Origin of the sequence: Bacillus sp. COPE52 (assembly GCF_003355115.1) — a bacterium.
Classification (GTDB): Bacteria; Bacillota; Bacilli; order Bacillales; family Bacillaceae_G; genus Bacillus_A; species Bacillus_A toyonensis.
This window is the reverse complement of record NZ_CP031292.1, coordinates 3361044-3418714: the sequence shown is the minus strand read 5'-3', so window position 1 is coordinate 3418714 and position 57671 is coordinate 3361044. Positions and strand designations below refer to the sequence as shown.

Below are 57671 nucleotides of genomic sequence, written 5' to 3'. Positions count from 1 at the left end.
TTCATGGGCTTTTGATTACTGCCTTAATAGAAATGATAGATAGTAGTAAAACAAAACTTGGAGTAGAGAATGCAAGTGTAACGAAAATTTTATATAAAGATGGGGAATACATCGTCGAGTCGGTTGGAGATATGAGGTATGTTGCAAAAGGGAAAGAAAGTGTGGAAATATAATTAAATCTCAAATAGAGATAAGAAAAGGAGGCTAGAAAATCTAGCTTCTTTTTATTTTTTAGTATATCATTTGTTAATTTGAATCGGAATATTCTGTTAAAAATGCACTATGAAAATTATTGTGGTGATATAGTAAGAGAGTAGGAACAATAAATTGTCTTGCAGCTTATTGGAGGGCTATTAGTCTAGTCTTACATTTCATCTCGAAATTTAAGTGAGTTTACGAGAAATAAAACAAAATAAGGAACGTGTAAATATGGATCGAATATATTTTGTGGACAACCCGTGGCCTAAAGGTCATCGAATTGTTAATTTTAAGTGGAGTGCACATTTTAAATATGCGGAGGAAGAAGAGTTAAATGGTGTAGCTGGTTTGTATTTTGATTTACATTTAGAGACTGCGGATTATGATGAGGAAGATTTGGAAGATGATGAAGATGATGAAGAAGATGGAGAAGATGTTGATGACTGGCACGCGAAGATTGTATGGAACAACTTCCATAGCTGTACTTTGTCATCAGAAGAATGGGATTTTAAAGGGTTTCGTGTAGGAAGTGATGAGGTGCCTTTTGATTTGGATTTGCTAAATGGGAAGAGATTTGCAATTGATTTTTTATCCGAAGATGAGCAGAAGAACTTAGATTTAGATTTAACTGCATTTGACGTTTATTTACTTGGACATGATGCGTCAGCCTTTCATAATATTAAGTTTACTAGATTAGAAGGACAGACGTATCAAATTAAATGGAAAGGGCAATTGGCACTTGCGTATATTGGTGATTATGAATTTAAATATGATTTTCATACACTAATTTCCTCAACATCATTTAGTGGCATTAATATTCCCAATGAAATAACTGATCATGAGGCAGACGTTTTGTTAAAAAGATTTGTTAGTAATCCAGTATTGTTTGAATTGCAACATGATAATGGGGATAGGCGATTTGTATTGAAATAAAAATATATTGTTGCCTTTGCGAAACATATGAGTAAAAGGTTACTGTATTCGACATAGCTAATAACCCCGTTGTCGGAAAACTCAAAGAAAAAGATACATAGTATGTGATTTATGCTCAGTTCTAAGAAGAAAAGGATATTAACAATTATATGGAGAAGTGATTATGTTGATTAAATTCGTTCATTTTTTATTTGGAAAACCGTGTAAAAAAGGTGATTCGTTCCAAACTAAGTTTCCACGTTTTATTTATTGGAGTGCAGTTGTATTTTATTTTTTTGGAATGCTATTCTTTGGGATTTTTTCTTTTATGGATACTGTATTTATTGGGTTGTTGATATCCGGAGGTTTGTTCTTTCCTTTAATATTTAGATTCATTTATTTTATAAACCTAAAAATGAGGGGCCTAGAAAGAGAAGTATAGAAATAAAAAATATAAATAACAGGGTTATTAAAAAGAAGCAAAAAGGAACATTAATAACATTTAAAAAGGAAGCAATGAAATATATTCTAGCTTCCTTTTTAAATATGAACGATTATGGAATCAATAAAATCTTCCCAGTACTTTTTCTGCTCTCTAATAATTTATGTGCAAGAGCACCATCTTGTAAGGCGAATGTAGTAGGACTCGCGATGTTTACTTTTCCACTAGTGATCCAATCGAATAATTGAGTAGAGCGCTGCTTACGTTCTTCAAAAGTAGTAAGCACGTTCCAAAGGTCTCCACCAGTTAAAGTTTTTGAAGTATCCATAAGCATACGCGGATCAACTGGCGCAGGATTACCACCAGCCATTCCGTAAAATACGACTGTACCGCCAATTTTAGTAGCGTTAAAACTTTCCTCTAATGTAGAACCTACTGATTCATATACAACATTTACTCCAGTGCCGTTTGTTATTTCAAGTACTTTTGAATGCCATTTTTCCGTATATAAAAATACATGATCAGCCCCAGCTAACGTGGCTACTTTGTTTTTTTCGGTTGATGACGTAAGACCAATTACTGTTTCGCCCTGTAGTTTAATCATTTGAATAAGAAGTTGACCAACGCCACCAGCCGCAGCGTGGACTAAAGCTGTATCACCTTGTTTTATTTGATAGCTATCTTTCGTTAAATAATGTGCCGTTAGACCTTGTAATAAGACAGAAGCGGCTGTTTCAAAAGAAATAGAATCCGGAAGTAGGATGGCTTTTTCTGATGGAACGGCAACTAATTCTGCATTTGCAAATGGGACGTCAGCAAATGCAATACGGTCCCCAGGATTGATAGTAGTAACGTCAGCTCCTACTTTTTCAACAATACCAGCCCCTTCATAACCTAATATATATGGCGGGTTACCAGCGAGATGATAATCACCGCGGCGTCTATAAATATCAGCAAAGTTTAAACCGATTGCTTTCGTGCGGACAAGAATTTCATTTGAATTTATGATTGGATCATGTATTTTTTTATATTGTAGTACATCTGGATTTCCGAACTGTTCGAAACAAAGTGCTTTCATATGGAATACCTCCATTTATATTGTTTGTCGATGCTCTTTATCATACAATATAAACATCGATAGACAAAGAGGATTATTTCGATGAAATCAATCGGAAATACCGATTGAAAAGAGGGATGATAAATGGAGATAAAACAATTAATTACATTTAAAATAGCCGCGGAAACTTTGAACTTTACACAAACTGCGAAGAAATTAAACTTTGCCCAATCGAGTGTTACAGCACAAATTAAAACGTTAGAGGCTGAGCTCGGTACACCACTATTTGAGAGGTTAGGGAAACGTCTTTTCTTAACTGAAGCGGGCAGGAAGTTTCAACTATATGCGGACAAGATAATCGCACTTAGTAACGAAGCGAAGACGGCTGTGAAAGATGATGAGGAAATAGCAGGTACGTTAATAATTGGTGCACAAGAAAGTCAATGTACATATAGGCTTCCTTCTATATTAAAGAGGTTTAAAATACAATTCCCCAAAATAAAGCTTATATTTAAACCAGCGCATTCCAATAAAGATGCGAAGGAACAATTGATGGAGGGGAAAGTCGATCTTGCATTTATTTTGGACGAATGTAAAACAGGAGATGCTTTGCATGTGGATCCACTTATGAAAGAAGAATTAAAAGTAGTAGCGGCTCCAGGGCATTGTTTACTCGAACAGGCTTCCGTTTCTATAAAAGATTTAGAGAGTGAAACACTTTTGTTAACTGAACTAGGGTGCTCATATCGGACTTTATTTGAAGAGTTATTTCGTGCGGAAGACGTATATCCAGCAAATAAGATTGAGTTTGTTAGTGTCGAGGCAATTAAACAATGTGTCATTGCGGATTTAGGTATAGCAGTTTTGCCAGCAATAGTAGTAGAAAAAGATATACGGGAAGGGACGTTAAAGGAGTTAGTGTTAAAAGAAACAATACCTCCGATTTATACACAAATTGCTTGGCATAAAGATAAATGGATGACAGCGCCACTGCAGCAATTTATTGATGTAACGAGGGAGTTTTTTACAACGGATTAAGTGGAGAAATATTTATTTTATATAAAAGAAAAAATGGCAATTTTATATAAAGAACCGATGCTTGAATATAACAAGTATCGGTTCTTTTATGTTTTAAATAAAGAATGCTATAAAATGTGTATTTCTCAACTTTTTTTCTTACAAGGATAAGTAAAATTCTTCGTATATTCCAATAATCATAAGGGAATTTACAACGTTTATTCGTTTTTGTAAGATGCCTCTAGGAAGCGTGAAAGGAGGGCTTACATAGGGGATAGATTGTCTTTAGTATACGTACTTATTGTGAGGGGGGAATTTAATATGTTTAAAAAGTTAATGAAAGTATGCGTGTTAAGTGCGGCAAGTATAGGTGTATTATTTAGTTTCCAAGGAAGTACATTGGCAGCTACTGATTTAAGTAGTTATTATGACGGAAAAAATCCAGCAACAACGAAAGTATACGGGGGAAGTACAACGTGTGATGCAGATGGATTTAATGCAAAGTCTACAGCAGTTTATGAAGGTAGTAAAAAAGTAGGGACAGTATATTTACGTTACAGTAATAAATGTCATGCAGCATGGTCTAAGCTTGTTTTAGATCAACCAGCACCAGCTGTTTCGGGAGGAGTGTATGCGTACGCAGTTGTAAATAAATATAAAAATGGTGTATTCCAAAAATCAGTTACTTCTAACCAGGGGAACGGCACAATAAAAACAGGTCAAACGAGCACGTATACTGGAATGGTATTTGATTTAACTGCAGATTTCGGATACACAGCAGATGCTGAAGCGGTTACGTTTAATAACGGTTACGGTAAAACAGCACGTTATTAATAAAGGAGTGAAATTATATGAAGCTATTAAAAAAGGTGAGTGCATGTTTATTGCTATCTTTACTCGTTGTAACTAGTATGTTTAGCACGACTAATAGCGATAAAGCATACGCAGAAGATCATTCATATGATGGGAAAAGTCCTTACTATAACAGCTGTGATCAATCCGCAGTAACGAAAGAAAAGAAGTGGATTGATTCAAATTCTTATGTAGAATTAAAATTTAGCACGACTTGTAAGACAGCATGGGCAAAAGTTACTGTAACCCGCCCAGCAGTTTATAATAACGAAGCTGATGCAAGGATTGTTAGAAAAACAGATGGAAAGGCATACACTTGCGGAAGTGCTGGAGGAAATGGTGTTGTAAATAAAGGGCAAACATCATGCTATACGCCAATGGTATATGATTTAGATCCAAGAAAGGCGCAAGCGCAGGGGAAACATGCTATTCCGAATAGTGATGCTTATAATTATGCGGAGACTATTTGGTATTGATAGGAATATGAAAATTGTAAGGTAGAATATTGTAAGAGCATGTTTTGATTGGATTTCAAAACATGCTCGATTTGTATTCATTCTAATCTTTTCAGTAATCATGGTCCATTGAATTAACTAAGGTCTGTATTAGGAGGAGCATATCCAAGATGACGAGCCATCGACACAATTTGTCCTTTATGATGAAATTCATGTGTCTCTGTATGAGTTAAAAGCCATAGCGGAGTTGTGCTCCAAGGTTCTTTTTGCCATTTTACTTCATTTGCTATATTTTCGAGCCATCGGTCATTATATTCATCTAAAAAACGTAGTACAACCTCATCTACTAACTTAAATCTAGTACGAACTTTTTCGAGATCTGCATGCTCAACTTCATAATCGCTGGCAAAGGAAAAGTCTGCTCGTTTTTGTTTGAATGCGAATGATCCAAGCCAGTATCGATAGCAATCGGCTACATGAATATGTGTCTTTATAATACTGCCGCTCCCGAAATTAGGAATTGTGCTATGTAATTTTTCTAGTGGGATTTCTTCAAAAAACGAAAATAGAGTTTCTCTTGTAGAGCTAATAAGACTATATTGTTGTTTTAAAATATGTAACATGCAATTACACTCCTCTTTTGTTTACTAAAATATTTGTGCAGTAAGTAATTCTATATTTATGAGGAGTGAACCTTTGTTATTATTTTTACTAAGCATATTAGATGTATTTCTTAATTGTTTCTGATAGATTATACAAGGTGAAACTTTAATAAGTTGAACACTCTTAGTTCATAATAAATTGTACATAAAAAAGGGGAGCGATAAAATGAATAGACTAGTTGGTTTAAAACAATTTGAAATAACGCGTGGAGCATTACTGAAATTCATGGAAACGTTAGATGATAATACTGCGGATACGCAGCCGGATGGCTTTAACAATACAATTCGCTGGCATATTGGTCACGTGTTAACGGCAGCAGAAACTTTCATGTTTGGAAGAGAATTTAAACAATTACCAACTGAATACCCAGGTATGTTTGGATATGGTACACGACCATCTAAATGGGAAACAGAAGGGCCATCATTAGAAGTGTTAACGGCTCAATTAAAAGAACAAGCGAAGCGTATTAACGAAATGCCAGCAGAAGTATTTGAAAATAAACTTCCAGAACCATTCCTAGGATTAGAAACAGTAGGGGAGCTTTACGGTATGATGCTTTATCATGAAGCGGATCATCTTGGGCAAATGAAGGCGATGGAACGAATTATTAAAGCTCTTTAGTCTTAATTGCATATAACAAGCAATACAGGTGTAATGTTAAATAATATATACAAAAAAGGTAGATAAATTATTATCTACCTTTTTTGTATAACTTTTTGAAGGATTAGGGATTATCATCTTGATGCTGATGAAGAAAGATAAAAAACAATATATAGGGATTAATGAATTTCGTGATTTTTATGGTGTGATTATTAATTATAGTATTCCTAAATATGGAATATACGTATAATAATAGAGAAGAACTAGAAATAGGGGTGAATACTATGATTACATTAGAACAAAAGTTGGAGCAATATAAACATACATATGTACAGTTAAAGGGAGAACTAAAATGGAAAACGAGTGATTCTCGAACAGGAATGATGATTGCTGCTATGTATGCAGGTAGTGATAAATTGTTTGATCTCGGACGTTTTTTAGAAATTAGTAGTTATATTAAAAATCAGGTAGGGATGTTTTCATACTTAAAGTCGTATCATCGTTTTGTAGTGGCCGCAACATTAGATATTCACTTTACAGATTACAAGAAAGCTTTTCGGACGTTTTTAGATTTATATGAACAATTGGTCACTGGTGGCTTTAGCCGGAGTATATTTACTTATCTCGCAGCAGCTGTGCTTTTAACAGAAGAAGATGAACAACATGGCGCGCACATTCAGCGTTCGATGCAAGTATATAAACGCATGAAAAAGGATCACCTCTTTCTTACAAGTACAAATGATTATCCGCTCGCAGTTTTATTAGCAGGACAATCAGAGCATGTAGAAACACTTATGGACCGAGTGGAACGTCTTTATCAGAAACTAGCGACAGCTGGTTTGCGTAAAGGGAATGATCTTCAATTTTTAAGTCACATTCTTTCACTAAAGAAGGATGTCCGTGAAGAGATGTTAGTTGCAACATGCACAAACATATGGAAGTTATTAAAGCAAGAAAAGGTAAAAGTGAAACAGATGCATTACCCAGCTATCGGGCTACTAGCGTTACTTGAAGATGGAGATAAAGAGATTCATTCTATTAAAGCATTTATTGAAAAATTGCAGGGGGATAAATTGTTCCGTTGGCATACAGATACAAATATCCTTATTGCTATTCAACTGTTCGTAAGTCAGAAAGGTGAGGAAAGTAAAGCTACCAACACAGGTTTACAAACAATGATAGAAATCCTCATACAAGCACAACAGGCAGCTATGATGGCAACGATTGCCGCTTCATCTGCAGCAACCTCTTCTGCTAGTAGTAGTTCATAATGTGCAACTGCTTATGCTCTTGTAAATTATGATGAATTTATAACTCCTTTGATAGGGACGGTTTAAAAAATATTACTAAAAAAGCCCCTCACTCTCTAATGAGCGAGGGGCTAACTGTTTTTACATAATCAGTATTATCTTTTCGACTCCTTCAAATGTTTTAGCTGCGTAACAATCATAATGCTAATAACAACGAGTAAAAACCATGAGCTAATTTTGCTTAAGTGAACGAGGTTCCATGCTTCTCGTTGATTTGGATATTGCCATGCTCCGAAAAAAGTAGCGATGTTTTCTGCAATCCAAATAAAGAATCCGATAAGGAAAAATGAGAGTACGAGCGGCATTTTATATGTAACGCTTTGCAATGAAAATTCTACAAATGTCCGAAAGAAAACGATGAATAAAAGTAAAGTTAATACCCATCTAAAGTCATATAGAAAATGATGTGTAAAAAAATTGAAGTAAATTATAGCTCCTAACGGTATGGCAAAAATGGCTTTTGGCCAATGGTGCATTTGTAAATGCAATCTTCTCCACGCTTGGCATATGTAACTTGCGACACTTGCGTACATAAAACCGCTGTAAAGTGGAACTCCAAAAATTTTCGAATATGCCTCTTCAGGATAACTCCATGAACCGAAATGTACTTTATATATTTCTAGTAAAAGTCCAATTAAATGAAAGACAGTAATTACTTTTAGTTCGTCCTTTGTTTCAAGACCAGTTTTATACATAATCCACTGCATCAGAAGACATACGATGAGTATGAAATCATAGCGATATAACCCTGGGATAGAAATGATTTTTGAAAGGGCTAGTGTTAAAAAAATAGTGACTGGGAATAAACAAGATAATGCTTGTTCGTAAGTGAAATGTAGTAATTGTTTTAGATAGAACATTGGGTCTCCTTTGATAAGTTTGTTAGAAAACTCGAAATAATGACTAAGTATACTACGATTTTAAAAATAAGCTAGTAGTCTATTTTGCATGTATTTGTAAGTTTTAGAAGGGAATTGTAATAAGTATTTTAATATTTTAACAAAGTAAAAAATAGTTTGCTATTTAAAAAAAGTGGGGATATAATATCTAAATGAAAATGATAATTATTATCAATATTAATTATAAATAAAAAATAATTATAAAAAACAACTGAATATAAAGGATGAAATGAAACATGTTACATAAGTCTACTGTACATGCTGGTAATAACCGCTGGATACATATTAAGTTCATATGTTTCATGAGCTTAACAATTTTATGTTTAATTGGATCTATATTTTTAGCCATTTCATTTGGTGCAAAGGATATTCATTTACAAACGGTGTGGGTAGCGGTTTTGGATTACAATCCGAAACTAACACAGCACCAAATTATTTATGAATTAAGGCTCCCGAGAGTAATTGGTGCAGCAGTTGTAGGGGCAGCTTTTGCGGTTGCTGGTGCTGTTATGCAAGGTGTAACACGAAATCCTTTAGCTGATGCAGGTGTACTCGGAATAAATGCAGGTGCGATGTTTATAGTAGCACTTAGTTTTGCTTTTTTCCCACATATGCCGTATTCCTATTTAATGATTGTTTCCTTTATTGGAGCTGTCTTAAGTACAGTACTTATTTTTGTTATTGGATCAGCAACATCAGGCGGGTTAACACCAATGAGGTTAACGATTGCTGGAGCGGTTATGGCAGCGCTTTTACATTCATTAAGTTCAGGTGCTGCGATTTATTATGATTTAAGCCAAGATTTAGCGTTTTGGTATGCTGGTGGTGTTGCAGGGCTTAAGTGGGAACACTTGAAATTTTTAGTCCCTATTATTCTTATAACGATTATTTTTGCGATAGTGTTAGGAAGATCTATTTCACTCATATCAATGGGAGATGATGTTGCTACAAATTTAGGAGTGAAAACGAACCGAACGAGAATACTAGGGATGATTATAGTAGTTATTCTGGCAGGTGTTTCTGTTTCAGCTGTTGGTTCTATTGGATTTGTAGGACTAGTTATCCCGCACATTGCTAGAAAATTAGTTGGTGTTAATTATAGACTCATTATTCCTATGTCAGCATTATTAGGAGCTATGTTATTAGTTGTAGCCGATTTAGGGGCAAGAACAGTAAATCCTCCTAAGGAACTTGCGATAGGGATTATGGTAGCTCTTGTTGGAGTTCCGTTCTTCCTCTATATAGCACGTAAAGTTGGGAGGGAATTATAAGTGAAGGATCTTTTTAACACGGATAAAAAGAGAGCTATTACTGTAACTACAATCTTCAAATGTATAAGTATCGCTGTAATTTTAATTAGTTTAAATACAGGGACACTGAGTATAGCGCCACTTAGAGTAATTGAAACACTTTTGGGTTATGGTGATTTTGAGAGTGCAACCGTGCTATATGATTATCGTATGCCAAGAATAATAATCACGATGTTAGCCGGTATTGGTCTTGGTATTTCCGGTGCGATTTTGCAAGGGTTATCCCGTAATGCACTTGCAGATCCTGGTATTTTAGGGTTGCATTCAGGTGCATTTTTCGGTCTTATCGTATTTGTTACTCTCTTTCATTCTATTAATGAGAGTGCATCCATTTTAATACCGTTATTTACATTTGGCGGAGGAGTATTAGCTGCATTTCTTATTATTTTACTTGCGAGTGATCGGTCAAAAGGTTTACTTCCCATTAGACTTATTCTCATTGGTATTGCAGTTTCAGCTGGCTTTAGTGCAATTTCGCTATTTTTCTCTCTCAAGTTAAATGATGAGACGTATACATTCGCTTCTAGATGGCTAGTTGGTAACGTGTGGGGAAGGGATTGGATTCATGTCCTGGCATTATTACCTTGGATTTTCATACTAACCCCTTATGCGTGGCTAAAATCTAAAACGTTAAATGCATTGTCACTAGGTGATAGTGTAGCAGCAGGACTTGGTGTTTCTGTGCAAAAAGAACGGTTATTACTTTTAGCTACAGCGGTTGGATTATCTTGCGCAAGTGTATCGATGGCAGGGGGGATTGGCTTTATCGGCTTAGTTGCTCCGCATATCGCAAGAAAGTTAGTAGGTACTACCTATCAACACTTCCTTCCGTTAGCTGGCATAATCGGAATGATTATTTTAGTGCTCGCAGATACGATAGGACGCTCTATATTTGAGCCGAATTCTATTCCGGCTGGTGTAGTAGTAGCGGCTTTAGGAGCACCGTATTTTCTTTATTTACTTACAAAAACAAAATAACTACTTCAAAGAGGAGAACATATGAAAAAGAAACTTACTATTTTATTTAGCATTATGTGTATTTTAGTATTAGCAGCATGTGGTCAAACGAAATCTAATGAAGAGGCAACGCAAAAAACGGAAAAAAGTAATGATCCAAAAATTGCTTCCATGTCTATTCACTTAACGAACAATTTACTTGCATTAGGAATTACACCAGTAGGTTCTGTTATTGGTGGAGATTTAAAAGATTTCTTACCGCACGCAAAAGAGCAGTTGAAAGATACGAAGAAACTTGGGGTTGTAGCAGATCCGAATATGGAAGCATTACTACAATTAAAGCCATCTGAAATTTATGTGGATGAAAAATATGCTGGCAAAGATTTAGCGAAATACGAAAAAATTGCAAAAACACATACTTTTAATTTAGATGAAGGTACGTGGAGAGATCATTTAAAGGAAGTAGGTAAACTTGTAAACCGTGAGAAAGAAGCAGATAAATATATTCAAGACTATGAAGAACAATCAAAACGAGTGAAAAATTTAATAGATAAAGAGCTGGGTAATAACGAAAAAGTAATGGCAATTCGCGTTACTGCAAAAGAGTTACGTGTATTTAGTACGAAAAGACCGATGGGACCAATTTTATTCCATGACTTAGGATTACAGCCTGCAAATGGTGTAGAGAAAATTGATGGAAACCGCCCCTTCGAAGTCATTTCACAAGAAGTATTACCTGACTTTGATGCAGATGCGATTTTCGTTGTTGTAAATAGAGACGATAAAGCGAAAGAAGCATTTAAACAACTTCAAGAAACACCAATTTGGAAAGACTTAAAAGCTGTTAAAGGTAAGCACGTATATACTATTAATGACCAACCATGGCTTGACTATTCTGCTTTAGGAAACAAAATGGCGATGGATGAAGCGGAGAAAATGTTTACGAAATAATACAGTTTTGCTATTAGGAAAGACCCTCTAAATTTGGAGGGTCTTTTTGTAATTCTTATTGTTAGAATAAATGAAAAATTATACAATGAAGTTAATTTAGTATAGAGGAGATGTGCCAATGTCAGCGCTTATTGTAAGTATCCCGTTTATAAAGCAGTTTATGGAACAAGGGGATAAATAGGCTAAAATAAGTATCCCCGTTACTTAAAAAGGGGGAGTTTGAAATGACAATGAATCTTTTTCAAAATAAAACGATTAAATTATCAGCTAGTAGAGAAAAAGATGTTGAAGTAATAGCTATGTGGCAAGAAGATAGTGAGTATTTAAGAAATGTAGATACAGATGTAGCATTCCCGCAATCGTTACAAGAAATAGCAAGTGATGGCCTATTAAAGGGACGGAGATCGAATAGTGTTTCTTTCATGTTAAGAACACTTCAAGATGATCGTTTAATTGGTTTTGTTGCAATTCATGGCATGGAGTGGAATAACAGAACGGGTTTATTAGCCATCGGTATAGGAGATGCAAATGATAGAGGTAAGGGATATGGAAGAGAAGCAATCCATCTTATTTTAAAGTATGCTTTCTATGAATTAAATTTACACCGGGTTGGTCTTGATGTTATTTCTTATAACAAAGCTGCTATTGAGTTGTATAAAAAGATGGGTTTTCAGATAGAAGGCTGTATGAGAGAAGCAGTGCAAAGAGATGGGAAGTGTTTTGATCGTATCATTATGGGGATATTGCGGGATGAATGGATGGAGAAGCAAGGTTAGAAAAGCAAGGTTAGAAAAAACATTCAAAATTATATATGTAGTATGCAGGAGATATAATGAAAATTGGCGAAAATTTACAGTGTACTGATTGAATTTATAAGGAGTTATGCAAAATGAATTTAGAAAAAAGTAAACCAGTAAATGAAGAGGTTGCTGAATTAAAAGAGCTAATTAAAGAATTGCACGGAAGTGTACATCAACTTCAAAGCGAAGTGCATCAACTAAGGCACGAAAGACCGGTTGTTGAAGTGAGGAAAGGTGTTCAACTATCACCCGCAATCGTTGGGCAAATTGGTGGTATGATATTAGGTGGATTAGCAATTATCGGTATATTTTGGTGATGGAAAAAAGGTTTGCAGCACTATGCTGCAAACCTTTTGTATTTGACGATAGAATTTCATGCAGTACAACTTCTACATTAAATAACGTAAATAAATGTAAGCATGTGATAACAATAGTGCAATGATTGTTAACGGTAAACCGATTTTTAAGAAGTCCATATAAGAAAATCCATGTCCTTCACGTTTTGCAATACCAGCAACAACTACGTTTGCTGATGCTCCGATTAATGTTCCGTTACCTCCTAAGCAAGCTCCAAGAGATAACGACCACCATAGCACTTCGATTTGCGGCGAATCAACAGATAATCCGAGGCCAGTAGCTAAATCTTGAATAAGAGGAATCATCGTTGCGACAAATGGAATATTGTCAATTGTCGCAGATGCGATGCCAGATACCCATAAAATAAGTATCGCAGCGAAACCGATATCGCCATTTGTTACGTCGATTACTTCTTTTGCGAGTGAAGAAATAAGTCCGATATCAATTAATCCGCCAACGAGAACGAATAGTCCGGCGAAGAAGAAAATGGTTACCCATTCAACGTGGGCAAATATATCTTCTATTTCATGTTCTTTTACGCCGATTAACATAAGAAGTGTAGCACCAGTCATTGCGATAACGGCAGCATCTACATGAATAATAGAATGAAGTACAAAGCCTAAAATAGTTAGTCCTAAAATTGTAATCGATTTTAAAAGGAGGCTTTGATCTTTAATATAATCTTTTTCGTTTAACGCCATTAGTTTTTCGATTTGTTCAGGCGTTGTTTTTAGTTTGTTACGATACATGAAGTAAATAATGCCAATTGTAACGATAGAAATAATAATTACGATTGGAGCTAAATTTAGTAAAAAGGCATTAAAGTCTAAATGCTTATTAGCTGATCCAATCATAATGTTCGGTGGATCACCGATTAAAGTTGCTGTTCCACCTATATTTGAAAACAGTACTTCTGAAATCAAATAAGGAACAGGGTTAACTTTTAAAATACGTGTAATGGATAGTGTAACAGGAACGATTAATAAAACAGTCGTTACATTATCCAAAAATGCAGAACCGACGGCGGTTAATAAGGATAGTAATAATAAAATGCGAATCGGTTTTCCGTCAGCTGCTTTTGCTGCTTTAATAGCTACAAATTCAAATACGCCTGATTGACTCGTAATATGTACGAGAATCATCATCCCGATTAAAAGGGTGATCGTTTCCCATTGAATATGTGATGTGAAAGCAGTGTGTAAATCTACAATTCCAAAAATAATCATAATAGCAGCACCGAATAGTGCAATTACAGCACGATTCAATTTTTCAGAAATAATAAAACCGTACGTGACTAAAAATACGGCAATTGCAAAATAATATTGCCAATTTGCTACTTCATGTGCTGATTGTTCCAAGCGAGTCACCTTCTTTAAAATATGTATTCAATTGTCAAAACGTATCCAGATGCATTCATACGGGATAAAATATATTGTAGCAAATTCAAAAAAGAAAGAAAACTATTTAACGAAGTGAAGGAAAAGTTCTGAATTCCACATATGATAAAAAAATAACAAAACACAGTGCAAATTATTAGGAAAAGTGAGCGTTGTCCTCTAATATAGAGATAGCAATTTACATTATTTTTGCGTAAAATGGTTTAAAGAGGTGAATTCCGATGGAAATAGTAAAAGATAGTTCTCTTATTCAAAATGAAATTGAACGTTTTGTAAATAAAGATGTATATATTCATTTAGAAACAACGAACGGAGCGTATGCGTCACACTTTAATGAAAAGATGATGACAGTTGGAGCATTCATTCGAAATGCAATTATTCGCTTTGAGCGCGGGAAAATAACTGGAACAAACCCATACCGAGTTGGTTTGAAAATGGATCATGGCTGGGTATATGCAGAAGGTATTACGCACTGGGAAGTAGACGATAAAGAGCGTTTATTACTAGCAGGGCATGATAACCAAGGTCGCTTAGCGGTAGCGCTTGAGTTAAGCTTAACGCCATTTAAGTAAGAAGGAGGGAAACTTATGGAGAGACATGTACTTGTTGTATTTCCGCATCCAGATGATGAAGCATTTGCTGCGGGAGGGACAATTCGCTTATTAACAGATCAAGGAGTACCTGTAACGTATGCATGTGGTACTCTTGGACAAATGGGACGTAACATGGGGAAGAATGTATTCGCTAACCGTGAAACGATTCCAAATATCCGTGAAAAAGAATTAAAAGATGCATGTGAAGCGATGGGGATTCAAGATTTAAGAATGCTCGGTTTCCATGATAAAACGTTAGAATTTGAAGATGTTGATTTCGTTGCAGATAAAATCGAAGCGATAATTCAAGAAGTAAATCCATCTCGAATTATTACATTTTATCCAGAACACGGCGTACATCCAGATCATGATGCATTTGGCCGCGCTGTCGTTCGCGCTGTATCACGTATGCCAAAAGAAGAACGTCCAGTTATTCATGCGGTTGCGATTACGAGAAATCGTGAAGCGGTGCTCGGTGAACCGGATGTTGTAAATAATATTAGTGAAGTATTTGAACATAAATTAGCTGCACTAGGCGCGCATCGTTCACAAACAGAAGCAATGCTTGAAGAAACACATGCAAAAATAAAAAACAAAGATGCAGCAACATTGAAATGGCTGCAACTTGAACAATTTTGGACTTATAAATGGGAGTAGGCTAGAAGTATATCTTCTAGTTGCTCTTACATAGAAAAAGCGCCGTCACTTGTGATGGCGCTTTTTCTTGTTAAAGACTATATTTCTTAGAGATGTGCATTGAAATTTTTTCATTAACGTGCAGTATAGCCTCCGTCAACAAGAAGTGTTGTACCATTAACAAAACTAGCATCATCACTTGCTAAAAATAAGACAGCTTTAGCCACTTCTTCTGGTGTTCCAAGTCTGCCTTGTGGATGAAGGGAAGCTAAATATTCTTTCTGTTGAGGATTAACACTACCAAGCAAAGGGGTATCAATATAGCCAGGGCACACCGCATTAATACGTATTCCATATTTAGCGTAGGCAGTACATAAATTTTGAGTTAATAGTTTTACGCCACCTTTTGCAGAGGAGTATGCTGTTGGGGTAGGTAATGAAACAAAACTATGAATCGAACCAGCGTTAACGATGACACCGCCTGTACCTTGTTTAAGGAATTGTTCAATCGAATATTTATCAGAAAGGAATACCCCAGACAAGTTAATATCAATGGTTTTCTTCCATTTTTCATAGGACAGTTCGTTTGCCGGTGCATCATCAGCAACGCCGGCATTTGCATACATAATATCTAATTTACCGTATTTACTTACTGTCTCATGGATTAGTTGTTTAATATCTGCCTCTACTGTTACATCAGTTTTAATAAATAACGTATCATATCCATTTGCGTTCAATTCATCTGATAGGTCTTTTCCATGTTCAGAAAAGTCAGCGATAACTACTTTTGCACCTTCTTCAATAAAAAGACGAACGGTAGATTCGCCAATTCCGCTTGCACCACCAGTTATGATTGCTACTTTGTCTTTTAATTTCATATAAACCTCTCCATTCATTAATGAATTTAAGTCGAATTTTTTGAGCTGGTTATGTCACTATTAACCTTAAATAGTAAGTAGATAGAAGAACAAGTTTGCGTTTACTTAACTGTGAAAGTACTGACGTTTCTTTATTGTACTTTTTTATACAGTGATAGACAAAAATACTAATTGGGTAAATTTTAACATTATATTGAATATTCGGTAAATTATTCTCAGATAGAGTGAGTGCTGAAGCTAAACGACTAACCTACATAGATATATCGAGGGGTATTTACATATAGTTTCTCTTTTTTATTTTAGTGATTAACAAATTTTTAAACTTGCTGATGATGTAGTGCAATTAAATAAATCGGTTGTTTTTAGATTCAACTAAAACTAAAACTAAAAAACAGTAAAAATAAAATGTTATATAATAATTATTTATTGAAAAACGATAAAAATCGTGTTAATATCAAATTGAAAATTAGTAAGAGAGGTGCTTTTTATAAAATGTAAAACGAATGTTATGTACTAAAAAGAAATTGATAGAAATTAGGAAAGTTATATATCTTAATAGCAAAAGAAGAAAAAGGAGTTAGAGCATGATTAATAAAACAGTAAAAAAAGTTATCTTGTTTACAGGTGGTTTGTATATTACTTATTTAGTAGGTGTAGTTATTTTAGCGGAATCTATACCGTATCCTACATCTCAGCAATTAAAGGCAGCCGAAAAAGTAGTTGAACGCTATGTAGGTGAAAATAATGGAGTGGAAATGATAAATACATCTAGCAGCTTCACGGCTGAGATGTTCGATCGTACAATTCATATTGAAGGAAATTCAAAGGAGAATCCGGAACAAGTATTTCGAATGGATTTAGACCGAGTTTCTAATGAGAATGAAAAAATAACCGAAAAATCGATAAATAAAATTTGTAAATCAAATGATGCAGGAGAGAATTTTACGTGTGCTGATGCTGAAAAGTTAAAATGAACATGCAGTGTTATTTATAGTATATAGCTAAAGATAGGAATGCGTAACAGCACAACTACTACTCTAGTTAAATAGGAAAAGCCTCGCAGGGGGGCGAGGCTTTAAACAGGGTATTAAAAATTATTGATTCATTAAGAATAATTTTTTTGAATAAACTAATTTTAGCATGATAACTCATGTATATGTGTTACGAATTTATGAACAAAAAATCAATCATAAAAATACGGGGAAGATGATAATTTATTTGAAATATGTATTATTACATAAGTTTCAAGTGAGAAATAAAAAAGCAACAATGAGCAAAATAATTTAGAGCCGCATTATATTAAACATAAGTGGTACTCCTAATATTAATCTGCTTCATTATATTGTTATTACCAATGCTACAGAATGCGTGAAGTGGTTTAGTAATGTTATCTACGGGTTTAAAATGAAAAAATTTTAGACATTGGACACAAGGGGGATTCTAAATTAATTGGTTAAGTGGTTGAAAGAGAGACTTTGTTTATTTCGTTTCTTTTGCACTTAATTCATTAGAAATGATATTTAGTAATGATACATGTAAAGCGTATATTTTGAATTAATTAATAGAATAATATATATTTATATTGATTTAATGATTTTAATTTATTAAAAATGAGGAAATCAATATGAAGATTAAATTTGCCGTAATAAAAGATGAAAACTTTGATTTTAGTTTATTAGAAACAAAATTACTGAAAACCTTTAAAGAAGTAGATTGTAAAGCAGATATTGTAAAGGTTGAAGATAAGATTTTTGAGGGAAATAATATTCAAACGAATTTAGCTGAAATCACCATTAATGTTACTGGAAAAAATATCGGCTATAGGTCCGTTTCAGCTAGTATATTTATTGTTCTAGAAAGTTTATCATTACAGTTATTTCGAATTAATATTAGTTTACATTAAGCAGCTAAAAAAGAGAATTCCTTCAGAAAATTATACTGACTATAATGAGTTGTAAATATGAGAATGGTGATTTAAATAATAGTAATTATTGTAGGTGCTCCCGTATGTTGGATTGCACCTTGTTTGTTATTAAAGAAATAAAAAAGCCTTTAAATAAGATGAAAGTCTTTATGAAACGGCATATAAAGAGTGTTCAGGATACGTTCTTAAAGTAGAATAATTCAATGCTTATTCATATCGCATATTATCTAAACGCTGACTTATATAGAAGAATGGAAACATGTAAGTAATTCAATTAGATTGTACAAATAATTTGGTGCGCGAATATATGGAATGTATTCACGGGTAAGAGGGTTGTCTCATAATATATATAAATTTTTCTATTAAGATGAACAGAGGGTGTGAATATATGGAAGATGTTTACGCGAAAATTGACAGCCTAAAAGCAGAGCAAAAAGAAATTATGAGAGACATTCGTACTTTAGAAACGCGTACCACTATTAATGAGAAAGACATAGCAACAATCAATAAGCAATTAGAGAAAATAAGTACAAACACAACTTGGATTTTGCGAATTATTATTAGTGCGATAGTAATGTCAGTTTTAGGGTTGATATTAAAAGGGATGATTTAACCTTGTAAAATAGCTCAATATAAACGAAAGAGGGGCAATTCTCCCTCTTTTTATTATACGAATGAGAAATCGCTTTCCTCCAAGCGTTAAATGAAGGTGGAGGACGAACCTATTTTTTGCAAAAAAACTGAAACAATGTGCTAAACGAGTTTTATAAACTAAATCCAATTAGGAATGGATACTATGAGAACCGAGCATTATTTGTCAACGAAAAGAGTATTTAGGTCCTTCATATTATAATTGGCACAAAGCATATAGCAGTTAGATAAAACATACTATGCATGTATACGTATAGAATGTTTATTTTTAGATACAAATCAATTATAAATACTGAAAAACAGACCTACATAAATAGAGTCCTTTTTTAGTTTTAAAATTTTTAATTACTACTAGAACAATATGGATCTGTTGAAAAATGTTCTAGATTGTAGCCTCATGTAGAAAACTTTGTAATAGAATCAAACCGCTTACCTTAAGTTGATGAACATATGTGGAGACCGTTTGTTTTGTAATTCAAATAATTAGATTAATGTGATAACATTTTGAAGTAGGGTGTAAATGAAATACTGAGGAGGGTAAGTATGCAAAAGAGACCAGGAACAAATGAATATAACCCATACTATTCAACGTACATAAAATTAGTACCAGGTGGAGATATCATACATATTCTAGAGCAACAAATGAAGGAAACGAATCTTTTATTGAAGGATATTTCTGATAGTGAGGGACATTTTCGATATGCTCCTAATAAATGGAGTATAAAAGAAGTAATCGGTCATATTGCAGATACTGAACGTATTATGGCATATCGTTTGCTGTCCATAGCAAGAGGTGAGACAGCAGAACTTCCTGGCTATAATGACGATATGTATGTTCTTAGAGCAGCTTTTGATAAGCAATCTATGCAAGATCTTCTTACGAATTTAACAGTTGTTCGCCAATCTACTGTGCATTTACTTAAAAGTTTAGATAAAGATGCCTGGTTACAAAGGGGAATTGCGAACAATTCTGAAGTCACGGTTCGTGCATTAGCAAACATTATTGCTGGTCATGAGCTTCATCATCGGCAAATTATAAAAGTACGTTATTTTGGGGCTAATGCATTTACAGAGTGTTAAAATACGGAAAATAAAAGATGATGATTTGTAAAAAAATTACGATTCATTATCTTTTTATTTTTTCTCAATGACCAAATATTACTTAACAGTGGCAAGCTTAATTTATAAGAAAAGAATGACTACATTAGCAACAAGGGTTTAAAGGAAGGGGGATTGATAGTAAGTTGTTTAATTAAAATGGGAGTAACTTTTACCTTACTTTTTGTTATAAATAAAGGAGCAGTTAGCAAAAGCTAACTGCTCATCTCCAAGGGGGAGCAAGGAGAAAAATCTAATGTCATCTACAGTGTTGACGGAATATGGAGTTTTATTCAGGGGATTTACTGATTATGTAGGTTACATAAAAAGTCCTATTAACATCCAGGCTGTTCCGATTAGAATTAAAGATTCGAGTGTAATCCAAAACTTTTTTTTTGGCTTTTGAAATTCTAAAAAGCCTTTTCGTAAGAGCAGAAATAAACCCGCTTCAAGACAGAGGAAAACAACTAGACCCAGAAATTAAAAGTACAAAAGGGATTTATTATGAGAGTAAGGAAGAAATCGAAATTACCTTTGAATACTTAAGAAAAGAAATTGATAATGATGATGAGAGTCAGCAAATTATTACAGATTACAAAGAGGTATCTTAAAATAAAACTAGAAAAGCATCCAAAACTATTGTTTTTTCTTTTTTAATATAGAAATTACACATTAAATATATACTTATACGTGTTGTTACTAAACGCTAAGGAATAGTAATAAAAAAATGATGCTGATAAAACTGTATAGAAATAAAAAGAATCCTAAGATGGGGAATGTTTTATGAAAGTTGATCATGATAAACCTCCTTGATATATAAAGTATTTTAATATATTGTTGGTCTATTTAGAAGGAAAAACATAATTTGGTACATGTTAAACGAAAATTTGAACAAACTAGATATTGGAATAAATGATGCCTTCCTTAAAATAACCTTAATTAAAATATAGCTTTAATAACATTTGGAAATTAAATGTTATAATTTTCTAGGATAACCTAAATAAAGTTTATTTTAGAAAAGAGGTAGAGGGGAAATGTTTCAAAAGCTTAAGTTTTATTTAATGAGCATTTTAATTAGTTCAATGTTAGGTGGAATTATTATAGGTGCTAATTTCTTGGTCCATAACATATATAATTTGGTTGCAGGTAAAGAATATCATTTTAATATGTGGTCTTCTATTATTATATTTAGTGTTGTATTTATTTCGGGCTTCTCGTACATGTTGAAGAAGGGGCCAGATATATTTGTTAATGATTAAATTAATAGCAATTATCAATAGGTGTTGCCTTGATTCGGTTGAAGTCTTTTCTAGCGTGTTAGTTATCTCAATATATATGTATCTCTTGGCACCTGGGCGAGGGTGCCCTCTTTTGTATTGGGAAAATAATAAAATTTATATAATATGATTAATGGATTTATATTTAAATCTGAGGGGTACAAATTCGATGCGACGTAAAAAGGATTTGTTGAAACAATGGAAGGTGGATTTACAAGCTATTCAAGAAGAGAAGAGGATGAAGAAGAAGGCTAAAAATAAGAAATATAGCATTCCTGGTAATACAGCTGGATTCATGAATGGAAAGAATACTTATCGTAAAGAGAATGGGGTATGGAAGCAAAGAAATAAATGACGTGAGGATAAATAGATTTCATTAAGTTTGTAGCATTATTCTAGGCGCTCCCACGATTTGAGTGGCGTCTTGTTTGTTGTTTATGAAGTAATCCATAAACGTATTATATTATTGTTTTTTATTAACAGGTATAAAAAATGATTTATTTGTTTTATTGATAATTTGTAAACGTTATTATATTATGTTTGTATATGTATAGACCAAAAACGTTTTTGTTTGATATTGTTGAAGGGTAGGGGATATCGATAACAATAAAATAATGGGCATATCACCTACAAAGAGCTGCAAAAAGAATGGAAGCAGTATGGAAAAGGTGCTTTCGTGAAAAAATTCATAAAATAAGCATTATTAGCTTTTGAAGAAAAATGACTAGAAAAGTTACAACTAGATGGAGCATAAGGTTATACAAAAAATCTTAAAAGGGGGACAAAATTATGGAACAAGGAAAGTATTCAGTAACACCTCAAGATCGAATGAATTATTTATTAGGTCTTTATTCTGCAGATCAACAAATTAATGCGGTTCTTTATTTTCCTGTAGGTCTATCAAAGGAAATACTTGAACAATCAGTAAGGATAACGTTACAATTGCAGCCAGTTTTGAATAGCCGATTTGTAGAAAATGATATTCCTTACTGGGAGGAACATTCATCTGGTACTAACTCATCTATTTGCTTTTTTGCTGAAGGAAATGATCAAGAACTTGAAATAATGGCAATAGATTTTATTAAGGAACCTGGTGATCGTATTCAGGGGCCTATGGTTCAAACAATATTATTACGAGGCACTACAACAGATATGTTAGTTGTGAAATTATCTCATCTATGTTCAGATGGTGCAGGAGTCAAGGAATATATTAATTTGCTTGGAGCAATTTATACGCACCTTTCCTTAGGAGGATCTAAGGATCAAATTATAAAGGAATTTGGTGAGGGAAATGAGAGTTTTCGAGATCAATCACATGTATTCAAATATGCTGGAATATCGGACGTAAAAAGTGCTTATCGTCCTAACCAAGAACAGCAGGCATCGTTATGGTCTTTTCCATCTCAACCCAACAAAAATAAATCCCCAAAAATGTCTGTAGGGCGGTTGAGCCGTGAACAAACTCTATGTCTAACCAAATGGACAAAAGCACAACAGGCTACCTTGAATGATGTAATCATGACTGCATACTTCCGTGCTTTATCACATTTCACTGTGTATGCAGAACCTCGCACCGCAGAAAAAATGATCGGTTTGACAATTGATTTACGTCGATATCTGCCTAATTATACGACTGGTGCTATTTGCAACTTATCCGGAATGGAAATGCCAGTGATTAAAATGGAAGATGGTGAATCATTTAATCAGACTCTTGTTCGAGTTAAACAATCAATGGATAAAATAAAGGGCCAAAATCCAGGTCTTTCTTCAGCGGCAGGAATGGAGATACTGGCAGGTATGAAGCTATCTACGGTGAAGGAAATGTATAATCAGCAATACGAGCAGGCTGTACAGATGGGGATGGCGTTGCCATTAATGACAAATTTCGGGGTGATCGCTGATGAACCTATTCAGTTTGGTGAAATTCAAGCTGAGGACGGGTATATGACATCACCCATTATGTATGCACCATTCTTTTCAATGGGAGCAAGCACTTATAATGGAAGACTTACATTTACGATTGGTTATCATGCGCCGGAGACATCAAAAGAAAAGGTAGACAAATTTTTAGAATGTGTTATTAATCAGCTATCATAAATAAAATAAAAGAGAATATAGCGCAAAATTTTCTAACAGAATTGTATTTTAGGCGCTCGTCTTATGTACGGCTAATACCTTTTATAAACGCTATATTTAACGGAAAGGTCTTACTCCAGATAAAAGTTTATCTTCAAATGCTTCATAAATTATTTTTGTTAAATTTTCTCTGATTGCACCTATCTTTATGTTTTAGATTTATGGGGAATCGTAGTGAAAAACAATTTGCAACACGAGAAAAACAAAATAGATCAGCATAAAAGTACTAAAAAAGAGCTGACTTAAACTATATTTTGAATCAGCTCTTTTTACTGTTTTTTGAAATGAATTAGTTTTCAGATAATATAAAAATGATAATCTTCTAACAAATAATCAAGGCATCAACACTAGAAAAGTAGAGATAATATGTAATATAATTGAAAAAGTATATTTAAAAATCAATGTTAATATTACCCTCCTATAAGTATTAACATACGTAATTGAGGTGTTTTCTTTGTTGTTTTATGATCGGATTTCTATAATGGCCCCTCCTGTTCCGTAGCTTAGGAAAGTCTTTTTATTTCTGAGATTTTCAAAGTTATAGGAGGGTATGAAAAATGAAAAAAGTCTCAGTACCATCACTTTGGTTAATGATTATTCTTGTAGCATTTCCGCAAATTAGTGAAACAATTTATACACCGTCTTTACCAGACATTTCAAAGGCGTTACATGTAAGCAATAATGAGGTGCAGTTAACGCTTAGTGTTTATTTTGCTGGATTTGCTTTAGGTGTATTTTTTATTGGATGGTTATCCGATATAATTGGTCGTCGCCCGGCGATGTTACTTGGAATTGTCATATATGGCGCGGGGAGCTTCTTATGCTTTATTGCAAGTTCCATTGAATTTTTATTGTTAAGTCGTTTTATTCAGGCGTTTGGAGCAAGTGCAGGATCAGTTGTGACGCAAACGATTCTTCGTGAAAGTGTAGAAGGGCATAAACGTCACGTTATGTTTGCTCAAATTTCGGCAGTCATTGCTTTTACACCAGCAATAGGACCGTTAATTGGTGGCTTTCTTGATCAAATGTTTGGATTTAAAATAGTATTTTTAAGTTTAGTAGTTATGAGTATCGGAATTTTGCTGTATACGTTTGTTTCTCTTCCAGAAACAAAAACGGGTGCAGTAACGGATAAAATAAATGTGTTTTCTGTTTTAAAACGGTTGATTACAAATCCGAAAGTAGTAACATATGGGCTATTAATTGGAGGAGCGAATGGCGTTTTATTTAGCTATTATGCAGAAGCGCCGTTTATTTTTATTGAATACTTTCAGTTATCGCCTAGTATGTACGGATTTCTAGGAATTGTTGTTGCTTCCGCTTCTATTATTGGAGCGAAAGTTTCAAAGCGGTTACTTACCACTTATAAACCAGAGAAAATTATATATATCGGTTGTTTTGTAATGACAGGTGGAGCAGTCGCTTTATCTATTATTACTTCAGTTGGATCAAATCCAAACATAATATATATGATTGGATTTTTAGTAGCGATGTTTATATTGCTATTAGGAATTGGGGTAGCATTACCTAACTGTTTAAGTTTAGCATTAGTAGATTTTCAAGATGTCATTGGTACAGCTGGAGCATTGTTTAGCTTAGGGTACTATATAATAGTGACGGTGACAATTTGGGGAATGAGTCAACTTCATACGGGCTCGTTACTGGTGATGCCACTTTATTTTCTAGCTATTGTAGCTATCATGTTGGTGTTTACTAAGGTGTTTATTGTTGGTAAACGAGATGAAAAAACAGTTTAATTATGTATTAGGAAAAGAGTCTCATTGGAAAATGAGGCTCTTTTTTATTATTTTTTAATAATTTATTAGAATAGAGTTAAAATTAAATTAATTAAAAAGAAAGAAGGTAGAATATGAACGGTCTAAATGTTAAAGCAACTACACAAGAAGATTTACAACAAATTTTAAAACTATGTACAATTTATGATCAAGCCATTTACGGTGAAGTTGATACAACGGTAGAGGATATTACGAACTCATGGAAAGGTATTGATGTTAGTAAAAGTTCTTACGTTGTTATGAATGAAGAAGAAATAATTGCTTATGGTATTTTGACAGGGAGTGAAAGACAGTTTCCATCTGCTGTACTTATTCATTCTAATTATATGAATCAAGGTATTGAACAAATAATATGGTCAAAGCTTGAAGGGCGGGCTAAGGAGCTTGTTAGTAATTCGTCTCGCTTGAATGGCAAGATTGTAACACAAGCAAATAATTTCTATGAGGAAAAAATGTTAGAAGAAGCTGGTTTTATTCCAACTCGTATTTGGTGGGGGATGGGGATTGAATTGCAGGGGAATGTTCCATCACTAATATGGCCAAATGGGGTTACAGTGCGACATTACATACAGGGTGTGGATGATGGGAGATTACATCAAGCTTTTAATGAAGCCTTTGCGGACCACTGGAATTCGCAACCTTCTACGTTAGAAGAGTTTTTGCAACGTACTGAAAGAGATGGGTTTCATCCTACATTATGGTCACTAGCAATGGCTGGGGATGAGGTAGTTGGTTTTATATTTAGTAAAAAGGGTACTGATAATAAAGCTGAAATTACGCACCTAGGTGTAAGATGTTCTAAGCGGAAACAAGGGTTAGGATTATCACTATTACACCATGCATTTAGTCAATTGTACGAAGAAGGGATTTTAAAAGTTCAACTGAATGTAGATTCTGAAAATATTACAGGCGCACCTCGCGTATATGAAGCAGCTGAAATGGAAGTACAGAGTAAATTTGTTCGCTTTGATAAGGAGGTCTTTGCTAAGGGTGTATATGGTATATAACTTTACTAATATATTGTATTCCTGTTTGAGATGTTAATAGAGTGTTTAAAAAGTATGAAAATAAATTTTGAAAATGCTAGTAGCAATAGGAATGAAATTCTTTTAAAATACGTTAGCAACTATAAATATTGAGTTATATGATATATGAAGCCGAGGGAGAACTGCTCTCCTCGGTTATTTATATTGTAATAATATTCATATCGGAACCATTTTGAATAGATGTATTTTATTGCTAATTCAGTTAAAAATTAAACATCATTATGCATATTAATTTATTGAAAAAATAATTGAATTTTTCAGATAAATGAATTAATATAAAATAAGTAATTTTAAGATTTATAGAATATTGGAAGATGAAAGGTTTTGAGAATTTTGTAAGAGGCAAAAAACGATTTTAGGATAGCTTTAAAGCTAGTGTAAAATGATGTTTGCTTCATCATTTTCAGGCCAAAAGGAATTAGGGGAAAGCATCTTGTTTTAAAATGCGGCTATGAATCATCTAAGAGGGGGAAGTGAAGTGGCAAACAAAGAATTGAAAAGAGGTTTAGAAGCACGTCATATTCAAATGATTGCTTTAGGCGGAACAATTGGTGTTGGTTTGTTTATGGGTTCAGCTAGCACGATTAAGTGGACAGGTCCGTCAGTAATGCTTGCCTATGCAATTGCAGGTATTTTTATCTTCTTCATCATGCGTGCCATGGGAGAAATGTTGTATATGGAGCCAAGTACAGGTTCATTTGCGACGTTCGGTCATAAGTATATTCACCCGTTAGCTGGTTATATGACAGCGTGGAGTAACTGGTTCCAGTGGGTTATCGTTGGGATGTCAGAGATTATCGCAGTTGGAGCGTATATGCAATATTGGTTCCCAGGTCTACCGGCTTGGATACCAGGTGTGATTGCAATGGTTATTCTTGGTGCAGCTAACTTAATTTCTGTTAAGTCATTTGGTGAATTTGAATTTTGGTTTGCGATGATTAAAATCGTTACGATTTTATTAATGATTATTGCTGGATTTGGCCTTATTTTCTTCGGAATTGGTAACGGCGGAGAAGCGATTGGCATATCTAATCTTTGGTCAAATGGCGGTTTCTTTACAGGTGGTTTTTCAGGATTCTTCTTTGCATTATCACTTGTAGTTGGAGCATATCAAGGTGTGGAATTAATTGGGATCACTGCTGGTGAAGCGAAAGATCCGAAGAAGACACTTACAAGAGCGATTCAAAGTACAATTTGGCGTATTTTAATATTCTATATTGGTGCTATTTTCGTTATTGTAACTGTGTATCCGTGGGATCAATTAAGTACAATTGGTAGTCCGTTCGTGGCAACTTTTGCGAAGGTTGGTATTACGGCAGCGGCTGGACTTATTAACTTCGTTGTTATTACAGCGGCGATGTCTGGTTGTAATAGTGGTATTTATAGTGCTGGACGTATGCTGTATACGTTAGGTGTAAATGGACAAGCACCGAAATACTTTACGAAAATTTCTAGTAACGGTGTTCCATTATTTGGTACAGTTGGTGTAATAATTGGTTTAGCGGTTGGTGTAGTTTTAAGTTATATTGCGCCAAAAAACTTATTCGTATATGTGTATAGTGCGAGTGTACTTCCAGGTATGGTACCATGGTTCGTCATTTTAATTAGTCAAATTCGTTTTAGAAAAGAAAAAGGGGCAGAGATGAAGGATCATCCGTTCAAAATGCCATTTGCTCCTGTTACAAATTATTTAACGATTGCCTTTTTAATTATGGTATTAATCGGAATGTGGTTTAACGATGATACTCGTATCTCACTAGTTGTAGGTATTGTTTTCTTAGCTATCGTTACAATTAGTTTCTATGCTTTCGGAATAGGGAAGCGAGCGCCATTAGATACTCAAAATGATCAAGAGATTTCAAGTAAATAAAGGTAAAAAAAGTCCGATTTCTTCTTTAGAAATCGGACTTTTTTATTAAAACTTCTCTAATACAATCTTCCCAATTGTACGTCCACTCTCAAGTAATGCATGTGCTTTCTTTAAGTTTTCAGCGTTAATTGGTGCTAATGTTTCATTTAAAGTGGTCTTTAAAATACCTTCATCTAATAATTCGCTCACTTTATTTAATAGTTCATGCTGCGTAATCATATCACCAGTTTCATACATCGGCTTTGTGAACATAAACTCCCAAACAAAGGTCGCACTTTTACTTTTTAGAATGCCCATTTCAAGAGGATGTTCATTTTCTACGATAGAGCAAATTTTACCTTGTGGTTTAATTACTTCACCTATACCATGCCAATGCTGATCTGTATTATTTAAGCAGAAAATATAATCTACATCGTTGAATCCAAGGCTTTGTAGTTGCTCTTTTAAAGGTTTATGATGGTTAATTGTATGGTCAGCTCCAAAGTTTTTCACCCATTCTATCGTTTCATCGCGAGACGCAGTTGCGATTACATTTAATCCAGCCCATTTCGCAAGCTGAATTGCGATTGAACCGACACCACCAGCTCCGCCGATAATTAAAATGTTTTTAAATGTATTTTCGCTTTTCTTAGCGTAATTAATGCCTAAACGCTCGAATAAACCTTCCCACGCCGTAATAGCTGTTAAAGGAATTGCGGCAGATTCAGTATCACTTAAAGTTTTAGGTTTTTTACCAACGATTCTTTCATCGACTAGGTGGTATTCACTATATGTACCTTGTCTCGTAATACTTCCAGCGTAAAACACTTCATCGCCCTCTTTAAATAACGTACAACCTTCGCCAGTTTGTACGACAACACCACTAGCATCCCAGCCAAGTATTTTCGCTACATCTTCTTTTTTATCTTTCGGGGAGCGAACTTTTGTATCAACTGGATTAACGGAAATCGCGTTAATTTTAACAAGCATATCTCTTCCTATAGCAACAGGTCTTTCAACTTCAATATCAATTAAACTGTTTTCTTCTTCAATAGGTAAGTATTCATGTAAACCAATTGCTTTCATTTGTAGTCCCTCCATTAAAGTAAGAATCATTTACTCCTTTATTATAGATGGTGAAATGCTGTTATGTAAAAAGTACATTTTTTTGTATGCTGGAATGAAAGAGTAGAAGGAGTTTATTTCTAAAAAGTAGAATTTTTTACTGTATTGTTTTATTCAAAACGAAATGTAAAGGTGGATACATAATGACGGTAAAGAAGCTTTATTTCGTGCCAGCTGGTCGTTGTATGTTAGATCATTCTTCTGTTAATAGTACGCTCACACCGGGGAATTTATTAAACTTACCAGTATGGTGTTATTTATTGGAGACAGAAGAAGGGCCAATTTTAGTAGATACAGGTATGCCAGAAAGTGCGGTTAATAATGAAAATTTATTTGACGGTACATTTGTTGAAGGGCAGATTTTACCGAAAATGACTGAAGAAGATAGGATCGTGAATATTTTAAAACGCGTTGGTTATGAGCCGGAAGACCTTCTTTATATTATTAGTTCTCACTTGCATTTTGATCATGCAGGGGGAAATGGTGCTTTTACAAATACACCGATTCTTGTGCAGCGTGCTGAATATGAGACGGCACAACATAGTGAAGAATATTTGAAAGAATGCATATTGCCGAATTTAAACTACAAAATCATTGAAGGGGATTATGAAGTCGTACCAGGTGTTCAATTATTGTATACGCCAGGACATACTCCAGGACATCAGTCACTATTCATTGAGACGGAAAACTCTGGCCCAGTGTTATTAACGATTGATGCATCGTATACGAAAGAGAATTTTGAAGATGAAGTGCCGTTCGCGGGGGTTGATTCGGAATTAGCTTTATCTTCAATTAAGCGTTTAAAAGAAATTGTTAGGAAAGAGAATCCAATTGTTTTCTTTGGACATGATATAGAACAGGAAAAGAGCTGTAAAGTGTTCCCGGAATATATATAGTGCAAAAAGTCATGAGCTTACGTGCTCATGACTTTTTTGTTTAAATAATTTTTTTAAATAAGTTATAAACCTTTTTTGAACTACCTTCATTTAATTGATAGTACGTAAGGTTTACATCATCAGGAGTATCTTGCCGAGCAATCATCACTTCGTTACTATGATGGTCAACTACCCATATGAAATATTTTTTATAAGTTCCATCTTCGAAAGTAATCCACATATCACAATCTATTAAATCTGATCCTTCTTCATCTAATGTTAATTTTCCTTTTTTGGCGGTATCCATACTGTTAATAAACGTTTTTACTTCATCTGTTTTTGTAAGAAAGATATCCTTTTTTGTTTTAATTGACTCGACATGTATATCTTTTATTTCCTGTTTTCCTAAAAAGACAGGGGGCTCATTTGGGTCCCTTTGAGTTGAAATGATAGTAGCTTTCTTCTTTGGTTTACTTGCTGTATAGAAATCTTGAATAGATTTTCCAAAGTTGAAAAACCATATGATTCCAAAAATAATCAATGCACTACCTAGCAATAAAATGATTTTCTTAATAGGGTATTCTCCTCTCTATTACTTCGTGTGAAGAGCTTTTCTATTAATATATGATAGGCAAGCGTAAAGTATTATAGTTGAACTTGGTTATGCTTCACAGTTTTTATAGGGCGATCAACGAGTAAATTGTAAGTAAGCCCAATTAATACGAAAATTCCACCGACCACTTTGCCGATTGATAGTTCATTTGATAGGAAGAAATCAATGATAGTGCCCGCAAATAATTGTCCAATAAAGATGAGTAACGTTAAATAAAATGCAGATATTTTAGGAGTAATATAGTTTGATAATGAAATGACGATAACGCCTACTAATCCGCCTAAGTATACAGCGATAGGAATGGATTGCAACGTATGAATTGGAATATAAAATGAATCTGAACTGAAAATTAAAAATAGAGCGGAGAAAAATAATCCAGTAATATAATTGAAAAAGGTACCTTCCCAATTGCCAATTTCCTTTGCTAAATTCGCGTTAATAATTCTAGCAACAACGATAGAAACACCAGCTAAAATAGCGATAGTAATATATAACATTTTCTTGCCTCCATTAATAAATTGTCATGATTATAATTCCGGAAGAGATGAAGCATAATCCAATTAGTTTTTTCTTTTCAAACTTTGCAACCTTCATTCCTAATAAACCGAAATGGTCAATAACGATGGAAGCAATAGATTGACCGAGTAAACTTAATGCGATCGTAATAGAGGCACCAAGGACGGAGAAACTTATATTATTAAAAAGAACAGTGAATACCCCAATCGCTCCAGCACTATATAAAAAAAGTGGAATGCTTTTATTAAAATGAATTTTATTTTTGTTTATGATTAAAATGAAGATAACTGCAATTAAACCGACAAGGTGAATGACAACGCTCGCTGTGTACTTGCCAATTAATTCAGATAAAATCCCGTTCAGTGGAAGCATAACGGCGATGAGCACACCAATAAAGACAGAAAGAAAGTTATACAATGTAATATCCCCTTTAATTTTCATATTTGTAATGACTGTATCATGCTAAAATTGTGTATTACTATGACATATGTCATAGTGGAAGAAGAAAATTTTGATTACAATGGGGATGAGTTGTAAAGGCGGGGGAACTATGAAGAAAGTATGTAATTCAATTAAATTAGCAGAGTATATGAAACAAAATAATATTGCCTCCTTTTTTAGTAATGATATGAAACCGTATATGGAACTTATATTTTTTAAAAAGAATGAGTTTATTTGTAGAGAAAATGAAGAGATAGATTATTTATATTTTTTTGTTGAAGGAAAAGCGAAAGCGTTTAATACGTTAAGTAACGGGAAATCTGTATTGTTATGCTTTTATGATAGTTTGCAGCTGCTAGGGGATGTTGAGTTAATTCATTCTCAAAAGACTGCTTCAAACGTACAAGTGATGGCAGATTCATATTGTGTTGGTTTGCCTTTAGGGAAAGTGAGAAATCAACTATTTTATGATGCGAAATTTTTACGATGTATTTGCGGATCGTTAGCACATAAGTTAAATCGACTTTCGAAAAATAGTACAATTAATTTACTATATCCACTTGAAAACAGACTTGCAAGTTACATGTTAGCAGCAGGGGAACGAGCAGTGCAGCACGGAAATCGAATTGTATTTAGTGGGAATTTAACGGAAACAGCTGAATTGTTAGGAACGAGTTATCGGCATTTATTGCGCACATTAAATATTTTTTGTGATAAAGAGGTTATAAAAAAGAACAATGGTTGTTTTGAAGTAGTGAATGTGGATGTATTGAGGGAATTGGCGGCAGATGTTTATAAGTAGGAGAGGATTATAAATGATTACACCTATATTTAGAGCTGTTGATGTTGAAAAAGCAAAGCTATTTTATTTGGATTTTTTAGGATTTAAAATGGATTGGGAACATCGTTATGAGGAACATATGCCATTATATATACAAATTTCGTTACATGATGCTGTAATGCATTTATCAGAACATCATGGAGATGCTTCGCCAGGCGGTGCGATTCGCGTCAAAATAGATAATGTAGAGGATTATCATTCTATATTATTGAATAAAGAATATGCTTATTCGAAGCCAAATATAGAAAAAACACCTTGGGATACAATCGAATTAACTGTAATTGATCCGTTTTCAAATAGAATCGTATTTTATGAGGAGAGATGGTAGAACCGGAAGGGATTAATATATAAATTTTTCAGAGATAGTGCAGTGTAATTACGTATTAAATAAATGGAATGAAGAGTAGTTCATAAAGTAGTGAACTGCTCTTTTTCATTTTGTTAAACAGATTGAATTATTGAAAAATAAATCGTATGATAAAACATATGAACAAATGAGCATATATTCATGTGAAATGAGAAGGAGGAAAAGGATGTTAGATGCAATTATCGTCGGAGCGGGTCAAGCTGGATTAACAATGGGATACTACTTGAAGCAAGAAGGATATAATTTTTTACTACTTGAGTCAGGAAATCGGATTGGTGATTCATGGAGAAATCGATATGATTCTTTGCAGCTCTTTACACCAAGGGAATATAGCAGTTTACCAGGGATGATATTAAAAGGAGAAAAGAATGAATTTCCACATAAAGATGAAATTACAATGTATTTAGAAGAATATGCACAGTATTTTCAACTACCGGTACAATTGCAAACGGAAGTTTTAAAAATAAGGAAAGAGAAAGAAATATTTGAATTACATACTTCTAAAGAAATATTACAATCAAAAAAAGTTATTATCGCATCAGGTGGTTTTCAGCAGCCATTCATTCCCTCATTTTCACAACATCTTTCATCGCATGTTTATCAAATACATTCATCACAATATAAATCACCATCACAAATCCCTAAGGGAAAAGTACTAGTAGTAGGTGGCGGGAATTCAGGAATGCAAATTGCAGTAGAACTGGCAAAGACTCATGAAGTTACAATGTCTATTAGTCATCCTTTAACGTATTTACCGTTACATCTTTTTAGAAAAAGTATTTTTAATTGGTTAGAAAAATTGGGTTTATTGTACGCCGAAGTAAATACAAAGAGGGGGAAATGGTTTCAAAAGAGAAAGGATCCCATTTTTGGATTTGAAGGTAAGGAACTCATTCGTAATGGAGCAATACAGCTACAGGAAAAAGTAGTAAGTGCATCAGAAAATAACATTATGTTTCAGAACGGTGGCACGTATAGTGCAGAAAGCATTATATGGTCAACAGGTTTTATTCAGAATTATAAATGGATTGAAATAGAAAGGGCAGTGAATGGGAATGGATGTCCTAATCATGTAAAGGGGATTAGTCCAGTAAGAGGATTGTATTATATCGGTTTACCATGGCAATCTCAAAGGGGTTCTGCACTTATTTGTGGTGTAGGAAAGGATGCAGCGTATTTGCTTTCTGAAATCAAAAAAATAGATCAGTAGCAGCAACTACTGATCATCCATATGTACATGAATTAGGAGAGGTCAAACATTTATTAACTTTATTATAATAGATTTTCATGGAATAAAAAACTGAAAATTCTTATTTTTTTGTTGAGAAAGTTTTTTTGTATCGAAATATATCAAAAAATAGGAATTTTCATTGGGAAGAAAAATGATATTTATATTTTAGTAAATTATGATATAGTCTACATTAGAGGAATTTCCATAAATATAATTATTTGTATGCTAATTATATTTATGTGAAGGAAGGAGAAGTAATTATGAAGTTTGATGATCAACGCCTACTAGGAGTCCGATTAGGTTCAATGCTCGTAACAGAGGAAAATCAATATTTAGTAATTAAGAAAAAAGATCATTATGCATTATTAAACATACATAATTTAGAATGTACTCATGTTGAAGTGCAACTAGAACATATTGAAGAAATGTTGCGTGAAGATTTTCAAGAAAGTATAACTGAAATTATCGCACCAGAACATATTAAAATTGTTGCGAAAAATGTTATATAAAGAAAGAAGCTGGAAGAAATAGCTTCTTTCTTTTCATTATAAGGATAATGTTTTTAAAACCTCGCCAATAATCCCTTCCATTTGATGAACACCTAAGTCAGAGTTTGTCATAATAACAGCACCATTACCTCGGTATGGATAGCATACCATCATACATTGAAATCCAACGCCCCATCCATATGAATAAACTTGTAAGTCTTCATTAGAATCATTTAGAAAAACACCTAACCCAGTCCAGTTTGAGCAACCTTGAGGTGAAATCATATCTTGTACTATTTTTTGAGAAAGTTTTAGTTTGCTATTTCCATGTAAGGAATGAATGAGTTCGATTACTAAATTTGATAAGTCAGTTGGTGTTGTCCAAACGCCTGAAGCTGCTGCGAATGGATAAAAGGGATACTTCTCATTTGTAACGGTGCCATCTTTATGATGCCCGCAAGCGAAAGCGTCGGTTTTATCTATGTTTTTGGGAGAGAAGAGTGTACTATCTTTCATTTGTAGTGGCTGGAAGATATGTTCTTCTAATAACTGAGTAAATGATTTCCCTGTAATATCTTCAAGTAGTAGCTCGATTATACAAAAGTTTGCGTCTGAGTAGTGAAATTCACTTTCTGGTTTATAAGTTGTTTCTATAGGTACTGGGCAATATAATGTTTTACCAGCAAGGAGTTCAGACATGCTTGGTAGTCCTTGTGCAAGTGTATACTGTTCAAAACTATTAGGGGGATCTATGATTCCAGATTGGTGGCTTAATAAGTTTCGTAACGTGACTTTTTTCTGTGAAGTAAATAGATTAGTAGGGATGTTCCAAGATGTGAGTCTATCATTTGCGTCTTCATCTAAATGTACTATGCCTTGATCACATAATTTTAGTGTGAGTATGCCGGTGATGAACTTGCTAATAGAACAAGAATTGAATATGGAATTCGTATTGACAGTTCTAGTTGTTCCAGATTCAAGTGTTCCAAAGGCAGTAGTTTCATCAAGTCTACCGTCACGTATAACGGCAAGGCTTAATCCTGCAACGGAATATTCGTTCATTCTCTCATATATATTGTTACTTTTTAAGTTCATAGTGACTCCTTTCTTTTAAAAGACAGAATATTGGTTTTATTATACAATAATAAATAGAGAGAAGGAGAGAAAAAGAAAACACTTCATCTTATATTGCTGAAGTGTTTTCTTATTTTAAGTTAATTCGAAGTAAATGCTCTAAAAAATTTATCTCGGTACATGTACATAAGCCATGAGGTTGTTATTAAGGAAATAATGATTTCTTTATTTTTAATTGGTGCATTGAAAACAAGCCAACCAACTATATCAAATGATAAATGTAGCACGATTGAAAGAACTACAAATTGCAATAACGTATTCAAAAATCTTTTCATAAAGTGTCCCCCTAAAATAATAGGTTTTATCAATAGTGTTGTATATTACCATTATACATTAAGTGTTTTTAGTGGTAAAATTTACATAAATTAGTGAAATAAAACAAATGAAAGCTAGTAAGGAGGAGCGTTTATGGAATTATGGTTGATTATACCGATAGCAGCCTTTGGATTCATTTATATCGTTGGAAAATTAAATAAAATCGAAAAGAAAACAGATACGCGTTTAAAGCGGATTGAAGATAGATTACAAGTAATTACGAAAGAAATGGGAATTGTAGAAAGAGAACATGAAATTAATAAAGAATTACGCCAGCTTGTGGAAGATGGAAAAACGATTACAGCAGTTAAGAGAGTGAGAGAGGCTTTTGGTTTTTCAATACTAGAAGCAAAGCAATATGTAGATAAATTATGAAAAAGATCATCCAATTGGATGATCTTTTTTTTAATGAATCATACGTGTATTTACATGAATTGCTATTATAAAGTGTCCAATTAGAATGATAGGAACAATGATTTTGACATTAGGAGTAGTGAAGACACTACCAATTGTAGCGATAACGCCAGCAAATAAATTATAAAGACCGACTATTTTTGATAGCTTCACTTTATCCAGCACGCGTCGTTCATTGAATCCTGATAAGAGCCAAGTGTATTGTTTTACCCCAATAAAATAAGCTAGTGCAAATGAAATGATTGCTAGTATAAATAATGATGGATACGCGAAGAGAGTCACCAGAAACACCTCCGTTAATGGACTATAAATAAATTATAGTATGAATGTTATAATTTAACAAAATACAGTTTTGATTTTAAGATTAATAGAAAAATGGCATTTGTGAAGAAGGGAGATTAAGTATGAATATTTCAGAATTTCAGAGATATGTAGCAAGTTTTAGTAAAGAAAAAGGGTTTCAACATACAACAATTGAAGAACGCACGATGTATGCAATGGCGGAATTAGGGAAATTAACAGAAGCTATTTTAAAGCGTGATAAAATACAAGAGTCGAAACGAGAAATCGGTTTAGAAATGTTTGATGTAATTTGGAATGTATGTGATTTAGCGAATAAATTAAATATTGATTTAGAGAAGGCGTTTGAAGAAAAAATGATGATTAATAAAAAATGTGAATGGTAAATAGAATTTTAATGCGTAAAGATGGGGGATATGGATGAAGAAGAAGTTTATTATAGGAGGAGTTTTTACCTTAATTAGTGTAATGGGTGTTGTCGCTTATTTAGTTTTTCAAGGTATATTCATTCCGAATCAATTCAGTGCGGACAAGTATGAGATAAAAGGTGTAGATGTCGCGTCTTATCAAGGAGAGGTAGATTGGAGAGAGTTAGAAAAGCAAAATATGAAGTTTGCGTTTATAAAGGCTACTGAAGGAAGTGCGTTTGTGGATGAGTACTTTTCGACAAATTGGAAGAATGCAAATAAGACAGGTATGCGCACCGGAGCGTATCATTTTTTTAGTTTTGATAGTAAAGGTGAAACGCAAGCAAAGCAATATATACGAACCGTTCCAAAACATAAACAAGCATTGCCACCGGTAATTGATGTTGAGTTTTATGCTCATAAAAAAGATAATCCACCTCAGCGTGAAGATGTTGAGAAAGAGTTGACAGCAGTGGTAAAAATGTTAGAAAAACATTATGACAAGAAAGTAATATTGTATGCGACTCAAGAGGCGTATGATTTGTACATAAAAGATGCATATCCTCAATGTGATATATGGATTCGTAGTGTTCTTACAAAACCGAGTTTATCGGATGAAAGAAATTGGATGTTTTGGCAATACACAAATCGTGGAAGGTTAAGAGGGTATAACGGGAAAGTAAAGTATATTGATTTGAATGTATTTTATGGGAATGAGGAAGAATTTAAGAATTATGGAATGAAAGATTAAGTTTTGAAGCGTACAGAATGTTGTATGCTTTTTTATTCATTACATGAAAAATATGTAAGAAAAGATGGAACAAACATTTGAGATGAAATGTCTAATATAGGTAATAACTATTTAGTTTGAAAGAAAGGGTGGAGGAAATGAAAAAGACTACATTATTAAAAGTAGGGGTATGTGTAAGTTTACTAGGGTTAACTCAATTTGTTAGCACAATTTCTTCTGTGAAAGCGGAACAAAAGCTAGAGCAAAAAGTAATAAAAAATGAGACAGGAACCATTTCAATTTCTCAGTTAAATAAAAATGTATGGGTTCATACGGAGTTAGGTTATTTTAACGGAGAAGCAGTTCCTTCAAACGGTCTAGTTCTTACTACTTCTAAAGGATTAGTACTTGTCGATTCTTCGTGGGATGATAAGTTAACGAAGGAACTAATAGAAATGGTAGAAAAGAAATTTCAGAAGCGCGTAACGGATGTCATTATTACACATGCGCACGCTGATCGAATTGGCGGAATAAGAACGTTGAAAGAAAGAGGGATTAAAGCGCATAGTACAGCATTAACCGCGGAACTAGCAAAGAAAAATGGATACGATGAGCCGCTTGGAGACTTGCAAACAATTACGAATAAGAAGTTTGGAAATATGAAAGTAGAAACGTTCTATCCGGGGAAAGGTCATACAGAAGATAACATCGTTGTATGGTTACCACAATATAAAATTTTAGCTGGAGGCTGTTTAGTGAAATCTGCTGAAGCGAAAGATTTAGGGAATGTTGCTGATGCGTATGTAAATGAATGGTCCACATCGATTGAAAATGTGCTGAAGCGATATGGAAATATGAATGTAGTACTACCTGGACATGGTGAAGTAGGGGACAAAGGATTGCTTTTACATACACTGGATTTGTTGAAATAAGGAACAAAGAATAAAATAATGATGAAGCTTATTGTAGATGTAAGGAATTTTTGGAAGAAAAAAGAGAGGAGAAATAATTTTCTCCTCTCTTTCTCCTAACTATATTTAAATGCTGAATCTGTCGATTACGCCAGCATATATTACTGAGATTTTAATTCCAAGTATACAAATACTAGTACCGTCATAATTGCTATAACAACATAAGTAGCATCAAGCATTATAAGTGTTTTTAAAGTTTCAGTCATCCTAATTCACCCCTGCTATAAAAATATAACATGATCTTTTTATCAATCAGATAAGAGATCATAAAGATAAAATGTACATGAAATTTCTTAAGTAGTTTCTATATAAATATATCATATAAATAATGTAAATAATGTAAAGATAGTGTAAATGTATTGTAAAGAAAGAAAGAGGTTGCTCATAATGTCTATAAATCTTTTTAGTTGTATATACTATGTATTTCTCGTGTGCCATGTAGGAAACAGTTATAACATGTGAAAAATAAATTTACTTTGACAAATCAATCACGATGGTAGATGTTATTACATTTTCCTCTAATACATCTACCTGTACTTGTTCATCGTTGCTCCAATTGATATTGAAGTTCTCTGTCGTATACATTTCCTTAAGAGTGACCTCTTTATATTTTTCTAAAATGCTCCCCCTTTTCCCATAATAGATTCTTACAGTTGAACTGGGGCTTGGTCCTTTTGATTTTATTGTTTCTCTAAACTCGATAATATTTATTAGATTTGGAGATTCACTTTTTTGAAAGGTAAAGGAACTGACCACTTTTTGTACCTTCTTAAAAACAGAACCATTGGATTTATTTGATATGTTAAATTCCACAACTTCAGGTACTGTTTCTTTTCCACGTAGCGTTATCGTTGCTTCATAATCGTTTTTCCAATCTACGGAAACGTTTGAGAAATCGAGACGTTCCCCGTCATTTGCAATATTTGTGTCAAAATGTTCCCATAAGCCGTATTTAATTCTGACAGGAAAGGAACCATGAGAAGAGTCTGAATCTATTTTTACTACTTTAATCGTATTTATACTATTTGGAGAATGACTTTTTTTAAGTGTAACGTCGTATAAATACAAAAGGTAAGAAAAACAGCCTACTACTAAAATAATTGGAATTACAATACGTAAGGCAGTAATTGGACGGCCTCGTTTCCTTTTTTTCTTAGTGCTTTTACTATCTTGTTCAAGGTCTTTTTTAATACTCGTTTGAACTGTTACTTTTGGCGGACGAATAAACCACCAAATGAAAGCTATAAGTAGTAAGAAAAGAGGTATTCCTTGAATAAAGAGAAATCCTTTCCAAAAATCAAGTCTAGTACTATATGGAGAATCTGTTGCCATCACCCCTATAAAAAGTGCCACTGGACTTGCAAGTATATTTATCCCTAAACCGATCATTACGAATGAAAGATTTTTATTCCTAATTTTTCGTGACCCAGCCATAATAAACAGAAATATTGCAATACCGAGTATAAGAAACAGTATTCCATAATAAAACATCATATATACCATATTATCCCTCCATAACTTTAATTGTACCATTAGTAAAGGGAATTTTGTGAAACATTGGATAAATATGGTATTTGTATCCCTTAAAAGGATGTCTATATATTATGTTAATAAATGATTATTCCTATGTATTAATATAAGAAGGCAGTAAAAATATTATGTCAATAATATGAACTGTCACAAATTTTCATATATTATTGTGATTGATATCACATCCTTTTATCTCACTGGGTATTATGCTTAGGTTGTAAGGAATGATTGGGAGAGGGTGGGATGATAATGTTTTGTTATCAATGTGAACAAACGCCAACAGGCGGATGTAAAGTAATAGGTGTTTGCGGTAAAAATGAAACAATTGCAAGTTTACAAGATACGATTGTGTTTGGACTAAAAGGAATTGCGGCTTATCGTACGCATGCTGCTCAGCTAGGGTATACAGATGCATTTGTAGATGCTACAACGCAAGAAGCGTTATATATGACATTAACAAATTCTAATTTTAATGAACAAGAACATATTGATATGGCTATGAAAGTTGGGAAATCAGCTTTACGAGTAATGGAGTTATTAGATGAGGCACATACGAATCACTTTGGTGTTCCAGAGCCTGTTCAAATTACTCAAAATCATGTAGAAGGTAAGGCAATTGTAGTTACTGGTCATAATTTATTTGCATTAGAGGAATTATTAAAGCAAACAGAAGGAAAAGAAATTAATATTTATACGCATTCTGAAATGCTACCAGCACACGGTTATCCACAATTGAAAAAATATAAACATTTAAAAGGAAATATTGGTAAGGCTTGGTATGATCAACGACGTCTTTTTGAAAAATTTACTGGTGCTATATTGGCTACAACGAACTGTGTTATGCCGATTAAAGGATCTTACTCTGACCGATTCTTTTCATATGATATTGCAGGACTAGAGGGCGTACAAAAAATTGAAAATGATGATTTTACACCATTGATTCAAAAAGCGCTAGAACTTCCAGAAGTACATATGGAGTCGGATGAGCAGTTAGTAACAGGTTTTCATCATAATACAGTATTATCATTAGCTCCAGAAATTATTGAGGCAGTAAAGGAAGGAAAAATAAAGCGTTTCTTTGTCATTGCAGGTTGTGATGCTCCAGGAAAAGGCGGAGAATATTATCGTGAATTAGCAACGTCACTGCCCCCAGAAACGGTTATTTTAACAACTTCTTGTGGGAAATTCCGCTTTAATGATGTAAATTACGGTGTTGTACCTGGTACGGAGATTCCGCGTTATATTGATTTAGGACAATGCAATAATTCAATTTCTACAGTGAAAATAGCGGCCGCTTTAGCAGATGCTTTTCAATGTGAAGTGAATGAATTACCAGTGAGTATTGTCCTATCATGGTTTGAACAAAAAGCGGTTGCCATTTTACTTGGGCTATTTAGTCTTGGCATTCAAGATATTCGCATCGGTCCAAAAGCGCCTGAATTTATTTCACCTGGTGTGCTTGATGTATTACAAGAAACATTTGGTTTAAAACTAATTACAACTGCAGCAGAAGATATGGCTATGATGTTATCGTAACGAAAAGATGTTGTACATGTAGTAGTGGCTTTATAAAGAATTTGTATGTATTCAAAAACTAATTTATTAGATGCACAGGTACAATAGTAGAAGAACAAAAAATAATCCGTCTTATGAATAAGGAGAGCCATCCATATTCACTAACTTCGAAATATTATAGCGCCCCAAAATAAAAAGTGTAGATTTTTTGTTTTGGGGTATTTTCTTTTCTTAGCTGGATAGGTATGTGGAGGGGCTTCTTCAGAAAGAAAATAGGTTGTATCCAATAGGTAATAGTGGATTTTAGAAAAATTTTGAAAATCAGTTGACATCCGCCATTACTAAGTCATACAATGTAGTTGTAATAAGTAATACTGAATAGTGTTGTTTCTCAAAACGTATTCAGTAAACAATAGGTAATAGCGGATTTTAGAAAAATTTTGAAAATCAGTTGACATCCACTGCTACTTAGTCATACAATGTAGTTGTAATAAGTAATACTGAATAGTATGATTTCACAAAAGCTATTCAGTGAAAAATTCGTCTTAGTACTCTGTGATACTGAATATAAGTCAGACAGAATAGGGGGTAGAGGAGGATCATAATATGGAAAATTTAACTGAAATGCTGAAAGGTTCGTTGGAAGGATGTGTGCTGGAAATCATTAGCCGCCGTGAAACGTATGGCTATGAGATTACTCGTCATCTGAATGATCTTGGGTTTACCGAAGTCGTGGAAGGAACGGTTTATACTATCCTTGTACGATTAGAGAAGAAAAAGCTTGTGAATATTGAAAAGAAACCGTCAGATATGGGGCCACCCCGTAAGTTTTATTCACTTAATGATGCTGGCCGCCAGGAGCTTGAATTGTTTTGGGAAAAATGGGATTTTGTATCATCAAAAATTAACGTCTTGAAGTCAAACTAGCCTCATAAAATAAGTTATTGCGTCTAACGTTTTTGGAGTTTCTTGTTCTGCTTTATAAAAAAAGGAGGAAAAATAATATGATGGAAATGTTCAAAAAATTAATTGGTGATAAAAAAGAGTACAGAATGATGATGGCACGGGTTGGAGCCTTACCGGAGGATTACCAATTTGTGTTTAAGAAAATTCAAAACTACATGTGGAATTTCTCAGCGGGTAACGGGATGGATATGCTGCACATTCAGTATGAATTAATCGATTTGTTTGAAGCTGGTGCGGCGGAAGGTAGACAAGTGCTTGAAATCACTGGCGAGGACGTGGCATCTTTTGCTGACGAATTAGTGGCAAACGCTAAAACGTATGTCTCTAAGTATCGTGAAGATTTGAACGAGAGTATCATGAAGCAATTGAGAAAAAAATAAATGCAATAGGTAATACCGACTGATTAGCTGGTTACAAATGTGAATTGCCACCATCGCTATTCAGTTATATTTTTAACTAGGTACTAAGTGTTACTGAATAGAGGGGTGTATGCAACTTATGTGTGAAAAACATTTTTTAAAAGGAGGAAAAAATATGAGCAATGCAGCGATTTCTGTAAAAGAGTTAAAAAAATCTTTTAAAGACAAGGAGGTGTTAAAGGGCGTGGATTTTGAGGTGCAGCGTGGCGAAATTTTTGCACTACTGGGCTCAAATGGAGCTGGCAAGACGACGACGGTCAATATCCTCTCGACGTTAATGAAGCAAGATAGTGGCGAAGTAAGTATTGGCGGTTTTGACGTCCAACGTCAACCAGACCATGTTCGCCAAAGCATCAGTCTCACAGGACAGTTCGCAGCTTTAGACGGTATGCTCACCGGGCGAGAAAACTTAATGATGATTGCCGATTTGCGTGGAGTATCAAATCCCGCTCAAGTCGCTGACGATTTGCTTGCAAGATTCAGCCTGACTGATGCAGCTAACCAGAGGGCTGACCAGTATTCGGGAGGGATGAAGCGCCGACTTGATATCGCCATGAGTTTGATTGGGACGCCAGCAGTCATTTTTCTTGATGAACCAACGACAGGGCTGGATCCTGAAGCACGGATTGAAGTGTGGGATACCGTCAAGGAACTTGCTGGTGGTGGCACAACGATCTTGCTTACGACTCAGTACTTGGAGGAAGCAGAACAACTGGCGGACCGTATCGCTATTTTGCATGGCGGAAAAATTATTACGACTGGTACTCTTACTGAATTAAAAGAGATGTTTCCGCCAGCAAAAGTAGAGTATATAGAGAAGCAACCGACATTGGAAGAAATTTTCCTTGCGATCATTGGAAAAAAGGAGGAGATGTAAATGAAAAGCAAAACAGGGGTTTTATTAGGACGGTTAATGCGAAACATTATGCGTAGTCCAGATACGATTATTACGGTAGCGATTACACCGATTATGATGATGCTGTTATTTGTTTACGTATTTGGTGGTGCCATACAGACAGGAACGGATAACTACGTCAATTATTTATTACCGGGAATTTTGTTGATGGCTATCGCATCTGGTGTCGCTTACACTTCCGTACGATTGTTTACGGATGTAAAGAGCGGATTGATGGCACGTTTCATTACTATGCCCATCAAGCGTTCATCGGTATTATGGGCTCATGTATTGACTTCACTTGTTGCAAATGTGATTACTATCGTGGTGGTTATCCTTGTTGCACTTTTAATGGGGTTCCGTTCCAACGCTAACATGCTAGATTGGCTCGCGGTTGCTGGGATACTCGGAATGTTTACGCTTGCGCTAACATGGCTTGCCGTTATTCCAGGGCTGACAGCGAAGTCTATGGAAGGGGCGACGGCCTACTCGTACCCGCTAATTTTTCTACCATTTATTAGTTCTGCCTTTGTTCCTACTGAAACGATGCCAAAAATTGTTCGTGCGTTTGCTGAGAAGCAGCCTGTAACTTCAATCGTGAATGCGATTCGTGCTCTCTTATATGAAGGATCTGTTGGCAACGATATTTGGATTGCCCTTGCTTGGTGCGTGGGAATCATGGTTATTGCTTACTTCTTCGCTAGTAAAGCATTTAAACGTCAGTTTGGATAAGTACCGAGGTAACTAAATCATCCGGAATAATATATATTTAGAAAAGCACGGGAAGACTTTCCGTGCTTTCATTATTTGTCATGTTTTTAAGGTAACAGTTGTCGATATAATACCTTTACTGTATACAATAATTGGGTGCAATTCTGGAATAAGAATTGTGCTTTTATTTTTATATGGGAGCATGTAATGAAAATAGGATTTTAAAAAAGCGATGTAATGAGTTTTAACTGTTCAATGTTTATGGGAAGTATAAGCATAATCTCTCTTGTAAACCTGCTAACACGTCTTCAGGCATTTCCTTAATTTTGATATCCTTACCTAGGAAAAGTAGCCAATTCGTTATTTCTGTTAATTCATCGAGACTGTTAACATTGATAAAAGTTTTTAAAATGGCTGTAGATTGGTAAGGATTTGTATAAGAAATTGAAATTTTGAAAGGATGGTATTTTTTGAACTGGGCAATCGCTTTTGGACCAAGTTCAAGTACAAGGTTGATTGCTTCGTCCTTCTTACTTAGTTTTTCTAAAATCTTTTTCTTACTTAATCTCTTTTTCGTCGTATAGGGTTCGATATTAATAAGATGATCGACAAGAAACATCTTCTTTTTTTCTTCTTTTATGTCAAAGCCTTCAATTATCCAATGGCTTTTTTCTTGATAAAGGTGTAGTAAATAAATTGGATAAGATTTGATTTCCTCCTTTTCATTGATAGTAATCAATAAATGGCTATCCGAAAGAAGGATTTGGATGAGTTTTTCTAACATAGGATGGGGAAGGTCAGAAAGCTCAAGTAAATCGGGGTTATGAGGATTAGTTCCTCCAAAAAGTAAGATTTGATTTAAAAGAACAAGGTCGTCCTGCTGGGTTTCTGAGATAAGTCCCAGTAGTTTTTCAGCTAAAGACTGACGACTCTTTAGATAAGGAAGTTGTTGATTTCTTGTGGCCATAAAGGCAATAAAAAGAGCTTTCACTTCATTATCAGTAAAGCGAACGACGGGCAGGATAGAGTTATGCATAACAAAATATCCTCCAGTCCTGCCAACTTCAGCGACAAGTGGCATCCCCATAGCTTCAATTTCTCTAATGTCTCTAATAGCTGTTGACCGAGAGATGTTAAATTCTTGTATAATTTCAGAAATAGTAAAGTGGGAGCGGTTGTTAATATAGCGCATGATCGTATTAATCCGTTCAACTTTTTTCATTTTTGTCTCCTAAACAGTATCATTTTTTGACATGATTTAAAGATATTATAAACTTATCAGATGAAAAGATAAATCGTTTGATTAATAAAAAAAGAGGAAGGTTTTGAATATGAAAAATTATACGTTAGAAGAGAAAGATAGCTTTATCGTTTTAGGTATTGGAACTGAAATTAAGAGTGAATACACCGACTTTGCTGGAATAAATAAAGAAAAGGAAGACTTTTGGTCGGCCGTTAAAGAAGATGGAAGGCTGGACAATTTAAAAGCTTTAGCTACAAATGATTACATTTTTTCCGTGAGCGAAGCTGTGAATAATAAGATGATGTATTATGCTGGTGTCATGACAGAAGAACAAATACAAGAAGAATGTAGAGTGATCCAGTTTCCTAAGGGGGCATACGTAGTAGTTAAAGGAGAAGGTAAGACGGCTGAGGAGCTAAGTAATAAACTTACTGGTATTGCTTTTGGTCAAGTGTTACTAGAAGCAAAGGATTTTGCCTATGTTGGTGGACCAAATACAACGGTCGAGATGGGGCAGCGAAATGGTTTAGTATTTGGTGAAATATGGATTCCGGTTGTTAGGAAGTAAAGAGATAAAAGGAGAGATGAAATTGTCCTATAACGTTGATTTTAAAAATGTAACTACAGTTGGTTTAGAGTCTTCACCTATGTCAGAAGCGCTTGCTGGATTACGTGCTCATGAAGCCCGTTACTTTATGAATAAATACAAGCATGAGTTTATAGTTGTACCAGCTAGTGAAAGCAAGGAGACTCTTGATTATGTGAACCGCGTTTTGAAAGAAGAACGCGATATTGAGTTTGCGGCGAAACCTTTAGAAACTTCATGTTTTCAAGTGGAAAATATTCAATTTACCTACGTCTTTTATGAGGATGGTCTTGGGATCAACGTCATGTATACATTGGATAACCCGAAAAAGCGGGCTGTTGGATTTAAGCTTTCTGATGGAATGGAAGTACCAACGGAATTAGCAGAGAAGTTTAAGTTTGCTAGGCAGAAGTCTAAATTAGCTGGAACAATTCGAGGTTCGTTTTTTGTAATAAAAGGAGAATATATTGTAAGTTGAAGAATCTAGTCGTTTGATGTATTTTAATAGGCACGAGTATGGAAAGTAGGGGCTAACGATCTTGAGTTGTTAGCTTTTTTTGTTACCGATAATAGTGCGTAAAGTTAATCTTTTCTCCCCTCAATCATGATAAAATGTACAATAGGAAATTTTATGTAACGTAAAGGGGGAAGATTCATGGTCAGCTTTAGTACTTTGCTAGCTTTTGCACTTGTTTCACTTAGCATGGTTTGTTCACCTGGTCCTAATATGATTTATCTCATCTCTCGTTCCATTACGCAAGGACGTATGGCAGGATTTATTTCTCTCTTGGGCATTATGCTCGGATTTGTAATTTATATAATCGCAACAATGTTTGGACTTACAGTTCTTTTCCTTGCTGTTCCTGCTGTCTATGAAGCAGTAAAGTGGGCAGGTGCCGCTTATTTACTTTGGCTAGCTTGGAATTCGATTAAACCTGGTGCTACATCTATTATGGAACCTCGTACTATTTCTAATGAACCACCACGGAAATTATTTCTAATGGGACTCATGACCAATCTTCTGAATCCAAAGATTGCAATTTTGTATGTATCACTGCTACCTCAATTTGAAGATCCTGAGAAAGGATCGTTGCTTCTACAAGGTGCAGTTTTGGGCCTTACGCAAATTACTATTAGCTTTATCGTCAACCTCCTAATTGTATTTACAGCAAGTAAAGTTGCCAAATGGTTTGGCACACGCCCAACGTGGTTACGAGTGCAACGTTGGCTTATGGCAAGCGTCTTGACAGGTCTTGCTGTACGTCTTGCTTTTGAACGTCGACAGTAAGAGCCTCTTTACCTTCAGTTTCTATAATATAACCTAATAAATGTTAATATACGTTATATATAAAAGATATTTATCTTATAAAATAAGGGGGATATTATGACTGAGACAACTGAATCTTCAGGAGTCAATTTGAAAAAAGATGTGAAATTTTCTATTATAATTCCTGCACATAATGAAGAAAAGTATATTAGAAAATGTTTAGATTCAATTGCAACGGCATCAGAGGCATATAAAGATCAAATGGAAGTCATAGTTGTTTTAAATCGTTGTACAGATAAAACAGAGGAAATAGCAAAATCTTATAACTGTATTACATTAAAAAATAACGATAAAAACTTATCTAAAATTCGAAATGCAGGGGCTAAAATAGCTAGTGGAGAAATAATCGTTACTATAGACGCTGATACGATAATGACAGAGTCTATGTTGTCTAATGTAGATAAATATTTAGCTTCAGGTAAATACATTGGTGGTGGGGTGAATGGGAAGTTTGAAAGAATATCTTTAGGAATATTTCTCTCTGCAATGTTAATAATAATCCCCTTACTTTTTAAGTACGGAGCTATATCTGTAGGGATTTTTTGGTGCTATAAAAAAGACTTTATGGCAATCAACGGATTTAATGAAAACATGCTTATGGCAGAAGATGCAGATTTCGCTAAACGTTTAAAAGAGTGGGGAAAGCGAAATAATAAGAAATTCGGTACTATTAAAAATGGAATGATAACTTCATGCAGAAGATTTGATACATATGGAGATTGGGCCTTACTTAAAAACCCAAAAGTAATATTAGCTTATCTAAAAGGAAATGATAGAAAATCTGCAGATAAGACATATTATGATAATCAAGAAAGGTAACGCTTGAGAAAATCGGTAGGAAATAGTGAGAACAGTTGGTTGTCTAATATATAATGAGAGCACAACTGAATTTAATAGATACTACAAAAAAACCATCAATTTGATTAGCTCTTCTTCAAATTAATGGTTTTTATTTTTGAAATTAATATCTATTTTTTATAAAAAATATTTTTTGACCCCCATAAAACTATGTATTCCTCCGAATATATATAGTGAAAAAATAAATAGAAGAAAAATCACTATAAAAGAATATCAGAGTATTAATAAAAATTACTAGATTAAGTTGAGCATCTGAAATAAAAGGATGAAATTACCAATGATATACAGAAGAGTTATTTAAGGATTGCAGATAAAATAGAAAAAGAATAAGCAAAACGAACGGTAGAAAATAAGAAAGTAGATAAAAATACAAACTTAACTTTAGTGCCGAGAGAAAACGTTGGGAAAAGTTAGACTCGAAAAATATAACTAACAGCAAGAAGACAAGACCAAAGAAAAGTACTAATAAAATTTGGTTAAATGGTCACTTGTTTAGTGGCCATTTTGCTATTTGAAGGAGGCTGGGAGATTACAAGTGTTGAGTTTAGTAATGAAGATCTTAAGAAAACCGAAAATAGAAGATGTCGTATGTAACATACAAAACAACGAAGGAGATAAAGAAGCGTTTATCGTACAGTATCAGCCTTTTATTAGAAAATCAATCTCGTCTGTCTGCCGCCGATATATTACAGAACAGGATGATGAATATAGCATTGGATTGTTTGCATTTAACGAAGCAATTGAACAGTATTCATATACAAAAGGAAAATCCTTTTTAGCGTTTGCTGATCTTCTTATAAAAAGAGATGTAATTGACTATATACGCAAGGAGTCTAAACATAATCTTGTCTTTTTAAAAGAAGATAAGCAAGAGGAAATGTTAGAAATGCAAGTGTCGCTTACGGAGTATATGAAAGAGATGGAAAATAGTAACCGTAAGGAGGAAATTCTTCATTTTCAAAATGTGCTAGCTGAGTTTAAAATCACATTTTCAGAGCTTGCTAAAGAATCTCCTAAGCATCGTGATACGCGTGAACAATTAATAGAAATAGTAAAGATAATTATAAAAGACGAGGAAATGATGGAAGAGCTGTTCCGAAAGAAAAAGCTACCGCTTAAACATATTGAACCGCGTGTTAGGGTAAGTCGTAAAACGTTAGAGAGGCATAGAAAATATATCATTGCAATGTGTATTATCTTTGCAAACAACTATACATACATTCTTGATTATATAAGAGGAGGGAAGCATGATGAATAAAGGAATTGTAATGGATATAAAAAAACATAGCGTAGTTGTTTTAACACAAAATGGAGAGTTTATTACGTGTAAAAGAAAAGAGAATTCTTACATGGTTGGGGAGGAAATCTCATTTGATGAGCAAGAGCAAAGAGCATCGCGTTTTTCGATGCCTTCTTTCTTAAAGCCTGCATCATTACTTGTTGCTTGTTTTCTATGCGCGTTGTTATTTTTCTACAACCAACCGGAAGAAAAAGTATTTGCTTATGTCTCAGTTGATATAAATCCAAGTTTAGAGGTGAGTGTAACAAAGGATCTTCGTGTTATAGATTTGCAAGCTTGTAATGATGATGGAAGGCGTATTTTAAAAGAAATAAAACGGTGGGAAAATAAACAGTTGCAAGACGTAATACGTACTATTATAAAGCAAAGTCAAGAAGATAAGTATTTAACGAATGATAAACAAGTGATGCTAACAGCTGTTACAAAAGATAAGGCGTTACAACCACAGTTAGAAAAGGAAATGAAGGAATTAAAGAAAGAATATGAAATAAAACATGTTACAGTCGTATATCAAAGCAGTACGTTGGAAGTGCGAGAGAATGCTAGGAAAGCAGGAATTGGCACAGGTGTCTATATAAAGCAAGAGGAAGAGAAGAAAAAAGCGCTTACTCCACCTGCCTTGCCGTCTAATCAAGTGGAAAACGAAGAAGAGGTGCAATCGCAGCCAAAGTCATCTCCTGATGCATCAGCGGACTTGTCTTCTGTAAAAGAAAAAAAATACGAGAAGCCAGAGCAGAAAGAACAAAAGAAAACCGAGGAACAGCCATCGAAGCAAATAAAAGAAAGTAATGGTAGAGGATCTCAGCAAGAAAATAATGGAAATCAACAAGAGAATAACGGAAGAGGGTCTCAACAAGGAAATAATGGGAATCAGCAAGGGAACAACGGAAGAGGGTCTCAACAAGGAAATAATGGGAATCAACAAGGGAATAACGGAAGAGGGTCTCAACAAGGAAATAATGGAAATCAACAAGAGAATAACGGAAGAGGGTCTCAACAAGGAAATAATGAAAATCAGCAAGGGAACAACGGAAGATGGTCTCAACAAGGAAATAATGGAAATCAGCAAGGGAATAACGGAAGAGGGTCTCAACAAGGAAATAATGGGAATCAGCAAGGGAACAACGGAAGAGGGTCTCAACAAGGAAATAATGGGAATCAACAAGGGAATAACGGAAGAGGGTCTCAACAAGGAAATAATGGAAATCAACAAGAGAATAACGGAAGAGGGTCTCAACAAGGAAATAATGAAAATCAGCAAGGGAACAACGGAAGAGGGTCTCAACAAGGAAATAATGGGAATCAGCAAGGGAACAACGGAAGAGGGTCTCAACAAGGAAATAATGAAAATCAGCAAGGGAACAACGGAAGAGGGTCTCAACAAGGAAATAATGAAAATCAGCAAGGGAACAACGGAAGAGGGTCTCAGCAAGAAAATAGAGGACATCAGTAAGGGAATGAAAAGAAGAATCCATAAAAAATGGAAGTGAGAGATTTATTTCAAAGCTAAAAGGATTTATTATTCTATATTTCTATTAAGAAGGGGTATGTAAAAGATATAATGAAGAAAAAAATTCAACAAGAGAAAGATAAAGTAAAGCCTGTTTTTTATGATCCGAAAGGAAGAAGAAACATAGCTTTTAGTTGGTTGCTATGTATCGCAATAGTTAGCTTAAGTATTGTATTTTATTTTTTCTTTCAAAGTATTTTTTCAACGCCAGAAATTCCAAATATGAATACCGCTGTACAACAAGATAATAAACTTGTACCTATTAATCAAAAACTTAGTGATCAGCAGTTAAAGAAGGAAGAATTCAAACCAAGTACCGAAACGAAGGATAATAAAAATTTGGTTAATACGTCGAACGATAGTAAAAACTCTAAAGAAGTTTATGGTTTTTATGTAAACTGGGATGAAAATAGTACAGCTTCTTTAAAAGAAAATATCGATTCCTTAACTACGTTAGTACCAGAGTGGTATCATTTAAAAGCAGATTTAACGATTAGAAGTGAGATAAAACCTGAGATAGTAAAGTTGGCAGAAAAAAATCAAGTGAAGATTATGCCTTTGCTTACTAACTATACTGAGGAAGCTTCGGGCCCTGATAGTGGACTTGTTCATAAGTTACTGAATTCCCCAGATGATGTAAAGACAAAGTTTATTAATGATTTAGTAAAGCAAGTTGAAAAGAATCGATTTTCGGGTATTAATATTGACTTTGAGGCAATACCCGAGAGCGATAGAGAAAACTTAACAAAATTCATGCAGGAACTTACTACGGTCTTTCATAAACATCATTTGCTCGTTACGCAAGATGTCCCTGCTAATGATACAGCTTTCGATTATGGTGCGTTAGCCAAAGTAATAGATCGAATGATTGTAATGATGTATGACGAGCACTATGGTGCAGGGGCGCCAGGACCAATTGCTTCAAATAAATGGTTCGAACATACGCTCAATGAACTAGATATACCGTCTGAGAAACTTATAGTTGCTTTCGGTAACTATGGATATGATTGGGAAGTGAATAGTAAAGAAGCTGCGAAGTCTTTAACTTTTTCAGAAGTTATGGCAATGGCTCACGATTCAAATATAAAAATTCAATGGGATAAGATGAGTGGAAACCCTTATTTTCGATATAAAACAGAAGGGAAAGAACATACTGCTTGGTTCTTAGATAGTGTTACTCTTTATAATCAAGTGAAAATAGCAATGAACAACAATGCAAAGGGGTTTGCACTATGGAGATTAGGAGCAGAAGATCCTACTATATGGAAAGTTTTAAAAAATCCGATTGAAGTACAAAATAACCCTGATGCATTACATAAAATTGCTAGTTTAGATGAAGTGAATTATTCAGGACAAGGTGAAATTTTACAGATTGAGAATGAAAGACAAAATGGATTAAGAGATTATAAAGCAGGTAAAAATGGTTATCTTACAGATGAAGTATATCAATCATTACCATCTGCATACGAAGTGCAACGTTATGGAAAACCAAAAGGAAAACAAGTAGTATTAACATTTGATGATGGACCAGATCCTAAATACACACCGGAAATTCTAGATATATTAAAAGAGAATAATATAAAAGCAGCTTTTTTTGTACTTGGTGAAAACGCGCAACTAAATGCTAGTATTGTGAAAAGAATATACGATGAAGGACATGAAATAGGTAATCATACCTTCAAGCATCCTAACGTAGCTAATACGTCTTTACTACGAACAAAAGTAGAGCTGAATACAACGCAACGTCTAATTCAAGAAATAACTGGACATTCTACTGTTTTATTTAGGCCACCATATGAAGCGGATGCTAATCCAGATTCATCAAATGAAATAATGCCTATTTTGCGTGCGCAAAATATGAACTATACAATGGTGGCAGAAAAAGTTGATCCTGAGGACTGGGCGACGCCATCAACAAATGAATTGGTAAAGCGTACTCTTAATCCGATTTATAAGGGAGAGGGAAATATTATTCTTCTTCATGATGCAGGAGGGAATCGTACCCATACGGTAGAGGCGCTACCGATCATTATTAAAGACCTTAAAAAGCATGGATATAGTTTTGTAACAATTTCAGATTTAATGAATAAAGAACGCGATGAAGTTATGCCACCTGTTTCTTCTGAGGGTAAGCAATATTTACTTTACAATAAAGCTGTCTTTTCAGGAGCGGGATATGCAAAGCATATATTAACAACGATTTTTTATATTGCTATTGGATTAGGTATTTTTCGATTCCTATTTTTAATTTATTTTGCATACAAGCAGAAAAAGACAGTAAGCGCTCGCTTATTTACTAATTCTTCTTATCAACCTTTCGTTACTGTTGTCATAGCAGCATATAATGAAGAAAAGGTGATAGCTAAGACGATTCGCTCCATTTTGGATAGTGATTATAGAGAGTTTGAAGTTATTGTTGTGGATGACGGATCGAAAGATGGTACGTCAAAAGTAATGGAAGAAACATTTTATAAGCATCCTAAAGTTCGTTTAATTCAGAAAGAAAACGGCGGGAAATCATCGGCAATGAATTTAGGGTTTCAGCAATCACGAGGAGAAATCATTGTTACGTTAGATGCGGATACTATTATTGCACAAGATGCTATTTCTTTAATGATTAGACACTTTGAAGATCATAATGTAGCGGCAGTTTCAGGGAATGTTAAAGTTGGAAATAGACGGAATTTATTGACTACTTGGCAACATGTTGAGTATATTACAGGATTTAACTTAGAACGTAGAGCTTTTGATGAGTTAAATTGTATTACAGTTGTTCCTGGAGCGATTGGAGCATGGCGTAAAAAGAATGTAGTTGAATCTGGTTATTTAAGCGAAGACACATTGGCAGAAGATACGGATCTTACTATTACATTTTTACGTCAAGGACATAGAATTGTATATGAAGAAAAAGCATATGCTTTTACGGAGTCACCTGAAGATGTGAAAAGTCTCATTAAACAACGATATCGTTGGTCATACGGTACACTCCAATGTCTTTGGAAACATCGAAAAGCGCTGTTTCATTCCAAACATAAAGCATTAGGATTTATTGCATTGCCCAATATGTGGTTATTCCAATATGTTTTGCAATTTATTGCACCTTTAGCAGATATATTAATGATTATGGGGCTTTTTGGTAGCAATCCGCTAAAAGTATTAGGATTTTATCTTGTATTCTTTGTCATAGATCTTCTCGCTTCACTATTTGCATTTAAATTAGAGAAAGAGAATCCAAAACCATTAGCATGGTTAATTTTACAACGCTTTATTTATCGTCAATTTATGACGTATGTAGTCATTAAATCTATATTCTCATCGATTCGAGGAGTAGCAGTAGGGTGGAATAAACTAAAGAGAATGGGGAGTGTTAAACATTCCACGGAACATAAGGAGGCATCATAAGAGAGCAGATTATCTGCTCTCTTTTTCATTGATTTTAGCTAGTTGAATATAGAGTAGTAACATAAAACCTTCTGCTTCCATAACGAAATTTCTATTCATTACTGATAGTGAAACGTTATGTTAAGACACTCCTTTGTTTTCGGGGTAAAGTTTTTTTATATTTTTTTAAAATGACGGACACAAAAACATATATGCTTACGAATTATATATATGGATATCATTAATATTTATATAAAAGGGGAGAAAGAAACATGAAAGAAAAAAAAGAAATGTATGTAGAAATCGCTGAAGTATTAAAGGTATTGGCACATCCTGTCCGTTTATCCTTAGTAAAAATAATGCTTGCAAAAGGCGCTACAAATGTAACAACAATGTATGGGAATTTACAAATGCCCCAAAGTACAATTAGTCAACATTTATCCAAACTAAAGGCTGCTAAAATCGTAACAGGTACTCGAAAAGGATTAGAAATTTATTATGAGGTAACGGACAATCGTACAAAAGCGATATTAGCAAGCTTAGTTTAAATGCTGACTTTCTAGACTTCAAAATTAAGAAGATGCTACGAAAGTAGTTCTGTGGTTATAATTTTTAAGAGTTTTATACAAGAGCTATATTTATAAGAATATGTAATTTTCTTTCCCTACAGTTAGTTTTTTTGAGAAGTCAGCGTTTTGTTAGCTTCATAGTGATGTGACGATGCATAATGACTATGAAGCTAACAAAATAAATCTCCCAAAAGAATTTTTTGTTTTGGGGGATACTGCCCATGCCTATCAGCCTAATAATTTTATAACACCGCAAAACGAGAGAATGTACATTTTCACATGAAGATGCACATTCTCTCATTTTTGATATAGTTGTATTTTTTAGCTTGATAGCCATATGTGTACTACCACGAATAGAACGGTACCTTTTATATATTTTCTTTCGTAATAGTAACCCCATATTCCCTATAAAAATCTAAAATTGCAGATGGATTCACACCCAAATCTAATAGATTTTCCGGAAAGTAAATTTCAGAATCTGGAACCACAATATCAGATGTTTGTAAAATGTTCTCTGCTTGGACAGCTGCTCCTAAAGCGGTAAGATGGGTCTGTCCTAACGGATCTGATATGTTCACACATCGACTATGCAATACACCAGTAGCATCATAACCTTTAAGGTGAATAACTATGTTATGTGCACTTCCTCTTCCGGGTTTATAGAGAATATTTTTCCGCAAATCGGTAAATTTTTCTCCGCTAATCATTTTCCAAATCCCTGTATTCACCAGAGAGACCAGTCCATATGTAGATATTTTACTATCAAAAGCAATACGAAAGTTAGCCGAAACAGCATGAATTGATTCTGGCAGGGTTACGTGATCAGGAGTATCCAAACGATAACATTTGGTTATATAACCGTTAGGAAAGCGGACTTTGATTGGATCAGTCATTGGATAAGCCTGTCGCATTCCCTCTCCAGCTTTAACTTCAAATGGAATAGTTAACCGGTCCATATATGCTGTTGAATTTGGCCCTGCTTTGTCTTGAAGAGAATATAGTGCGTTGATATCAACCGTAACCTCTTGAAGATCTTTTGAATAAATTTTAGCAAAAAGGGCTGCTGTCCCTCCCATCCACCCTGAAGCTAATACAACAGGGGATTGGACCTCAACATTTTTTAATCGATCAATAGAACTCTTAAAGCGTTCAGTCCAACGAGTAATGTCAACCAATGGAAAATTTTTTCGAACTGCAGATAGAAGTAGTCTATCTTGCGGGTCATTAACTGCATTAACAACTACTGTGAAATTATCATCCAAATTTCTTAAAGGATCATCTGTTGTATTGTCTACATTGACTATTTTTACTCTCTCTGATTCAAAAGGTAACGTTTTCCCTAAGGTTCTTCCCCCTAATCTAATTTCCAAATCAGGATGTCGATCATGTAAAATTTGAGCAATTTGACTACCAACAACACCATACCCACCAACAATTAACACAGTTTTCTTATTCATCTGAAACCTCCATTTTAATTAGTATGAGATTATAAGTTTAAATGATTAAAAACTTAAACATTTAAACATAATGTCGCTAAAAAAAGGGACAAAAGGTGTCCCTAAACTATAAATGAGTACCTAATTCTTACATTCATCTTCAACTAAAGAAACAAGTTCTTTTAAAAGATTTATTGTTTCATTAAATTCAAGACAATAATACATTTCAGTGCCTTTTTTCTGAACTCGAAGTAACCCTGATTGTTTCAATATTTTCAAATGATGAGATACAGTAGGTCTTGACATGGGAATATTCTCCGCAATTTGCGTCACATTCAAGCTATCTTTATCAATTAAAAGCGATACAATTTGCTGACGAGTTGGATCTCCCAACCCTTGGAAACATGGTCTTAAATTTTCTAAAATATGCATTACTTTATCATTACAGTTCATTTCGTTAACATTACCTTCCGTTTAATAATTTAATCATTTAAACGTATTATAAATTACATTACTATCTAGTGCAATAAAGAAGTAGCACCAACTTTAAGCATAAATATAGAAAGTTTCATAAACAACCATTTTTGATTTTCCAG

64 protein-coding genes (1 of these 64 only partly in view) are annotated in these 57671 nt (G+C 34.2%); 48 read left to right on the top strand and 16 right to left on the bottom strand.

Features of this window, described 5'->3' with window-relative positions; genetic code table 11:
* The 3 genes from DPQ31_RS17210 to DPQ31_RS29385 form a co-directional block, all read left to right on the top strand.
* Positions 1-173: the end of a histidine phosphatase family protein gene (locus tag DPQ31_RS17210; RefSeq protein WP_001042058.1), read on the top strand. 538 nt of this gene lie to the left of the window's left edge; only the last 173 of its 711 coding nucleotides appear in the window; the start codon falls outside the window, past its left edge; its stop codon occupies positions 171-173.
* 256 nt (positions 174-429) lie between these two features.
* A complete protein-coding gene (locus tag DPQ31_RS17205; protein ID WP_208730785.1) occupies positions 430-1131 on the top strand; it encodes a hypothetical protein in 702 nt (233 codons plus the stop codon).
* Positions 1132-1294: 163 nt separating this feature from the next.
* Positions 1295-1552, top strand: coding sequence for a hypothetical protein (locus DPQ31_RS29385; protein WP_261797460.1), 258 nt, complete (start codon positions 1295-1297; stop codon positions 1550-1552).
* Positions 1553-1664: 112 nt separating this feature from the next.
* Here DPQ31_RS29385 and DPQ31_RS17200 read toward each other — a convergent pair whose 3' ends face one another.
* On the bottom strand, positions 1665-2630 hold the full coding sequence (locus tag DPQ31_RS17200) for a quinone oxidoreductase family protein (protein ID WP_208730784.1): 966 nt from the start codon (positions 2628-2630) through the stop codon (positions 1665-1667).
* Between the two features lie 123 nt (positions 2631-2753).
* Between DPQ31_RS17200 and DPQ31_RS17195 the strand changes: the two genes are divergently transcribed.
* The 3 genes from DPQ31_RS17195 to DPQ31_RS17185 all read left to right on the top strand — a co-directional run bounded on the left by DPQ31_RS17195 (position 2754) and on the right by DPQ31_RS17185 (position 4954).
* Complete coding sequence (locus DPQ31_RS17195) at positions 2754-3647, top strand: LysR family transcriptional regulator (RefSeq protein WP_098911833.1); 894 nt, start codon at positions 2754-2756, stop codon at positions 3645-3647.
* Between the two features lie 300 nt (positions 3648-3947).
* Complete coding sequence (locus DPQ31_RS17190) at positions 3948-4460, top strand: DUF2690 domain-containing protein (RefSeq protein WP_000473739.1); 513 nt, start codon at positions 3948-3950, stop codon at positions 4458-4460.
* Positions 4461-4477: 17 nt separating this feature from the next.
* Entirely contained in the window at positions 4478-4954 is a 477-nt protein-coding gene (locus tag DPQ31_RS17185; RefSeq protein ID WP_000771170.1) for a DUF2690 domain-containing protein, read from the top strand.
* Positions 4955-5067: 113 nt separating this feature from the next.
* Here the strand turns inward: DPQ31_RS17185 and DPQ31_RS17180 are convergent, their stop codons facing one another.
* On the bottom strand, positions 5068-5556 hold the full coding sequence (locus tag DPQ31_RS17180) for a DinB family protein (protein ID WP_000902421.1): 489 nt from the start codon (positions 5554-5556) through the stop codon (positions 5068-5070).
* A gap of 205 nt (positions 5557-5761) precedes the next feature.
* On the opposite strand from DPQ31_RS17180, the gene DPQ31_RS17175 reads away from it, so the two are divergent.
* Positions 5762-6217, top strand: a complete 456-nt coding sequence (locus tag DPQ31_RS17175; protein WP_001081127.1) for a DinB family protein — start codon at positions 5762-5764, stop codon at positions 6215-6217.
* A gap of 212 nt (positions 6218-6429) precedes the next feature.
* Positions 6430-7467, top strand: a complete 1038-nt coding sequence (locus DPQ31_RS17170; protein ID WP_208730783.1) for a DUF4003 domain-containing protein — start codon at positions 6430-6432, stop codon at positions 7465-7467.
* 134 nt (positions 7468-7601) lie between these two features.
* Here the strand turns inward: DPQ31_RS17170 and DPQ31_RS17165 are convergent, their stop codons facing one another.
* Positions 7602-8366, bottom strand: coding sequence for a DUF817 domain-containing protein (locus DPQ31_RS17165; RefSeq protein WP_208730782.1), 765 nt, complete (start codon positions 8364-8366; stop codon positions 7602-7604).
* A 275-nt stretch (positions 8367-8641) separates the two neighbouring features.
* Here DPQ31_RS17165 and DPQ31_RS17160 point away from each other — a divergent pair, with 275 nt between their 5' ends.
* The 5 genes from DPQ31_RS17160 to DPQ31_RS17140 all read left to right on the top strand — a co-directional run bounded on the left by DPQ31_RS17160 (position 8642) and on the right by DPQ31_RS17140 (position 12740).
* Complete coding sequence (locus DPQ31_RS17160; protein WP_208730781.1) at positions 8642-9676, top strand: FecCD family ABC transporter permease; 1035 nt, start codon at positions 8642-8644, stop codon at positions 9674-9676.
* On the top strand, positions 9677-10693 hold the full coding sequence (locus DPQ31_RS17155; RefSeq protein WP_208730780.1) for a FecCD family ABC transporter permease: 1017 nt from the start codon (positions 9677-9679) through the stop codon (positions 10691-10693).
* Positions 10694-10714: 21 nt separating this feature from the next.
* Complete coding sequence (locus tag DPQ31_RS17150; RefSeq protein ID WP_000728199.1) at positions 10715-11623, top strand: iron-hydroxamate ABC transporter substrate-binding protein; 909 nt, start codon at positions 10715-10717, stop codon at positions 11621-11623.
* A gap of 224 nt (positions 11624-11847) precedes the next feature.
* Positions 11848-12399 carry a GNAT family N-acetyltransferase gene (locus DPQ31_RS17145; RefSeq protein WP_208730779.1) on the top strand — a complete coding sequence of 184 codons (552 nt, stop codon included), beginning with the start codon at positions 11848-11850 and terminating at the stop codon, positions 12397-12399.
* A 113-nt stretch (positions 12400-12512) separates the two neighbouring features.
* Positions 12513-12740, top strand: a complete 228-nt coding sequence (locus DPQ31_RS17140; RefSeq protein ID WP_208730778.1) for a hypothetical protein — start codon at positions 12513-12515, stop codon at positions 12738-12740.
* Positions 12741-12812: 72 nt separating this feature from the next.
* On the opposite strand, the gene DPQ31_RS17135 is transcribed toward DPQ31_RS17140, so the two are convergent.
* Complete coding sequence (locus DPQ31_RS17135; protein ID WP_097959784.1) at positions 12813-14138, bottom strand: ArsB/NhaD family transporter; 1326 nt, start codon at positions 14136-14138, stop codon at positions 12813-12815.
* Positions 14139-14398: 260 nt separating this feature from the next.
* Between DPQ31_RS17135 and DPQ31_RS17130 the strand changes: the two genes are divergently transcribed.
* Both DPQ31_RS17130 and bshB2 read left to right on the top strand, forming a co-directional pair.
* Positions 14399-14749: a YojF family protein gene (locus tag DPQ31_RS17130; protein WP_000407039.1), complete on the top strand. Its 351-nt coding sequence runs from the start codon at positions 14399-14401 to the stop codon at positions 14747-14749.
* 15 nt (positions 14750-14764) lie between these two features.
* On the top strand, positions 14765-15427 hold the full coding sequence (gene bshB2 / locus DPQ31_RS17125; protein WP_000439466.1) for a bacillithiol biosynthesis deacetylase BshB2: 663 nt from the start codon (positions 14765-14767) through the stop codon (positions 15425-15427).
* Positions 15428-15540: 113 nt separating this feature from the next.
* Here bshB2 and DPQ31_RS17120 read toward each other — a convergent pair whose 3' ends face one another.
* Positions 15541-16284: an SDR family NAD(P)-dependent oxidoreductase gene (locus tag DPQ31_RS17120; protein ID WP_097959785.1), complete on the bottom strand. Its 744-nt coding sequence runs from the start codon at positions 16282-16284 to the stop codon at positions 15541-15543.
* Positions 16285-16868: 584 nt separating this feature from the next.
* Between DPQ31_RS17120 and DPQ31_RS17115 the strand changes: the two genes are divergently transcribed.
* The 11 genes from DPQ31_RS17115 (at position 16869) to DPQ31_RS17065 (ending at position 28082) form a co-directional block, all read left to right on the top strand.
* Complete coding sequence (locus DPQ31_RS17115; RefSeq protein WP_097959786.1) at positions 16869-17258, top strand: hypothetical protein; 390 nt, start codon at positions 16869-16871, stop codon at positions 17256-17258.
* 650 nt (positions 17259-17908) lie between these two features.
* Positions 17909-18187 carry a hypothetical protein gene (locus DPQ31_RS17110; RefSeq protein ID WP_087970285.1) on the top strand — a complete coding sequence of 93 codons (279 nt, stop codon included), beginning with the start codon at positions 17909-17911 and terminating at the stop codon, positions 18185-18187.
* A gap of 409 nt (positions 18188-18596) precedes the next feature.
* A complete protein-coding gene (locus tag DPQ31_RS17105) occupies positions 18597-18821 on the top strand; it encodes a hemolysin XhlA family protein (protein ID WP_000390466.1) in 225 nt (74 codons plus the stop codon).
* Between the two features lie 581 nt (positions 18822-19402).
* Complete coding sequence (locus tag DPQ31_RS17100; protein WP_097959787.1) at positions 19403-19939, top strand: DinB family protein; 537 nt, start codon at positions 19403-19405, stop codon at positions 19937-19939.
* Between the two features lie 413 nt (positions 19940-20352).
* Positions 20353-20568 carry a hypothetical protein gene (locus DPQ31_RS17095; RefSeq protein WP_261797459.1) on the top strand — a complete coding sequence of 72 codons (216 nt, stop codon included), beginning with the start codon at positions 20353-20355 and terminating at the stop codon, positions 20566-20568.
* A 423-nt stretch (positions 20569-20991) separates the two neighbouring features.
* On the top strand, positions 20992-21216 hold the full coding sequence (locus DPQ31_RS17090) for a hypothetical protein (RefSeq protein WP_000486799.1): 225 nt from the start codon (positions 20992-20994) through the stop codon (positions 21214-21216).
* Positions 21217-21403: 187 nt separating this feature from the next.
* Positions 21404-21589 (top strand): hypothetical protein, encoded by a 186-nt coding sequence (locus tag DPQ31_RS17085; protein ID WP_001253135.1) that lies wholly within the window; start codon positions 21404-21406, stop codon positions 21587-21589.
* A 434-nt stretch (positions 21590-22023) separates the two neighbouring features.
* A complete protein-coding gene (locus DPQ31_RS17080) occupies positions 22024-23331 on the top strand; it encodes a condensation domain-containing protein (RefSeq protein ID WP_087970286.1) in 1308 nt (435 codons plus the stop codon).
* A gap of 596 nt (positions 23332-23927) precedes the next feature.
* Positions 23928-25127: a multidrug effflux MFS transporter gene (locus DPQ31_RS17075; protein WP_000758027.1), complete on the top strand. Its 1200-nt coding sequence runs from the start codon at positions 23928-23930 to the stop codon at positions 25125-25127.
* A 113-nt stretch (positions 25128-25240) separates the two neighbouring features.
* The gene (locus tag DPQ31_RS17070; RefSeq protein WP_208730777.1) at positions 25241-26173 is read left to right on the top strand and encodes a GNAT family N-acetyltransferase; all 933 of its coding nucleotides are present in this window, start codon (positions 25241-25243) and stop codon (positions 26171-26173) included.
* A gap of 517 nt (positions 26174-26690) precedes the next feature.
* Positions 26691-28082: an amino acid permease gene (locus tag DPQ31_RS17065; RefSeq protein WP_001284434.1), complete on the top strand. Its 1392-nt coding sequence runs from the start codon at positions 26691-26693 to the stop codon at positions 28080-28082.
* Positions 28083-28127: 45 nt separating this feature from the next.
* Here the strand turns inward: DPQ31_RS17065 and DPQ31_RS17060 are convergent, their stop codons facing one another.
* Positions 28128-29147 (bottom strand): zinc-binding alcohol dehydrogenase family protein, encoded by a 1020-nt coding sequence (locus DPQ31_RS17060; protein WP_208730776.1) that lies wholly within the window; start codon positions 29145-29147, stop codon positions 28128-28130.
* 182 nt (positions 29148-29329) lie between these two features.
* Here DPQ31_RS17060 and aiiA point away from each other — a divergent pair, with 182 nt between their 5' ends.
* On the top strand, positions 29330-30082 hold the full coding sequence (gene aiiA, locus DPQ31_RS17055; protein WP_000216615.1) for a quorum-quenching N-acyl homoserine lactonase AiiA: 753 nt from the start codon (positions 29330-29332) through the stop codon (positions 30080-30082).
* Between the two features lie 40 nt (positions 30083-30122).
* Here aiiA and DPQ31_RS17050 read toward each other — a convergent pair whose 3' ends face one another.
* From DPQ31_RS17050 to DPQ31_RS17040, 3 genes are all read right to left on the bottom strand, one after another.
* A complete protein-coding gene (locus tag DPQ31_RS17050; protein WP_140158559.1) occupies positions 30123-30617 on the bottom strand; it encodes a hypothetical protein in 495 nt (164 codons plus the stop codon).
* Positions 30618-30706: 89 nt separating this feature from the next.
* Positions 30707-31171, bottom strand: a complete 465-nt coding sequence (locus DPQ31_RS17045; RefSeq protein WP_000965809.1) for a DMT family transporter — start codon at positions 31169-31171, stop codon at positions 30707-30709.
* Positions 31172-31184: 13 nt separating this feature from the next.
* The gene (locus DPQ31_RS17040; protein ID WP_002155830.1) at positions 31185-31631 is read right to left on the bottom strand and encodes a DMT family transporter; all 447 of its coding nucleotides are present in this window, start codon (positions 31629-31631) and stop codon (positions 31185-31187) included.
* Positions 31632-31740: 109 nt separating this feature from the next.
* Between DPQ31_RS17040 and DPQ31_RS17035 the strand changes: the two genes are divergently transcribed.
* From DPQ31_RS17035 to DPQ31_RS17020, 4 genes are all read left to right on the top strand, one after another.
* Positions 31741-32433 (top strand): cyclic nucleotide-binding domain-containing protein, encoded by a 693-nt coding sequence (locus tag DPQ31_RS17035; protein WP_208730775.1) that lies wholly within the window; start codon positions 31741-31743, stop codon positions 32431-32433.
* Positions 32434-32446: 13 nt separating this feature from the next.
* A complete protein-coding gene (locus tag DPQ31_RS17030) occupies positions 32447-32800 on the top strand; it encodes a glyoxalase superfamily protein (RefSeq protein WP_208730774.1) in 354 nt (117 codons plus the stop codon).
* A 205-nt stretch (positions 32801-33005) separates the two neighbouring features.
* Positions 33006-34049, top strand: a complete 1044-nt coding sequence (locus DPQ31_RS17025; RefSeq protein ID WP_087970291.1) for a flavin-containing monooxygenase — start codon at positions 33006-33008, stop codon at positions 34047-34049.
* 281 nt (positions 34050-34330) lie between these two features.
* Positions 34331-34579, top strand: a complete 249-nt coding sequence (locus tag DPQ31_RS17020) for a hypothetical protein (RefSeq protein ID WP_000666941.1) — start codon at positions 34331-34333, stop codon at positions 34577-34579.
* Between the two features lie 36 nt (positions 34580-34615).
* Here DPQ31_RS17020 and DPQ31_RS17015 read toward each other — a convergent pair whose 3' ends face one another.
* Both DPQ31_RS17015 and DPQ31_RS17010 read right to left on the bottom strand, forming a co-directional pair.
* Entirely contained in the window at positions 34616-35653 is a 1038-nt protein-coding gene (locus tag DPQ31_RS17015) for a serine hydrolase domain-containing protein (RefSeq protein WP_208730773.1), read from the bottom strand.
* Between the two features lie 119 nt (positions 35654-35772).
* Entirely contained in the window at positions 35773-35967 is a 195-nt protein-coding gene (locus DPQ31_RS17010; protein WP_208730772.1) for a hypothetical protein, read from the bottom strand.
* A 133-nt stretch (positions 35968-36100) separates the two neighbouring features.
* Here DPQ31_RS17010 and DPQ31_RS17005 point away from each other — a divergent pair, with 133 nt between their 5' ends.
* A complete protein-coding gene (locus DPQ31_RS17005) occupies positions 36101-36382 on the top strand; it encodes a hypothetical protein (RefSeq protein ID WP_208730771.1) in 282 nt (93 codons plus the stop codon).
* Between the two features lie 30 nt (positions 36383-36412).
* Here DPQ31_RS17005 and DPQ31_RS17000 read toward each other — a convergent pair whose 3' ends face one another.
* Positions 36413-36703, bottom strand: coding sequence for a DUF3784 domain-containing protein (locus DPQ31_RS17000; RefSeq protein ID WP_208730770.1), 291 nt, complete (start codon positions 36701-36703; stop codon positions 36413-36415).
* Positions 36704-36825: 122 nt separating this feature from the next.
* On the opposite strand from DPQ31_RS17000, the gene DPQ31_RS16995 reads away from it, so the two are divergent.
* The 3 genes from DPQ31_RS16995 (at position 36826) to bla2 (ending at position 38790) form a co-directional block, all read left to right on the top strand.
* Positions 36826-37107 (top strand): MazG nucleotide pyrophosphohydrolase domain-containing protein, encoded by a 282-nt coding sequence (locus DPQ31_RS16995; RefSeq protein ID WP_208730769.1) that lies wholly within the window; start codon positions 36826-36828, stop codon positions 37105-37107.
* 34 nt (positions 37108-37141) lie between these two features.
* Complete coding sequence (locus DPQ31_RS16990; protein ID WP_208730768.1) at positions 37142-37879, top strand: glycoside hydrolase family 25 protein; 738 nt, start codon at positions 37142-37144, stop codon at positions 37877-37879.
* 137 nt (positions 37880-38016) lie between these two features.
* Positions 38017-38790 carry a BcII family subclass B1 metallo-beta-lactamase gene (gene bla2 / locus DPQ31_RS16985; RefSeq protein ID WP_208730767.1) on the top strand — a complete coding sequence of 258 codons (774 nt, stop codon included), beginning with the start codon at positions 38017-38019 and terminating at the stop codon, positions 38788-38790.
* A 510-nt stretch (positions 38791-39300) separates the two neighbouring features.
* Here bla2 and DPQ31_RS16980 read toward each other — a convergent pair.
* On the bottom strand, positions 39301-40332 hold the full coding sequence (locus DPQ31_RS16980) for a hypothetical protein (protein ID WP_208730766.1): 1032 nt from the start codon (positions 40330-40332) through the stop codon (positions 39301-39303).
* A 276-nt stretch (positions 40333-40608) separates the two neighbouring features.
* On the opposite strand from DPQ31_RS16980, the gene hcp reads away from it, so the two are divergent.
* From hcp to DPQ31_RS16955, 5 genes are all read left to right on the top strand, one after another.
* Positions 40609-41895 (top strand): hydroxylamine reductase, encoded by a 1287-nt coding sequence (hcp, locus tag DPQ31_RS16975; protein WP_097959795.1) that lies wholly within the window; start codon positions 40609-40611, stop codon positions 41893-41895.
* A 585-nt stretch (positions 41896-42480) separates the two neighbouring features.
* Positions 42481-42801 (top strand): PadR family transcriptional regulator, encoded by a 321-nt coding sequence (locus tag DPQ31_RS16970; protein ID WP_000429482.1) that lies wholly within the window; start codon positions 42481-42483, stop codon positions 42799-42801.
* Positions 42802-42878: 77 nt separating this feature from the next.
* Positions 42879-43220, top strand: coding sequence for a DUF1048 domain-containing protein (locus tag DPQ31_RS16965; protein ID WP_000970406.1), 342 nt, complete (start codon positions 42879-42881; stop codon positions 43218-43220).
* Positions 43221-43374: 154 nt separating this feature from the next.
* Positions 43375-44136 (top strand): ABC transporter ATP-binding protein, encoded by a 762-nt coding sequence (locus DPQ31_RS16960; RefSeq protein ID WP_097959796.1) that lies wholly within the window; start codon positions 43375-43377, stop codon positions 44134-44136.
* Entirely contained in the window at positions 44137-44886 is a 750-nt protein-coding gene (locus DPQ31_RS16955) for an ABC transporter permease (protein WP_208730765.1), read from the top strand. It begins immediately after the preceding gene.
* A 238-nt stretch (positions 44887-45124) separates the two neighbouring features.
* Here the strand turns inward: DPQ31_RS16955 and DPQ31_RS16950 are convergent, their stop codons facing one another.
* Entirely contained in the window at positions 45125-46087 is a 963-nt protein-coding gene (locus DPQ31_RS16950; protein WP_097879023.1) for a helix-turn-helix transcriptional regulator, read from the bottom strand.
* A gap of 109 nt (positions 46088-46196) precedes the next feature.
* On the opposite strand from DPQ31_RS16950, the gene DPQ31_RS16945 reads away from it, so the two are divergent.
* From DPQ31_RS16945 to DPQ31_RS16910, 8 genes are all read left to right on the top strand, one after another.
* Positions 46197-46676 carry a GyrI-like domain-containing protein gene (locus DPQ31_RS16945; protein WP_000801055.1) on the top strand — a complete coding sequence of 160 codons (480 nt, stop codon included), beginning with the start codon at positions 46197-46199 and terminating at the stop codon, positions 46674-46676.
* Positions 46663-47172, top strand: a complete 510-nt coding sequence (locus DPQ31_RS16940) for a DUF8821 family protein (RefSeq protein WP_097959798.1) — start codon at positions 46663-46665, stop codon at positions 47170-47172. Before DPQ31_RS16945 ends, DPQ31_RS16940 begins: the two co-directional genes overlap by 14 nt.
* Positions 47173-47349: 177 nt before the next feature.
* A complete protein-coding gene (locus DPQ31_RS16935; RefSeq protein WP_087970305.1) occupies positions 47350-47982 on the top strand; it encodes a LysE family translocator in 633 nt (210 codons plus the stop codon).
* Between the two features lie 96 nt (positions 47983-48078).
* On the top strand, positions 48079-48840 hold the full coding sequence (locus tag DPQ31_RS16930) for a glycosyltransferase (RefSeq protein ID WP_087970306.1): 762 nt from the start codon (positions 48079-48081) through the stop codon (positions 48838-48840).
* 574 nt (positions 48841-49414) lie between these two features.
* Positions 49415-50137: an RNA polymerase sigma factor SigI gene (gene sigI, locus DPQ31_RS16925; protein ID WP_087970307.1), complete on the top strand. Its 723-nt coding sequence runs from the start codon at positions 49415-49417 to the stop codon at positions 50135-50137.
* Positions 50127-51632 (top strand): anti-sigma factor domain-containing protein, encoded by a 1506-nt coding sequence (locus DPQ31_RS16920; protein WP_208730764.1) that lies wholly within the window; start codon positions 50127-50129, stop codon positions 51630-51632. Before sigI ends, DPQ31_RS16920 begins: the two co-directional genes overlap by 11 nt.
* A 108-nt stretch (positions 51633-51740) precedes the next feature.
* On the top strand, positions 51741-55091 hold the full coding sequence (locus DPQ31_RS16915; protein ID WP_208730763.1) for a trifunctional glycoside hydrolase family 18/polysaccharide deacetylase/glycosyltransferase family 2 protein: 3351 nt from the start codon (positions 51741-51743) through the stop codon (positions 55089-55091).
* A 251-nt stretch (positions 55092-55342) separates the two neighbouring features.
* A complete protein-coding gene (locus tag DPQ31_RS16910; RefSeq protein WP_000660068.1) occupies positions 55343-55618 on the top strand; it encodes an ArsR/SmtB family transcription factor in 276 nt (91 codons plus the stop codon).
* 389 nt (positions 55619-56007) lie between these two features.
* Here DPQ31_RS16910 and DPQ31_RS16905 read toward each other — a convergent pair whose 3' ends face one another.
* Together DPQ31_RS16905 and DPQ31_RS16900 are read right to left on the bottom strand one after the other, a co-directional pair.
* On the bottom strand, positions 56008-57096 hold the full coding sequence (locus tag DPQ31_RS16905; RefSeq protein ID WP_098911673.1) for a saccharopine dehydrogenase family protein: 1089 nt from the start codon (positions 57094-57096) through the stop codon (positions 56008-56010).
* A gap of 120 nt (positions 57097-57216) precedes the next feature.
* Positions 57217-57528 carry an ArsR/SmtB family transcription factor gene (locus tag DPQ31_RS16900; protein WP_208730762.1) on the bottom strand — a complete coding sequence of 104 codons (312 nt, stop codon included), beginning with the start codon at positions 57526-57528 and terminating at the stop codon, positions 57217-57219.
* Between the last annotated feature and the right edge of the window lie 143 nt (positions 57529-57671).

Coding starts and splice junctions, on each gene's coding strand:
- DPQ31_RS17205 (WP_208730785.1), top strand. CDS start 430: ATGGATCGAATATATTTTGTGGACAACCCGTGGCCTAAAGGTCATCGA.
- DPQ31_RS17140 (WP_208730778.1), top strand. CDS start 12,513: ATGAATTTAGAAAAAAGTAAACCAGTAAATGAAGAGGTTGCTGAATTA.
- DPQ31_RS17150 (WP_000728199.1), top strand. CDS start 10,715: ATGAAAAAGAAACTTACTATTTTATTTAGCATTATGTGTATTTTAGTA.
- DPQ31_RS17130 (WP_000407039.1), top strand. CDS start 14,399: ATGGAAATAGTAAAAGATAGTTCTCTTATTCAAAATGAAATTGAACGT.
- DPQ31_RS17030 (WP_208730774.1), top strand. CDS start 32,447: ATGATTACACCTATATTTAGAGCTGTTGATGTTGAAAAAGCAAAGCTA.
- DPQ31_RS29385 (WP_261797460.1), top strand. CDS start 1,295: ATGTTGATTAAATTCGTTCATTTTTTATTTGGAAAACCGTGTAAAAAA.
- DPQ31_RS17195 (WP_098911833.1), top strand. CDS start 2,754: ATGGAGATAAAACAATTAATTACATTTAAAATAGCCGCGGAAACTTTG.
- DPQ31_RS17025 (WP_087970291.1), top strand. CDS start 33,006: ATGTTAGATGCAATTATCGTCGGAGCGGGTCAAGCTGGATTAACAATG.
- DPQ31_RS17085 (WP_001253135.1), top strand. CDS start 21,404: ATGCGACGTAAAAAGGATTTGTTGAAACAATGGAAGGTGGATTTACAA.
- DPQ31_RS17165 (WP_208730782.1), bottom strand. CDS start 8,366: ATGTTCTATCTAAAACAATTACTACATTTCACTTACGAACAAGCATTA.
- DPQ31_RS17120 (WP_097959785.1), bottom strand. CDS start 16,284: ATGAAATTAAAAGACAAAGTAGCAATCATAACTGGTGGTGCAAGCGGA.
- bshB2 (WP_000439466.1), top strand. CDS start 14,765: ATGGAGAGACATGTACTTGTTGTATTTCCGCATCCAGATGATGAAGCA.
- DPQ31_RS16915 (WP_208730763.1), top strand. CDS start 51,741: ATGAAGAAAAAAATTCAACAAGAGAAAGATAAAGTAAAGCCTGTTTTT.
- DPQ31_RS16995 (WP_208730769.1), top strand. CDS start 36,826: ATGAATATTTCAGAATTTCAGAGATATGTAGCAAGTTTTAGTAAAGAA.
- DPQ31_RS17070 (WP_208730777.1), top strand. CDS start 25,241: ATGAACGGTCTAAATGTTAAAGCAACTACACAAGAAGATTTACAACAA.
- DPQ31_RS16980 (WP_208730766.1), bottom strand. CDS start 40,332: ATGGTATATATGATGTTTTATTATGGAATACTGTTTCTTATACTCGGT.
- DPQ31_RS17035 (WP_208730775.1), top strand. CDS start 31,741: ATGAAGAAAGTATGTAATTCAATTAAATTAGCAGAGTATATGAAACAA.
- DPQ31_RS17020 (WP_000666941.1), top strand. CDS start 34,331: ATGAAGTTTGATGATCAACGCCTACTAGGAGTCCGATTAGGTTCAATG.
- DPQ31_RS16935 (WP_087970305.1), top strand. CDS start 47,350: ATGGTCAGCTTTAGTACTTTGCTAGCTTTTGCACTTGTTTCACTTAGC.
- DPQ31_RS16905 (WP_098911673.1), bottom strand. CDS start 57,096: ATGAATAAGAAAACTGTGTTAATTGTTGGTGGGTATGGTGTTGTTGGT.
- hcp (WP_097959795.1), top strand. CDS start 40,609: ATGTTTTGTTATCAATGTGAACAAACGCCAACAGGCGGATGTAAAGTA.
- DPQ31_RS17160 (WP_208730781.1), top strand. CDS start 8,642: ATGTTACATAAGTCTACTGTACATGCTGGTAATAACCGCTGGATACAT.
- DPQ31_RS16970 (WP_000429482.1), top strand. CDS start 42,481: ATGGAAAATTTAACTGAAATGCTGAAAGGTTCGTTGGAAGGATGTGTG.
- DPQ31_RS17075 (WP_000758027.1), top strand. CDS start 23,928: ATGAAAAAAGTCTCAGTACCATCACTTTGGTTAATGATTATTCTTGTA.
- DPQ31_RS17090 (WP_000486799.1), top strand. CDS start 20,992: ATGTTTCAAAAGCTTAAGTTTTATTTAATGAGCATTTTAATTAGTTCA.
- DPQ31_RS17040 (WP_002155830.1), bottom strand. CDS start 31,631: ATGAAAATTAAAGGGGATATTACATTGTATAACTTTCTTTCTGTCTTT.
- DPQ31_RS16955 (WP_208730765.1), top strand. CDS start 44,137: ATGAAAAGCAAAACAGGGGTTTTATTAGGACGGTTAATGCGAAACATT.
- DPQ31_RS17015 (WP_208730773.1), bottom strand. CDS start 35,653: ATGAACTTAAAAAGTAACAATATATATGAGAGAATGAACGAATATTCC.
- DPQ31_RS17200 (WP_208730784.1), bottom strand. CDS start 2,630: ATGAAAGCACTTTGTTTCGAACAGTTCGGAAATCCAGATGTACTACAA.
- bla2 (WP_208730767.1), top strand. CDS start 38,017: ATGAAAAAGACTACATTATTAAAAGTAGGGGTATGTGTAAGTTTACTA.
- DPQ31_RS17010 (WP_208730772.1), bottom strand. CDS start 35,967: ATGAAAAGATTTTTGAATACGTTATTGCAATTTGTAGTTCTTTCAATC.
- DPQ31_RS17110 (WP_087970285.1), top strand. CDS start 17,909: ATGAAGATTAAATTTGCCGTAATAAAAGATGAAAACTTTGATTTTAGT.
- DPQ31_RS16950 (WP_097879023.1), bottom strand. CDS start 46,087: ATGAAAAAAGTTGAACGGATTAATACGATCATGCGCTATATTAACAAC.
- DPQ31_RS17105 (WP_000390466.1), top strand. CDS start 18,597: ATGGAAGATGTTTACGCGAAAATTGACAGCCTAAAAGCAGAGCAAAAA.
- DPQ31_RS17175 (WP_001081127.1), top strand. CDS start 5,762: ATGAATAGACTAGTTGGTTTAAAACAATTTGAAATAACGCGTGGAGCA.
- DPQ31_RS17190 (WP_000473739.1), top strand. CDS start 3,948: ATGTTTAAAAAGTTAATGAAAGTATGCGTGTTAAGTGCGGCAAGTATA.
- DPQ31_RS17185 (WP_000771170.1), top strand. CDS start 4,478: ATGAAGCTATTAAAAAAGGTGAGTGCATGTTTATTGCTATCTTTACTC.
- DPQ31_RS16930 (WP_087970306.1), top strand. CDS start 48,079: ATGACTGAGACAACTGAATCTTCAGGAGTCAATTTGAAAAAAGATGTG.
- DPQ31_RS16965 (WP_000970406.1), top strand. CDS start 42,879: ATGATGGAAATGTTCAAAAAATTAATTGGTGATAAAAAAGAGTACAGA.
- DPQ31_RS17045 (WP_000965809.1), bottom strand. CDS start 31,171: ATGTTATATATTACTATCGCTATTTTAGCTGGTGTTTCTATCGTTGTT.
- DPQ31_RS17100 (WP_097959787.1), top strand. CDS start 19,403: ATGCAAAAGAGACCAGGAACAAATGAATATAACCCATACTATTCAACG.
- DPQ31_RS16945 (WP_000801055.1), top strand. CDS start 46,197: ATGAAAAATTATACGTTAGAAGAGAAAGATAGCTTTATCGTTTTAGGT.
- DPQ31_RS17115 (WP_097959786.1), top strand. CDS start 16,869: ATGATTAATAAAACAGTAAAAAAAGTTATCTTGTTTACAGGTGGTTTG.
- DPQ31_RS17080 (WP_087970286.1), top strand. CDS start 22,024: ATGGAACAAGGAAAGTATTCAGTAACACCTCAAGATCGAATGAATTAT.
- DPQ31_RS17005 (WP_208730771.1), top strand. CDS start 36,101: ATGGAATTATGGTTGATTATACCGATAGCAGCCTTTGGATTCATTTAT.
- DPQ31_RS17060 (WP_208730776.1), bottom strand. CDS start 29,147: ATGAAAGCAATTGGTTTACATGAATACTTACCTATTGAAGAAGAAAAC.
- DPQ31_RS17180 (WP_000902421.1), bottom strand. CDS start 5,556: ATGTTACATATTTTAAAACAACAATATAGTCTTATTAGCTCTACAAGA.
- DPQ31_RS17170 (WP_208730783.1), top strand. CDS start 6,430: ATGGAATATACGTATAATAATAGAGAAGAACTAGAAATAGGGGTGAAT.
- DPQ31_RS16910 (WP_000660068.1), top strand. CDS start 55,343: ATGAAAGAAAAAAAAGAAATGTATGTAGAAATCGCTGAAGTATTAAAG.
- DPQ31_RS16990 (WP_208730768.1), top strand. CDS start 37,142: ATGAAGAAGAAGTTTATTATAGGAGGAGTTTTTACCTTAATTAGTGTA.
- DPQ31_RS16900 (WP_208730762.1), bottom strand. CDS start 57,528: ATGAACTGTAATGATAAAGTAATGCATATTTTAGAAAATTTAAGACCA.
- aiiA (WP_000216615.1), top strand. CDS start 29,330: ATGACGGTAAAGAAGCTTTATTTCGTGCCAGCTGGTCGTTGTATGTTA.
- DPQ31_RS16920 (WP_208730764.1), top strand. CDS start 50,127: ATGATGAATAAAGGAATTGTAATGGATATAAAAAAACATAGCGTAGTT.
- DPQ31_RS17145 (WP_208730779.1), top strand. CDS start 11,848: ATGACAATGAATCTTTTTCAAAATAAAACGATTAAATTATCAGCTAGT.
- DPQ31_RS16960 (WP_097959796.1), top strand. CDS start 43,375: ATGAGCAATGCAGCGATTTCTGTAAAAGAGTTAAAAAAATCTTTTAAA.